The sequence below is a fragment of the Oceanospirillum sp. genome (assembly GCF_982874595.1).
This window is the reverse complement of the sequence record NZ_CEYNZH010000021.1, coordinates 1-50,254: the sequence shown is the minus strand read 5'-3', so window position 1 is coordinate 50,254 and position 50,254 is coordinate 1. Positions and strand designations below refer to the sequence as shown.

General features: G+C 49.0%; 51 protein-coding genes. 16 read left to right on the top strand and 35 right to left on the bottom strand.

Going from position 1 to position 50,254, the window contains the following annotated elements; genetic code table 11:
- Positions 1–99: 99 nt before the first annotated feature.
- From AC4GL5_RS10775 to AC4GL5_RS10740, 8 genes are all read right to left on the bottom strand, one after another.
- A complete protein-coding gene (locus tag AC4GL5_RS10775) occupies positions 100–837 on the bottom strand; it encodes a hypothetical protein (protein ID WP_490382787.1) in 738 nt (245 codons plus the stop codon).
- Positions 837–1,166 carry a hypothetical protein gene (locus AC4GL5_RS10770; RefSeq protein ID WP_490382786.1) on the bottom strand — a complete coding sequence of 110 codons (330 nt, stop codon included), beginning with the start codon at positions 1,164–1,166 and terminating at the stop codon, positions 837–839. The genes AC4GL5_RS10775 and AC4GL5_RS10770 overlap by 1 nt, the downstream gene beginning before the upstream one ends.
- Positions 1,167–1,242: 76 nt before the next feature.
- Positions 1,243–1,509, bottom strand: coding sequence for a hypothetical protein (locus tag AC4GL5_RS10765; protein WP_490382785.1), 267 nt, complete (start codon positions 1,507–1,509; stop codon positions 1,243–1,245).
- Between the two features lie 19 nt (positions 1,510–1,528).
- The gene (locus AC4GL5_RS10760) at positions 1,529–1,834 is read right to left on the bottom strand and encodes a hypothetical protein (RefSeq protein WP_490382784.1); all 306 of its coding nucleotides are present in this window, start codon (positions 1,832–1,834) and stop codon (positions 1,529–1,531) included.
- Between the two features lie 551 nt (positions 1,835–2,385).
- A complete protein-coding gene (locus AC4GL5_RS10755) occupies positions 2,386–2,826 on the bottom strand; it encodes a hypothetical protein (RefSeq protein WP_490382783.1) in 441 nt (146 codons plus the stop codon).
- Positions 2,827–3,037: 211 nt separating this feature from the next.
- The gene (locus tag AC4GL5_RS10750) at positions 3,038–3,181 is read right to left on the bottom strand and encodes a type II toxin -antitoxin system TacA 1-like antitoxin (protein ID WP_490382790.1); all 144 of its coding nucleotides are present in this window, start codon (positions 3,179–3,181) and stop codon (positions 3,038–3,040) included.
- A gap of 230 nt (positions 3,182–3,411) precedes the next feature.
- The gene (locus AC4GL5_RS10745) at positions 3,412–3,777 is read right to left on the bottom strand and encodes a hypothetical protein (protein WP_490382782.1); all 366 of its coding nucleotides are present in this window, start codon (positions 3,775–3,777) and stop codon (positions 3,412–3,414) included.
- An 11-nt stretch (positions 3,778–3,788) separates the two neighbouring features.
- Positions 3,789–4,190, bottom strand: coding sequence for a type II toxin-antitoxin system HicB family antitoxin (locus AC4GL5_RS10740; protein WP_490382781.1), 402 nt, complete (start codon positions 4,188–4,190; stop codon positions 3,789–3,791).
- 270 nt (positions 4,191–4,460) lie between these two features.
- On the opposite strand from AC4GL5_RS10740, the gene AC4GL5_RS10735 reads away from it, so the two are divergent.
- Positions 4,461–4,628 (top strand): hypothetical protein, encoded by a 168-nt coding sequence (locus AC4GL5_RS10735; RefSeq protein ID WP_490382780.1) that lies wholly within the window; start codon positions 4,461–4,463, stop codon positions 4,626–4,628.
- Positions 4,629–4,632: 4 nt separating this feature from the next.
- Here the strand turns inward: AC4GL5_RS10735 and AC4GL5_RS10730 are convergent, their stop codons facing one another.
- The 3 genes from AC4GL5_RS10730 to AC4GL5_RS10720 form a co-directional block, all read right to left on the bottom strand.
- Positions 4,633–5,085, bottom strand: a complete 453-nt coding sequence (locus AC4GL5_RS10730; RefSeq protein WP_490382779.1) for a GIY-YIG nuclease family protein — start codon at positions 5,083–5,085, stop codon at positions 4,633–4,635.
- Positions 5,086–5,180: 95 nt separating this feature from the next.
- A complete protein-coding gene (locus AC4GL5_RS10725) occupies positions 5,181–5,714 on the bottom strand; it encodes a GNAT family N-acetyltransferase (RefSeq protein ID WP_490382778.1) in 534 nt (177 codons plus the stop codon).
- Positions 5,711–5,980: a type II toxin-antitoxin system TacA family antitoxin gene (locus AC4GL5_RS10720; protein WP_490382777.1), complete on the bottom strand. Its 270-nt coding sequence runs from the start codon at positions 5,978–5,980 to the stop codon at positions 5,711–5,713. The genes AC4GL5_RS10725 and AC4GL5_RS10720 overlap by 4 nt, the downstream gene beginning before the upstream one ends.
- A gap of 346 nt (positions 5,981–6,326) precedes the next feature.
- Between AC4GL5_RS10720 and AC4GL5_RS10715 the strand changes: the two genes are divergently transcribed.
- Positions 6,327–6,572, top strand: a complete 246-nt coding sequence (locus AC4GL5_RS10715; RefSeq protein ID WP_490382789.1) for a type II toxin-antitoxin system RelE/ParE family toxin — start codon at positions 6,327–6,329, stop codon at positions 6,570–6,572.
- A gap of 73 nt (positions 6,573–6,645) precedes the next feature.
- On the opposite strand, the gene AC4GL5_RS10710 is transcribed toward AC4GL5_RS10715, so the two are convergent.
- The 4 genes from AC4GL5_RS10710 to AC4GL5_RS10695 all read right to left on the bottom strand — a co-directional run bounded on the left by AC4GL5_RS10710 (position 6,646) and on the right by AC4GL5_RS10695 (position 10,622).
- Complete coding sequence (locus AC4GL5_RS10710) at positions 6,646–8,028, bottom strand: B12-binding domain-containing radical SAM protein (protein ID WP_490382776.1); 1,383 nt, start codon at positions 8,026–8,028, stop codon at positions 6,646–6,648.
- 546 nt (positions 8,029–8,574) lie between these two features.
- On the bottom strand, positions 8,575–9,255 hold the full coding sequence (locus AC4GL5_RS10705) for an SLATT domain-containing protein (protein WP_490382775.1): 681 nt from the start codon (positions 9,253–9,255) through the stop codon (positions 8,575–8,577).
- A gap of 76 nt (positions 9,256–9,331) precedes the next feature.
- Positions 9,332–10,144: a hypothetical protein gene (locus AC4GL5_RS10700; protein WP_490382774.1), complete on the bottom strand. Its 813-nt coding sequence runs from the start codon at positions 10,142–10,144 to the stop codon at positions 9,332–9,334.
- Positions 10,137–10,622 (bottom strand): hypothetical protein, encoded by a 486-nt coding sequence (locus tag AC4GL5_RS10695; RefSeq protein ID WP_490382773.1) that lies wholly within the window; start codon positions 10,620–10,622, stop codon positions 10,137–10,139. Before AC4GL5_RS10695 ends, AC4GL5_RS10700 begins: the two co-directional genes overlap by 8 nt.
- 361 nt (positions 10,623–10,983) lie before the next feature.
- Between AC4GL5_RS10695 and AC4GL5_RS10690 the strand changes: the two genes are divergently transcribed.
- Positions 10,984–12,309, top strand: a complete 1,326-nt coding sequence (locus tag AC4GL5_RS10690; RefSeq protein ID WP_490382772.1) for a DEAD/DEAH box helicase — start codon at positions 10,984–10,986, stop codon at positions 12,307–12,309.
- A 127-nt stretch (positions 12,310–12,436) separates the two neighbouring features.
- Here AC4GL5_RS10690 and AC4GL5_RS10685 read toward each other — a convergent pair whose 3' ends face one another.
- A complete protein-coding gene (locus tag AC4GL5_RS10685; protein ID WP_490382771.1) occupies positions 12,437–13,738 on the bottom strand; it encodes a diguanylate cyclase domain-containing protein in 1,302 nt (433 codons plus the stop codon).
- Between the two features lie 284 nt (positions 13,739–14,022).
- Between AC4GL5_RS10685 and AC4GL5_RS10680 the strand changes: the two genes are divergently transcribed.
- The 3 genes from AC4GL5_RS10680 to AC4GL5_RS10670 all read left to right on the top strand — a co-directional run bounded on the left by AC4GL5_RS10680 (position 14,023) and on the right by AC4GL5_RS10670 (position 19,117).
- A complete protein-coding gene (locus tag AC4GL5_RS10680) occupies positions 14,023–16,923 on the top strand; it encodes a DUF2339 domain-containing protein (protein ID WP_490382770.1) in 2,901 nt (966 codons plus the stop codon).
- Between the two features lie 206 nt (positions 16,924–17,129).
- Positions 17,130–17,678: a molybdenum cofactor biosynthesis protein B gene (gene moaB, locus AC4GL5_RS10675; protein ID WP_490382769.1), complete on the top strand. Its 549-nt coding sequence runs from the start codon at positions 17,130–17,132 to the stop codon at positions 17,676–17,678.
- 158 nt (positions 17,679–17,836) lie between these two features.
- Positions 17,837–19,117 (top strand): molybdopterin molybdotransferase MoeA, encoded by a 1,281-nt coding sequence (locus AC4GL5_RS10670; RefSeq protein WP_490382768.1) that lies wholly within the window; start codon positions 17,837–17,839, stop codon positions 19,115–19,117.
- Between the two features lie 114 nt (positions 19,118–19,231).
- Here AC4GL5_RS10670 and AC4GL5_RS10665 read toward each other — a convergent pair whose 3' ends face one another.
- Both AC4GL5_RS10665 and AC4GL5_RS10660 read right to left on the bottom strand, forming a co-directional pair.
- Entirely contained in the window at positions 19,232–19,594 is a 363-nt protein-coding gene (locus AC4GL5_RS10665) for a RidA family protein (RefSeq protein WP_490382767.1), read from the bottom strand.
- 48 nt (positions 19,595–19,642) lie between these two features.
- On the bottom strand, positions 19,643–21,115 hold the full coding sequence (locus tag AC4GL5_RS10660; protein ID WP_490382766.1) for an aminotransferase-like domain-containing protein: 1,473 nt from the start codon (positions 21,113–21,115) through the stop codon (positions 19,643–19,645).
- Positions 21,116–21,275: 160 nt separating this feature from the next.
- Between AC4GL5_RS10660 and AC4GL5_RS10655 the strand changes: the two genes are divergently transcribed.
- Entirely contained in the window at positions 21,276–22,166 is an 891-nt protein-coding gene (locus tag AC4GL5_RS10655) for an EamA family transporter (protein ID WP_490382765.1), read from the top strand.
- A gap of 64 nt (positions 22,167–22,230) precedes the next feature.
- Here the strand turns inward: AC4GL5_RS10655 and AC4GL5_RS10650 are convergent, their stop codons facing one another.
- The 10 genes from AC4GL5_RS10650 to AC4GL5_RS10605 all read right to left on the bottom strand — a co-directional run bounded on the left by AC4GL5_RS10650 (position 22,231) and on the right by AC4GL5_RS10605 (position 35,021).
- Complete coding sequence (locus AC4GL5_RS10650; RefSeq protein WP_490382764.1) at positions 22,231–23,064, bottom strand: DUF2059 domain-containing protein; 834 nt, start codon at positions 23,062–23,064, stop codon at positions 22,231–22,233.
- A gap of 186 nt (positions 23,065–23,250) precedes the next feature.
- Positions 23,251–25,293, bottom strand: a complete 2,043-nt coding sequence (locus tag AC4GL5_RS10645; protein ID WP_490382763.1) for a methyl-accepting chemotaxis protein — start codon at positions 25,291–25,293, stop codon at positions 23,251–23,253.
- Between the two features lie 384 nt (positions 25,294–25,677).
- The gene (pepQ, locus tag AC4GL5_RS10640) at positions 25,678–26,982 is read right to left on the bottom strand and encodes a Xaa-Pro dipeptidase (RefSeq protein ID WP_490382762.1); all 1,305 of its coding nucleotides are present in this window, start codon (positions 26,980–26,982) and stop codon (positions 25,678–25,680) included.
- Between the two features lie 94 nt (positions 26,983–27,076).
- Positions 27,077–28,015, bottom strand: coding sequence for a LysR family transcriptional regulator (locus tag AC4GL5_RS10635; RefSeq protein WP_490382761.1), 939 nt, complete (start codon positions 28,013–28,015; stop codon positions 27,077–27,079).
- Between the two features lie 89 nt (positions 28,016–28,104).
- A complete protein-coding gene (locus tag AC4GL5_RS10630; protein WP_490382760.1) occupies positions 28,105–29,271 on the bottom strand; it encodes a M14 family metallopeptidase in 1,167 nt (388 codons plus the stop codon).
- A gap of 18 nt (positions 29,272–29,289) precedes the next feature.
- On the bottom strand, positions 29,290–30,336 hold the full coding sequence (locus tag AC4GL5_RS10625) for an ABC transporter ATP-binding protein (RefSeq protein ID WP_490382759.1): 1,047 nt from the start codon (positions 30,334–30,336) through the stop codon (positions 29,290–29,292).
- A gap of 1 nt (position 30,337) precedes the next feature.
- Positions 30,338–31,330: an ABC transporter ATP-binding protein gene (locus AC4GL5_RS10620; RefSeq protein WP_490382758.1), complete on the bottom strand. Its 993-nt coding sequence runs from the start codon at positions 31,328–31,330 to the stop codon at positions 30,338–30,340.
- Positions 31,331–31,334: 4 nt separating this feature from the next.
- Positions 31,335–32,309 (bottom strand): ABC transporter permease, encoded by a 975-nt coding sequence (locus tag AC4GL5_RS10615; protein ID WP_490382757.1) that lies wholly within the window; start codon positions 32,307–32,309, stop codon positions 31,335–31,337.
- An 11-nt stretch (positions 32,310–32,320) separates the two neighbouring features.
- Complete coding sequence (locus AC4GL5_RS10610; protein ID WP_490382756.1) at positions 32,321–33,298, bottom strand: ABC transporter permease; 978 nt, start codon at positions 33,296–33,298, stop codon at positions 32,321–32,323.
- 166 nt (positions 33,299–33,464) lie between these two features.
- Entirely contained in the window at positions 33,465–35,021 is a 1,557-nt protein-coding gene (locus tag AC4GL5_RS10605) for an ABC transporter substrate-binding protein (protein ID WP_490382755.1), read from the bottom strand.
- Positions 35,022–35,523: 502 nt separating this feature from the next.
- Between AC4GL5_RS10605 and AC4GL5_RS10600 the strand changes: the two genes are divergently transcribed.
- From AC4GL5_RS10600 to AC4GL5_RS10590, 3 genes are all read left to right on the top strand, one after another.
- Positions 35,524–35,937 (top strand): YacL family protein, encoded by a 414-nt coding sequence (locus tag AC4GL5_RS10600; RefSeq protein WP_490382754.1) that lies wholly within the window; start codon positions 35,524–35,526, stop codon positions 35,935–35,937.
- 111 nt (positions 35,938–36,048) lie between these two features.
- A complete protein-coding gene (locus AC4GL5_RS10595) occupies positions 36,049–36,285 on the top strand; it encodes a hypothetical protein (RefSeq protein WP_490382753.1) in 237 nt (78 codons plus the stop codon).
- A 47-nt stretch (positions 36,286–36,332) separates the two neighbouring features.
- Positions 36,333–36,668: a hypothetical protein gene (locus AC4GL5_RS10590; protein ID WP_490382752.1), complete on the top strand. Its 336-nt coding sequence runs from the start codon at positions 36,333–36,335 to the stop codon at positions 36,666–36,668.
- A 12-nt stretch (positions 36,669–36,680) separates the two neighbouring features.
- Here AC4GL5_RS10590 and AC4GL5_RS10585 read toward each other — a convergent pair whose 3' ends face one another.
- The 3 genes from AC4GL5_RS10585 to AC4GL5_RS10575 form a co-directional block, all read right to left on the bottom strand.
- Positions 36,681–37,514, bottom strand: coding sequence for a response regulator transcription factor (locus AC4GL5_RS10585; RefSeq protein ID WP_490382751.1), 834 nt, complete (start codon positions 37,512–37,514; stop codon positions 36,681–36,683).
- A gap of 67 nt (positions 37,515–37,581) precedes the next feature.
- Complete coding sequence (locus AC4GL5_RS10580) at positions 37,582–38,685, bottom strand: class II histone deacetylase (protein ID WP_490382750.1); 1,104 nt, start codon at positions 38,683–38,685, stop codon at positions 37,582–37,584.
- A 25-nt stretch (positions 38,686–38,710) separates the two neighbouring features.
- On the bottom strand, positions 38,711–40,144 hold the full coding sequence (locus tag AC4GL5_RS10575; protein ID WP_490382749.1) for a Na+/H+ antiporter NhaC family protein: 1,434 nt from the start codon (positions 40,142–40,144) through the stop codon (positions 38,711–38,713).
- Between the two features lie 211 nt (positions 40,145–40,355).
- Here AC4GL5_RS10575 and AC4GL5_RS10570 point away from each other — a divergent pair, with 211 nt between their 5' ends.
- The 5 genes from AC4GL5_RS10570 (at position 40,356) to AC4GL5_RS10550 (ending at position 44,072) form a co-directional block, all read left to right on the top strand.
- Complete coding sequence (locus tag AC4GL5_RS10570) at positions 40,356–40,784, top strand: HIT domain-containing protein (RefSeq protein WP_490382748.1); 429 nt, start codon at positions 40,356–40,358, stop codon at positions 40,782–40,784.
- Positions 40,785–40,838: 54 nt separating this feature from the next.
- Positions 40,839–41,318 (top strand): HAD family hydrolase, encoded by a 480-nt coding sequence (locus tag AC4GL5_RS10565; protein ID WP_490382747.1) that lies wholly within the window; start codon positions 40,839–40,841, stop codon positions 41,316–41,318.
- Between the two features lie 80 nt (positions 41,319–41,398).
- Positions 41,399–42,544 (top strand): GNAT family N-acetyltransferase, encoded by a 1,146-nt coding sequence (locus AC4GL5_RS10560; protein WP_490382746.1) that lies wholly within the window; start codon positions 41,399–41,401, stop codon positions 42,542–42,544.
- Positions 42,545–42,903: 359 nt separating this feature from the next.
- Positions 42,904–43,599, top strand: a complete 696-nt coding sequence (locus AC4GL5_RS10555; protein ID WP_490382745.1) for a DUF481 domain-containing protein — start codon at positions 42,904–42,906, stop codon at positions 43,597–43,599.
- A gap of 221 nt (positions 43,600–43,820) precedes the next feature.
- The gene (locus AC4GL5_RS10550) at positions 43,821–44,072 is read left to right on the top strand and encodes a peptidogalycan biosysnthesis protein (RefSeq protein WP_490382788.1); all 252 of its coding nucleotides are present in this window, start codon (positions 43,821–43,823) and stop codon (positions 44,070–44,072) included.
- Between the two features lie 63 nt (positions 44,073–44,135).
- On the opposite strand, the gene AC4GL5_RS10545 is transcribed toward AC4GL5_RS10550, so the two are convergent.
- The 3 genes from AC4GL5_RS10545 to AC4GL5_RS10535 are packed head-to-tail and all read right to left on the bottom strand — an operon-like array spanning position 44,136 to position 48,209.
- Positions 44,136–45,188: a CaiB/BaiF CoA transferase family protein gene (locus AC4GL5_RS10545; protein ID WP_490382744.1), complete on the bottom strand. Its 1,053-nt coding sequence runs from the start codon at positions 45,186–45,188 to the stop codon at positions 44,136–44,138.
- Positions 45,189–45,229: 41 nt separating this feature from the next.
- Complete coding sequence (locus tag AC4GL5_RS10540; protein ID WP_490382743.1) at positions 45,230–45,691, bottom strand: CreA family protein; 462 nt, start codon at positions 45,689–45,691, stop codon at positions 45,230–45,232.
- Positions 45,684–48,209 carry a bifunctional diguanylate cyclase/phosphodiesterase gene (locus tag AC4GL5_RS10535; protein WP_490382742.1) on the bottom strand — a complete coding sequence of 842 codons (2,526 nt, stop codon included), beginning with the start codon at positions 48,207–48,209 and terminating at the stop codon, positions 45,684–45,686. The genes AC4GL5_RS10540 and AC4GL5_RS10535 overlap by 8 nt, the downstream gene beginning before the upstream one ends.
- Positions 48,210–48,415: 206 nt before the next feature.
- On the opposite strand from AC4GL5_RS10535, the gene AC4GL5_RS10530 reads away from it, so the two are divergent.
- Positions 48,416–49,264 (top strand): substrate-binding periplasmic protein, encoded by an 849-nt coding sequence (locus AC4GL5_RS10530; RefSeq protein ID WP_490382741.1) that lies wholly within the window; start codon positions 48,416–48,418, stop codon positions 49,262–49,264.
- 89 nt (positions 49,265–49,353) lie between these two features.
- On the opposite strand, the gene AC4GL5_RS10525 is transcribed toward AC4GL5_RS10530, so the two are convergent.
- Positions 49,354–50,064, bottom strand: coding sequence for a hypothetical protein (locus AC4GL5_RS10525; RefSeq protein ID WP_490382740.1), 711 nt, complete (start codon positions 50,062–50,064; stop codon positions 49,354–49,356).
- Between the last annotated feature and the right edge of the window lie 190 nt (positions 50,065–50,254).

The window sequence follows — 50,254 nt, the reverse complement described above, 5'->3', positions numbered from 1 at the left end:
GCTTCAAAACCCGATCAGAGCATAGTACGGGTGGTTTTTCTACAGCCTGAACGCCGCATTCAACGGCTTGTCCGCTGCAATGCTTTGTTATGCGAATTATTAGCCTGCTGCACAAGCTTTAATCCTATGAATTACCTTCTCACGAAACTCACCATGCCCATGCGTTGCTCTCGGGTGAGCAATTCTAAAGCACATGGCATCGGCTGCCTCAAACTCCCAGAATTTTCTAGAAATCACTTCTTTATTTCGATAACCATCAAAATTCTCATTGAATAATTGTTTGATTACTGGATCAATACCCACTAAGCCAGCCGCAAAAATTACAACATCTGGCTTAAAGTGTGTGATCTGTATTGCAAGCAACTCTTTTGATATTGACGTTATTTCTTCGCGTTCATTTTTCGGGCGTGTTCTAGGGCTTTTCTTGTTGTAGTCCCACGCAAACAAGTTTGCATAGATAATGGATTTAGGATCAACTTCAAGCTCCTTCGCCAGCCGGAAAAAGTATTGCTTAAAGCGACTTCGCGTTTTTGTAATAACTTTTCCACTCTTGCTCACCGGAAGATGTTTTTTATAACGCTCAGTTGCTTCACACACAAGCTCGCAAACTTTATCTTTTTCGACAAAATCAGCGACACGATTAATCTTATTCTTGTTGTTATCAGTATTCCATCCGGCAGTCTCCCGACCAACCAGCATAATTTTTAGATCTGAACTCCAGTACTCATCAAATGGAACCGGTAAAAAAACACCAGAGTATTTGTCCTCTTCAAGGTTGAATGAGTTAATATTAAGACTTGTCAAGATCCTTGCGTAATCATTAATTAATGCATCCACTAAGAAAGCTCCGTAGAGCCATCTGGAAGCCATTCAATATTCAGGCAACCATCACCAAAACGTACGACACCCTCCTTTTTCGGTAGCTCATTAAACTGCCCCCGATACTCGATAAAATTATCAAGCAATTCAATCAGGTGTACTTTGAACCCTGATTCAGTGGCCTTCTCGAAAAGGTCGTCTTCAATCTTCCAACGAGTGATGCTCAAGCGATCTTCATTATCTTCCGCACAGAAAATCACTTCACCGGATGCTTTCATAATCTCAGGGTATTGCTTGGCAATCATAGCAAGACGAGTGGTTTCAAAGTCTTGGTCAAAATTTGGCATATTGTTTCCTTCTACTCGTTATTCTTTCACCTGACCCCACCTCGGCGACCGATAGGGAGCAAATTTGATGTGATTGTTATGCATTATAGTTTTTCCACGCAATATAAGTTTTCGGAATACCTAAGGATTTTAGCTTTTCCCACTCGGCTTTTGCTTCATCTCGGCTGCCTTCGTTAGCGGCAAGAAAGTCGGTGATAAAATTATTGAAACGTGCTGATGGAATTTGTGGAAGCCGACCTTCTTGTGTACTTAGTTGTACAAAGTGCTGCACTAAATCTAGGTAGGTGATTTTTCGTTTCTTTTCAAGCTGTTCCTCACGCCACCGATTTGTCCAGTACCACACACCAGATTTTTTTGGTAGATCAGAACAAAGCTTCAGCCATGATAAATGATTTCGTTTTCTTGTTACTGACATAGTGTTGAATGAATACATTTAGGTCTAGCTTGTCGCTTTTTCCTTTTTTTGTAACTGGTTCTTTGGTGTTTACAGCTACACTACCGGACTGAATATAGTTTTTTATTATTTTTTCTAGTTGATCTTTTCGTAATTTACTGCTGTTAGGTACACCAATATATCTGGCGAATTGCTTCAGCTCCAAGGCATACCAATACCCGCTTTCAAATTCGGAAACAGTTTTAACTTCATGTAGTTTTTTGGTTTGAGTCACGATATTCCTTTGATGCATAACATTTTCATATCAGGCATGCGCGTTATCACCCTTTTTAATTCAAGAGCAGCCGTTCGCCTGTGCTCTTAAAAAATAAAGGGCGGGCACGATTTCCATAATTCATTGATTTTGCAGCTTATCCAATTTCACTATACTGGTAAACCGAGAATTAAGTCGGGCAAACCGAGCACCTTTTTCTGTAAAAACCAAAAAATACTGTATATTTAACCACTAAATCATAGATGTCACATGCATAGTGATTTCTGAATATAAGTGCCATTCGTGGTAAGCGCTAATAGCTGGAATAATCGGCTTAAATGGCAGCTTAATCAGATACTTCCCGCCAGCAAACAAACTATTCGGATGCAGGAGAAACGCAGCAATGGAGGTTAGGGTCTTTTAGATGGAAGTTTTTTTAGCAACGTCAACAGGACAAAAATAAAACTCAATGATTAAAAAGCCTTGCACTTGCATGGCTGAGTTAAACCTGAACGGTTAAGCCACGGGAACGCTCTACCTTAGCTCAGCACTATGCCAAGGCAACCCTTAAGCTAGCAAACATCAACGATATTCTTTTCTGCTAAGATCTTTTCGAATTTAATGGCACGTTTTACATCCTCTACAGTGACATCGTACCAGCTGGTTGAATTCAGATTAAACTCCAGCTCAAGGGTTGTCGTCGCTATCAATATGACTGCATTTATGCCCCGTATTTCAAACCGATTTTCATATTCAACCCAATAATTGCTGCCACCCATCGATACCGGTGGCGGACACCAGCAGTCCGGCTCTTCCTTATGCAGTGTCACTTTGACCCCTAACGCATCAAGATATGAAAAAAGCGTTTCCGGATTACCGCATTTTATCCTGCCCAATAGCTCAAAGCCGTCGTTGTAGTGACCGCCTCTGGGGCCTTTAAGCCAAAATATTTGACACTTTTCTATTGCTTCCTGAAATTCTGCACTTGAGTACACGTCATATCCCGATGCCATTTTTCAATCCTTCGATACGTTTAAAATACGAATATCCGGTGAGTAACACCCGATACAGAAATAAAAAAGGCTGTATCAGACAGCCTTTTCAGCGATGCCGTGTTTAGGGCTTACATTTGTAGATATCAAACACAACCTTGCCATCACGCAGCGGTTGATCCGGCACTTCAGCCGGTTCACAAGCGACTATAAACTCATCAAACACACTGTCTTAAACCGTGATGCTTTCGTGCTGCTCGATGACCTGAGTGGCATCCTCATCCATCAGTCGCACCATATACTCGGTCAGACTTTTCAGCCCCAGAAGTGCCGAGGCTTTTTCTGCTTTTGCTTTAATCTCTTCATCCAGACGGATGTCTAAACGGGTTGTTGCCGTACGGATAGATTAAGTGGACTTGTATGAAGTCAATGATGGTTTTCCCGCATCTACCTAGACTTTGAAAACCATAGGGGTTAGCGGGTTTTGTGACAGTTCTTGAGAAAAGTCAGGCAAAAGCTCTTATGGGATTAAGAGTTAGTGAAATGAACTGCAGGAAAGTCATCAATCCAAACGTACTGATTGCCATTAATTAGCCGCTTAGGTGGCTAATTAACGAGGCTCTTTTTCCAACGAAGAATAAGAAATTCTTCGACTTCTTTCCGACCAAACTCGACCAAAATGAAAGAGACCTGATAAGTAGACCTAAGATGTTCACGCAGCTGCTTGATATCTTTTGCCTCTAACTGAGACGCTACTTTTCGGGCAAAAGTATGATTAACCGGACGGGACAGATCTGACATTCTATTTCTAAGACCAGAAGTTTCACCCACATAAACGGGCACATTATCTTCCCAGATGGCGTAAACCGCGGCTTTGTTGGGTAACTCTAGATGCCATCCTTCAAGCGGAGTATATCTTTCGGCTTGTAACAGCTCTGCTTCAAAGGCCAAAAGTGTTTTTTGGATATCCATAAACTGATGCACTACTGATGTGCGGACATATATTCAGTCACAGCATGCGCCAACAAGCCGGAACGTGTTTCACCGTGCTTCTTGGCATACTGGTCGACAGCATTCAGCAAGCGCTCCGGAATGGTGATATTCACCCGCTTGGATTTCACCGACAACTTAGAGAGATCAATATCCACCAGCGCCCAGATGCCATTCGCGCAATCTTGGTTTTGCTGGTGCGCCTCCATAGAGGTCGGCACAGGAATCGCTTCACCATCCATCAGCATCCCTTCCAGATGGCATTCAATCACTTCCCGCGCCATATCGATGGCTTCTTCAAGGGATTCTCCGGCAGAGAAGCAACCCTCCACATCCGGCACGGTCACGCCAAAATCTGAGTCGCTGTCTTTATGAATAGCGATGGGGTATCTCATATTATCTCCACTCCCAGCCCGCCTGACGGTATATCAGATACCCTGACGATTCAGCTCAACTGCAGGCTAAAAATTCATCCTGACAGTTACGCTGCGAATGACTTTTACATCACGGATCAATTATGGGTATCCCGTATTTTCTCAACAACGGCACGGCACGCGATTGGCGCGCCATCCGACAATGCTCAGCAAATCGCACGATTTAATCAATTTAATTACTTTGTACGCTCCACTATGCTCCAATCATTGTTGCGAACCGGAGATCAGACCATGCAGACATTAACTAAAAACGATACGGCAGTTGTGATGGCAATCAGAGACTGCGAAGAGCTGGAAGCGATAAAGGCCAAGTACCTGAAACACTGCTTTGAAAGCGCACAAAATGACCTGAAGCAAAATGATGTTGCCGATGGTGAAAGCTATCTCAAAGCTCTGTAATGCACTATTTATTATTACCGCCTTGTTTTCCAAATGCAGGCTTCAGTTGGTCAGACAGGTCATCTTCTATAATCTGCAGCACGTCATTGGGAACATCATACTCGCGGACGGTAATTTTATAATTTCCATCAAACCAGTGACTCAGATGCAGGGCGTAAGTTTCTTTATGCCCACTCCCCAAGTGTTGCTGAATACGTTTTTTGACACCGGTAGTTGATGAACCTACATACAATACAGCGGAAGGCGAATTTAATTTGGCACACTTACGTTGTTTGGTATTTTTAAAGTCACGAAACGCATTAAAGGTTTGCTCTGCATCACCATCCACCAGTTCAATGAAGTAAATGGCTTGTTGGATACCCTCAAGATCTGACAGATCAGAAAAGATAAACTCCCTGGTCGGTTTTGCTACTTTCGCAGACTCGCAGCTTGCGATCAAACGGTCGATATAACTCATTGGAATCTCATATATTTTGCAACGGGTTTGTACCCATGCATTGCAAAGGTTACGGATATCCTGATATCTCAATCGGAAAATTGAGTCTGGAACACTCAACTCCCGAACAACTCCCCGACTGTTTTCATCGGCAAGAACATACGGATGCGGCCATTGTGTTCACATAAAACCTGAAAGCCGTATTTTGCATAAAAGACCTGTGCGGAATCGGTTAAACAATCCACCACAATGGCATAAGCCCGCATATGCTGATTCACCTGCCAAAGATATTTCAAGGCACGTATCAGGCTGATTTTACCGAGACCGGAACCATGAAATTCCTTATGAACAACCAACTGCGCCAGCAGGAAAACAGGAACAGGATATTTAGGAAGTTTCTTTGCCAGTTTTTCCGGTAGGGTTTCCCGACTGATTGAACTGGGCGCTACGCTGTAAAAAGCACAAATAGCGTACTTCTGGTTTAACAGCGGTTCAGCGCTTGGCAGCACCATTGTCCTACTGATACCGGCCTGCATATGTTTGGCGGCCTGAGTTCTGATAAACGTATTCAGCTCAGGCTCGCCGCAATCAAAGGATTCCCGATCATGCCCGGTCTTATTCAGCTCGACAAACGTGTCAGACCAGCTCACCGGATACCACTCGCTTCAGCAAATTCAGCGGCATCCCGCAGCGCCTGATTCGGCGCATCAGCCTGTTCGCAAGCGGCCATAAACTCATCAAACACACTGTCTGTAACCGTGATACTTTCGTGCTGCTCGATGACCTGGGTGGCATCTTCATCCATCAGACGCACCACATACTCGGTCAGGCTTTTCAGCCCCAGAAGTGCCGAGGCTTTTTCTGCTTTTGCTTTGATCTCTTCATCCAGACGGATATCTAAACGTGTTGTTGCCATACTGCCTCCTCGTACGGAAGGTTTCCGTACTTTTACGCAAGTATAGAGCAGGCTGGAGACAGCGGCAACGTACGGATAAATTGATTGGATTTGTATGAAGTAAATGATGGGTGTCCGAATTTCAACGACGGGACAAAATGTAGGTCGGCATAAGCGCCGGAAACCGCACCGCACGCGATTGGCGCGCCATCCGACAATGCTCAGCAGATCGCACGTCGTATGACGCGCTCACGCTGCTTATACGACCGACAAGACTGGTCACAAGCCCTCGACCTTACCTGCAAGCAATACAAGCAGCTTTAATTCAGCTTCAGAAAATTATGGGTGTCCCGTATTTTCGAGAAAAATCAAAAGCTATACCGTAAGCCAGTTTTCAGAGGCACAGTGGCATAGCTATAGGGATACGTTACTGAACAGTTTTCAGCTGCTGGCCGAGAATCCGGCAGTTGGCAAAAATTGCGAAGAGATTTATGCCGGAGGGTTTTACTTCCCCGTTGGCAAGCACACCGCCTACTTCACCAAAGAAGAGGGCTTTATTCTGATTGTCGCCGTTCTGGGGCAATCACAGCTGCCCCAGAAGCATTTGAAATAATCGTCACAATCAGAGGGGCACTTGTACCCACGCTCCGCGTGGTTACATCACGGATAAATTATAGGTGCCCCATTTAAAATGCAAATGGAAGATTATTAATACCATTAACTTCTACATCTCGAGAAAAATCTTCATACGTATAGCTTCTTGGGTAATACGAAAAAGACTTCAAATCAAAGTAATCATCCTTAGTCATATATCTTCGACTAGCATTTAAGCTTAATTCTTCAGCTTCCTTTGAGCTGATACCGGCACTTGGATGTATATGTCCTACACCTGTACTGTTAAGAGCTACTGGATCAACCAGTATACCACCAGCACGAACTATGGAAGAGACATAATCTCTTGATGCCGATGGAGAACCAAATACCACAACTGGCCCAACTGAAATCCCTTTAATACAGTCAGAGTGCTCATCAAGCCAATTGATTGTTTCTTGATAGGTCTTTTCAGTCTCTCCAGCATAAATTAAGAAATTAACTTTAACCCAGACACCACTATCCCTGCATGCTTTAATCAAATCAGAAGCTCGGCGTAGATAATCATCAGGTTTATCGGACTTGCCCATACTAATTATTTGGCTTGGGGATGCACTTTCCAAACCCAAATCAATAACCCTGAGGCCTGCACCAGCTAGCGCAGAAATAGAACTAGGATTAATAGTGTCAACACGAGTCTCACAACGCCAGAAGATCTTTTTTTCGTATCTACTAACAGCTTCAAAAAGCTTTTCAGACCAACGCGTATTCGGAGCAAAAAAAGAGGATTGGACATAAGGGGTTATCGAATAGTCATTATATTGCACAGCCAAATCTTGTAGTTGTGATGCAAGTAATAACGGTTCTTTAAGGCGTGTCAAAGGAATATTCCGCTCCTCACAAAAGGAGCACCCCCTCCCGCATCCTCTTGAAGCCTCAACATTAGGCTGAAATTCTTTATAGTTATCAACCAGCTCATGATTCAAACCAAATGAAACAGCTGAAAACTGTTCAGCTAGATTCGAGGATATATCATCCCCCTCAACAAGCTGAACAATCTTATTTTCCGCAAGACCACCAACAATTTTATCAACCATTGGAAGCATCTTTCTCAGCCAGCTTGAATTTTCTCCTACAACCCATCTCCCACCTAATACGATCATCTTACTAGGAGATAGACTTTTTATGGTTTTAGTGAAAGTACTAGTCCATGACAAAGCATACAGACTTTGCATTGATAACATTAATGGATAGATGCTATTAAGCGCCCCTTCTTGGTATAGCTTCTTTGCAAACAGCTCAGGGTCTGAGTGACCTCCATGGTAAAGCCTAACATCATACCCTTTGGAGTCTAAAATAGTCGCAAGTGTCAAAGCCCCATAATTCAAGTACTGCTGACGACGCGATAAAACATTATCTCTTTTTTTTGGCTTATCCATACCAGCCGAAACAAAACAAACAAAAGAACTAGCAGCCACAAACAATCCCTATAGCATTTATATAATAGTAAAATTTAAGTTATCACCAGATTGAAACAACTTCCTACTCAATTATCATCACCTGACAAAACTCAACCCCAGATAACGTTGCACGCGCAGCAGTAGAACTTGTTAGGGTTGTCCCTTTTATTTCATGGACGCTCTGCAATCTATGCCTTTAACTCCCTTAGGCTTGTACCCACGCGCCTTGTGGTTACATCATAAATGAATATGGATGCCCTGTATTTCCAGGATCAATATGACCACAAATCATTCCATTATGGTCTTTTGATAACCACAACTTACGCTAACCCGGCTGGCCGACCTCAAATCTAAAACCATACTGAAACTTAGACCGGAGTTACTCATAAACCTGACAATGTTGAAACAATGAGGAATCATCGGAGGCATTATCTAAAAGCTGCAGCTTCAAATAATCGAAGAACGCGTCTAAATCCGTTTGTTTTGCTTCAATTATTTCCATGTAATCTCCGCGATTGGACATAACGTTTTGGGTAAGTTGCGCATGAAGAAACGCGGAATGCTTCAATTTGACCCTGTTGTTAGATTTTTTGTTATGTACAACAACAGCCAACCGTAAACAAGAATCAGCGTTACAATATAATGCGAGAATGCCATAGCCAGGCGGACGCGAACGCTCGCCCAAAGAGTGAATCTCGACTTAAGTGCGTAGAAGTACTTAAGTAGAAATTCTGGCCAACCTTCTCCTCCCTTTTCCGGGTAGCCCTTCCTCCGCTCAATTTCCAGCCGAGAGGACAAGAAATCCACATCTTTGTGGTTTTCATATTTTTCTAAGCAGTCGTAGTACCCTTTTGTCAGTTCTGCATATACATTGTCGTGCTTCTCATCATTCTTCCCTTTGAATGGCTTAACCCTACGGACTATCCGACTCAACTCCATTCCGCATCGCAACAATCGCTCTGCTCGGGCCGAGAAATTCCCCATACCCAACAAAAGTGAATACGTAAGGATAATTACCGAAAAGACTATCTGCATTACATCCGAATACGTTTCCGAAAAATTTGTTTGGATACCGGATAGCGACACAACCGAGACAATAATTAACCCGATTGCCAAGAGCGAAAGAGTACATTGAGACCACAAACCATGCGTACTAAGTCGTGTGCTCGCCCTATATCGGGCCTTTGCGGTGATATCTACAAGCCGGTAAAGCTCATCAAATTTGTTTTTTTGCTCTTTATCCATGCGGATCTCAAAAATCTAACGCCGTCAGTAGGGGCAGACAAAGCGCGCAGCGGTTTGACTGTCCCTCTTGCGGGTCTTAGTACGGGAATCTTTCCACTTTGGCGTTCCCGTTTAGGCCGTTTTTGAACACAAAATCAACGTGCGGCATCTCAATTTCAACCTTATCTGAACAGCATTGCCCAAAGTTATTGCCACTCTGACAGGGGCACTTATGATCTTCCGAGACAGAATGAAAACGATTCTTCGGAAACATTTTTGTTGTCCAATGGGCTTCCCATTCATCGAATGGGCTGCAGATATGAGAACAAAGGTACTCTAAAAGAGAAAAATCCAGAGTTTCATCATTGTGAACTACGGAGTATTTCTGTACAGGATTCGTGACAATCGAAATTTCTCGGATTTCCAGATCATGTGCTTGGTGCGTGCATAGCTCTCCATTGTATATGCGCCCCTTAATATGCGGGCATCTGGAGCGAGGACGAATCTTGTGATTGCATATGCTGCATGTGTAATAGCCGACGACCATCGCCGGGCTTGCGAACACACAGTATGGGTAAAGTGACTGCCATTTTCTGACGTACTTTTCTACAAAATCTGCCCCTGAATTCTTATAGAATTCTTTGCTAGAGTTCTCGCTGAGAAAGTTACAAGTAATTTCGCACTGCTCAAGCTCACACCAAGCATCACGGTATTTCTGTTGCTTAATGTTATTGATAGCAGTGACGTATGTTGAAACAATCTTGAGCGCTTGAATGTCTCGCCAAAACTGATTGGCCTGACGTTCATCACCCTTCTCAGCGGCGATTGTTTTTGCAGCAGCAAGTGCCGCTAGGGTTGATTCAACCTCAGTGTGATTGTTCAGATTGATCGTAGGGCGATTGTCAGTCATCTGCAAATTTCTTCACTGCATTTAAGGCCTTTTCAACATCCTCAACTTTACCGTCGTAACTCACAGTTGAAGACGATTTATCCTTCTTCTCGATTATGAACTTAAGGGATATCTTGTCGTCGGGTTTGGCCTTTAATTTATCGTATATATAGGACGAAATCACACCGCAAAACACTGGAATTACTATACTTTGCAATATGAAGGTTCCAAGCCAGAGGTCATCACCATGAAGGCTTAGTTCCTTATATTCTTCATCCGTGGAATAGAGATCAGCGTCTAAGCCGTTTTCATTCAAGTAGTCAAGAGTATCAAGGCTTCCAGCATAAAACGCATCATCAGAACCATGAGACGGTAACAGCAATACACTTTTCCCTTGAATTTCGCTTGCTAAGGACGGTGCAGCTTGTTCGATTAGCTTCTGAAAAGTAGATCCATCTTCAGCTACCTCAAAGCGTTCAATTCTTTCTGGGAATGCCATGATCTAGAACTCCAAGTTGATTTGGTGGCTAATAGTTTGTTAGTGCGTATGCGTATTTATCTGGCGGTTAACAGCTTAATATCAGACGTGTGCATTTCGCCGATTTCAATATACCGAGAACTCCAGCAGGAAGACTTCAATAAGAAAGGAACAAACTCCATCTCAGATCAGACCACTTCCCAGCCCGTGCACCCACGTCTCAAGCCAAAACCCGGCTCTAAAATTCCACTTATCGTATCAGCTTATCCTTAATCAGATTGTGACAAAACCCACCCGCACCTAAAGTCGCACGCGCTGTGCCAAAACCTGCTAGAATCGCGCCTTTATTTCTCTCGGCTATCTCACTGGTACTCTGCACTCTATGTCTTTTATCTCCCTTGGCCTGTCGGGCTTTTTCCAACGCGCGTTAGATGAACTGGGTTACGACACCCCAACTGCTATTCAGGCGCAGGCGATTCCTGCGGTGCTGGAAGGTCGTGATCTGCTGGCGGCGGCGGAAACCGGTTCCGGTAAGACGGCGGCGTTTGTTCTGCCGCTGCTGGAAAAGCTGCTGGACCATGAGGGGCTGCGCAGTAATCAGGTAGCGACGCTGGTGCTGGTGCCTACCCGTGAACTGGCGGTACAGGTAGAAGAAGCGGTAAAGGCGTACACCGCCTATTACCCGCGTCGGATCAAATCCCTGGCTGTGTACGGCGGTGTGTCTATTAACACCCAGATGCAGGCGATGAAAGGCGGTTGTGATCTGATGGTGGCAACCCCCGGTCGTCTGCTGGATCTGATGGAGAAAAACGCCATCACGCTGGATAAGGTTCAGCATCTGGTGCTGGATGAAGCCGACCGTATGCTGGATCTGGGCTTTGCCGATGAACTGCAACAGGTGCTGAGCAAACTACCGGTACAGCGTCAGAATCTGCTTTTCTCCGCCACCTTCCCGGAAGAAGTGGACGCTCTGATCAATCGCCTGCTGTTTAATCCGGTCAATATCGAGATCGAGCGAGAAAACAAGCTGCCGGATACCCTGATTCAGCGTCCCATCGAAGTGGATAAAGAGCAGCGCACCGCCCTGCTGCGTCACTTGCTGGGTGAGATGAACGGCGCTCAGTTTCTGGTGTTTGTTGCCAGCAAGCGCACTGCGGATAACGTCACCGGTAAGCTGAAAAAATACGGTTTCAGCGCCGAAACCCTGCATGGTGATAAGGCTCAGAAAGAGCGCCAGCAGGCACTGGCCGCTTTCAAAAAAGGCGAGATTCAGGTGCTGATCGCCACCGACCTGGCCGCCCGTGGTATCGATATTCCTCTGCTGCCTTTTGTGGTCAATTATGACCTGCCGCGCTCTCCGGCGGATTACATTCACCGTATTGGCCGTACCGCCCGTGCCGGTGAAGTGGGTACCGCGTTCAGCTTTATCGACCATGAAAGCGACGCTCACTTTAAGCTGATCGCCAAGCGTAACCATCTGGATGTGACCCGCGAGCAGATTCCGGGCTTTGAGCGCACCGCAACGCCACCACCGGAAGCCGTGATCCCGACCAAAGGCCAGCCACCGGTTAAAGGCAAGCGTAAGAGCAAAAAAGACAAACTGCGTGAAGCCGCCGCCCGCGAGCAGGCTGCTCAACAGAGATCTGAAACAAAAGATAAAAGTGCGCCCGCCAGTATCTGGGCCGCAGCAAACCTCAAGCGCCGTTAAACGCAGGAAAGCAACAAGGACGTTTTATGTCAAACAATCCTCACAAGCAGAAAATCAGAGAGCCGATCATCTTTGGAGAAATGAAGGTTTTCTGATGAGATAAAAACTCCAAAGTAACTAAAAACACTTATGAGGCGTAGCAGAAGCCGTTTTTGCCGGATTTTTTCACCCGATACATCGCCTGGTCAGCCCGTTTAATCATATCTTCCGAGCAGCATCGACCTTCAGGATAAAGTGCAATCCCTATGCTTGCACCAATGTAAACTTCAGCCTGAACCCCCCCATCCGTTTCTATGCGGAATTCCGGCTTCAGTGTTTCCAGAACGCATGACGCAACGTGTTCAGCATCCTGTGGCTGTTTGACATCGTTAAGCAGTATCAGAAACTCATCACCACCAATCCGGCCGACGGTATCGGACTCCCGCGCCAATGCCCGCAAACGGCGACCAACCTCAATCAACACCTGATCACCGCAGGAGTGTCCGTAATTGTCATTCACCGCTTTAAAGCCATCCAGATCAACAAACAGCAGACCAACCTTCTGGCGATGACGATCCGCTTCAACCATAGCCTGCGCCAGTCGATCTTTACAAAGGCGGGTCACAGGTAACCCGGTAAGCGCATCATAATGAGCCAGCTGTTTCAGTTCTTCCTGAGCAGCCTCTGCTGCGCTGATTGCATCATGCAGCTCAGTCACATCATATTCACTGACAAGCAGAACATAATCCCCGGTAATAGGATGACGACTGGTACGGATATCAACATTATGGCGGCGCACACCATAACGGGTAATCATCTGGTGTTCTTGGCAGCCATCCTGTTTCGCCTGCCCCTCTGCCAGTCGTTTCAGACCCTCTTCAGGATTAAGAAAGCGGCCAACAAAGGTGGAGAGATTTTCCTGTTTGGGCTGATAACCATAGAGTTTAGCCGCGGCGGGGTTTTCAAACAGTGCCTCACCTCCCATAGAAAAGCTGGTGACCGCAACCGGGGTATAACGAACAGCCTCTGCAAAGAGCAGCTGCTCGGGCTGCTCACCCAGATTCACGTTTTCGGAGATATAAGCCACTATGCCCTTATGGCGATCCGGCCCCAGAAGCACCGCTTTATGACGCATCAATAACATACGGGGCTTACCGTTAGGATAGGTTGTCCAGGGGTCGGTGGTCATGCCTTCGGCGGCGGCTTTATAGAAAGTTTGTTCGGTACGCTTACGGGCTCCTTCAGTATCGGCTGACAGGTCTTTAGCAATCAGGTCTTCGACTTTTTCCAGCCCCCAGAACTCCAGTGCCTTACTGTTGCCCCACCAGAAACCATGAGCATCCAGATCAAAAATCCAGATGATATCCGGCACGTGCTCCAGAATTTCAATCTGCCGATGATTATCAAAAACAGGCAGGTGGCTGTACTTATCTGAGTTTTGACCGGACATGACCTTCTCACTGCATATAATGATACGGATAAAATCAGGTTAAGAACCTGTCAACAAAATAACCAGTGAGAAGATTAAGAGTATTTGAGGTAAATGGCGAGGAGAAACCGCTATCTGACTGATAAAAAACATCTTTTAAACTTGAAAAAAGGTGCACTTACAGCCTTAGTTTTTTGTCACTACAGGAAATTTTTCTGCTAGCATGCTTTTTTTGACTAATGACTCTACTTCATTTAAGTCGACATCAAGCGCAAAGCGTGACTTTTTCACTTTAGGATCAACTCATGGATGAAGACTTACTGATCGCACTGCTCTTTGTTGTGCCTGTTGGCGTACTGATTATGTCAGGATTGGGGTTGGCCGCTTTTCTTCGCACCAACAGCCAACAGGACGAGGTTAATCGCCTGAAAAAAGAGCTGCAGGACTACCGTTCAGTACTCAAACATTTTGATGGCCTGCTACAAGATCAACAATTAAGTCAGCAGGAGCTGAAAGAACGACTCGATAGACTAAGCAACAGCTTGCCGCTGCAAACCGTCACCCAACATTCGTCCGCTGACACATCGGATCAGGCAAGTGCGGCTCAACATGCAGAGCGGGACGATCTGCTTCAGCCGTTTTCATCAGAATCAGCTGAGACTCATGCAGCGACCTCCGAATCAGAGATAACGGATGAGCCACCGATAGCCACCAACACCCAACACAGTCAATCCGCAAGCGATGACTGGGTCGAAGCCAGCGAACATTCAAAACCGAACGCCCATTCTGACGAGGCGAAAAACGGCTGGTTTGACCGCCTGAAAGATAATGCTCAAAGTAACTGGATGATCTGGCTGGGTGGTATCTGTGTGGGTCTTGCCGGTGTCTTTATGGTGGGATACTCCATCGAGCATGGCATTCTGGGGCCGGAAGCCCGCATTATTCTCTCTCTGCTGGCGGGTCTTGGTCTGCATGGCTTGGCGGAACACCTGCATCGCACCAAAGGTCAAAATAATGTCTTTGCCTCGCTGGCAGGCGGTGCCAGCATTATTCTTTACTCGGCGCTTTTTGCCACCTTTAAGCTCTTCCCGGACTTCTCCCCCATGGTTGTCTTTGCAGCCATGGCGCTGGTCTCCTTCGGGACGATGGCACTGGCACTTCGACAGGGGCCGATTCTGGCTGCGCTGGGTATGCTGGGCGGGTATATCGTACCGGTTCTGGTCAATACAGGCTCCGGCGAGATCGAACTGGCTCTGGTTTACAGCGCCATACTGACCTTCTTCAGCCTCTGGCTGATCAGCTATGTGGAACGCCGCTGGCTCTGGATCGGCGTTATTGCCGGTAGTCTGTTCTGGTGGCTGGCGTCTTTGGCCACTTCCCCCATGGAAGGCGCACGCTCGCTTTACCTGCTGGCGATCGCCTATCTCTTCCTCGCAGTGCCGCGCTTTGACTGGACACTGAAACAGATCGACTGGCCGGAAGACCATCAGGGCACCATCAAAAGCCTGTGGCAGTGGCTGAAAAATCTGAAAGATGCAGAACTGCGCAAAAACCAGATCGATGATCTAAGAAAAAGTACGGGCTGGTTCCAGGGAGTCCTGCTATTAATAGTCACTCTGGCACAAGCCTGGAGTCTGCTGATTGAAGGAGTTGATGACGCCAGCCCGATCAGCCTGTTGCTGCTTCCGGCACTCCTGATTCTGGTGGCGGCCCGCCGCCCACTCTTTACGTTATTACCTGTGCTTGCATTGATGTCGACTCTGGTTGCGGCACTACTTCCTCTGCTGACCGAAGTCTATGATCAGATCGTGCTTGAACAGGTCGGCTATGACATTCAATACGGCCTTATCGTTCGCTTTATTCTCATCAGTCTGCTCTTTAGCGGCACGGCTGTCTGGCTGATCCGTCAGCGTTATCCGTTGCCGGCTTACTGGGCGGCGCTCGGCGCACTGACACCGATAGCCCTACTGACCGCAGCGTATTACGCCCTGAACAGCTTCACCGAGGAGTGGACCTGGGGTTCTGTGGCAGTGGCCGTCAGTATTGCTTATCTGATGCTGATGCGCTGGGCGCTTGGCAGGTCTGAAAACGTCTACAGCGATACCTTCAAGGTGGTCATTACGGCTTCCGCCCATATGAGCCTGGCACTTTTGGCCGTGATCTGGCTGGCGGATGCCACTCTGACCGTCGCACTGGCCGCCCAGCTGGTGAGCCTGTCATGGCTGCAACGCCGCTATCAGCTGACCTATATGCCCTTGGTTATCCGTGCCGTGCTAACGGTGGTTGTACTGCGCCTGACACTGAACCCCTGGCTACTGACGTACGACAACGGCAACCACTGGTCGCTCTGGACCTACGGTGGCTCCACCCTGTTCGCAGCCCTTGCCGCTTGGTTGATGCAATCCGATCTGAAGATGCGCGCCTGGTTGCAGGGAGCAACCGCTCACCTGCTGATTCTGACCATTGCCGCAGAGTTGCGTTACTGGCTCTACGATGGTGATATTTTTGTTTCCGAGTACAGCTTCCTTGAAGCCAGTATCAATACTCTGATCTGGGGCGGTGCCGCAGCGGTTTACTTATACCGGGCCCAAATCAGTGAACACCTGAAGCGCTTTTATGAGGTTCTGGCAACGGTTCATGTGGCTGCTGCAGCGATCAACTATGGTGTTTTCGTCCTACTGGACGGCAATCCGCTGTGGAGCTATGAGGTTACATTTGGTGCAACGCCAATATTTAACCTGCTGCTGCTGAGTTACGGTGTACCCACGCTAATCGGTATTGCGCTCTGGCGTTTACTGCCAACCCGTTTCGCCCGTTACGCTATTATGTTTGCCGGTGCCAATCTGCTGCTGTTTGTTTCTATGGAGATACGTCATCTCTGGCAGGCGGGGGATATTGGTCAGGCCGGGGATATAGTTCTGCGTCACGGAACCTCAAACGGTGAGCTATACACCTATTCTGTCGTCTGGTTGCTGATGGCGTCCGCGGCTCTGCTGCTGGGCAGCTGGCTGCAGAAAACCTCGCTCTATAAGGCGGGAATGGGGCTTCTACTGGTGGTTGTAGCGAAGCTCTTCCTGATCGATATGTCGGATCTGACCGGGCTCTGGCGCGTAGCCTCCTTTATGGGGCTTGGCTTGGTACTACTGGCTCTGGCCTGGCTACACCAACGACTCAACCGTAATCTGATTCATGATACCGATTCTTAACCGGAACAGAATCCAGGTTTAATCCATATAAAGCCCCGTTCAGTTTACTGAACGGGGCTTTTTGGAAGATAACAGAGCATTTCCGGCTTTTTTCCCTGACGCTATGGCACAGGCTGTGCTTTTATCTGATCAGTTTTATTTAAACATCTGAGCAAACAGCACCAGACTATTTATCTCTTAAGTCATCAGACGAATAAGGTAATCCCATGTCACAAATTATGGATAACAAACCCGCAGAACCTGTTGAAGTTCCTCTGAATATTGCAGTTCTTACCGTTTCGGATACCCGAACACTGGAAACCGACAAAAGCGGCGATACCCTGATCAAATGCCTGGAAGACGCCGGCCACAAACTGGGCGACCGCGCTATCGTGCCGGATGATGTGTACAAGCTGCGTGCGACCATCTCCAACTGGATTGCCGACGAGAACATCCACTGCATCATCAGCACCGGCGGTACCGGTTTCTCAGGTCGCGACAGCACACCGGAAGCAGTTGCTCCTCTGCTGGATAAGGTGATCGATGGTTTTGGTGAAGTTTTCCGCATGCTGTCTTACGAAGAGATCAAAACCTCTACCATTCAGTCCCGTGCTTTGGGCGGCCTTGCTAACAACACGCTGATCTTCTGTCTGCCGGGTTCTACCGGTGCCTGCCGTACCGGTTGGTACAAGGTGATTCAGGATCAGCTGGACAGCCGTCACCGTCCTTGCAACTACGTGGCGCTGCTGACCAAAGGCAACGCTCAGCACGTTTAATTATGTGCAGCATTAAACCGGCCTCTGCTTAAATGGTCTCTACCCTTAAGTCGTTATCAATTGAGTCGTTAACAATTAGGCAGAGACCGGTTTGTGCTATCTTAGCCCTCAAAGTTTTAAAATGACCTCACAGCCCAAGACAACGGAAATCGGAAGTTATGTTGCTTAAATCGAGAAAAGACGCCTGCGATCAACCCGGCCTGATGCCGGTGGATGAAGCGATAAGCCGCATCTGCGCGGAGATCCAACCGGTTGCTACAGAAGTAAAGCCGCTTTCTCAGGCACTGGGCTGTGTGCTGGCAGAACCCGTGGTTTCCAAAGTTAACGTACCCGGCATGGACAACAGCGCCATGGACGGTTACGCCCTGAATATTCAGGATCTGAAAAAAAGCCCGCTGCGCATCAGCCAGCGAATTCCTGCCGGCCAGCAACCTAAGCCTCTCGAGCCGGGCACCTGTGCCCGCATATTCACCGGTGCACCTTTACCCCCGGGTGCCGATACCATCGTGATGCAGGAAAAAGTCAAAGTTGATGGCGATAGGGTCAGTTTCCACACCCATATCGACGCACCCCATCAGGGGGATTTTGTCCGCAGAGCAGGACAGGATATTAAAAAGGGCCACGCTCTTTTAAGCGCAGGCAGCCGTCTGGATGCTGTAGCGCTGGGCCTGGTCGCCTCCGTCGGTCAGGCGGAAGTTGTGGTCTACAAAAAGCCAAAGGTCGCTCTACTCAGTACCGGTGACGAGCTGGTTGAACCGGGCTCTCCTCTTCAGGCCGGTCAGATTTTTAACTCCAACCGCTATATGCTGCTGTCACTTCTGGCCAATCTCGGCTGTGATGTGATCGATTGCGGCATCATTCCTGATAATCGTGAAGCGACTGTTAATGCCCTACAGGAAGCGGCCTGCAAAGCGGATCTGGTGATCAGCAGCGGCGGTGTTTCTGTGGGTGAAGAGGATCACGTCAAACCTGCTATCGAGCAGCAGGGCACGCTCAACCTATGGCGTATGGCGATGAAGCCCGGTAAACCGCTGGCGTTTGGTCAGATCGATACAGCAAAGGGAAAAAATCCTTTTATCGGGTTGCCGGGCAATCCGGTTTCCTCACTGCTGACCTGTCTTGTGGTCGTGCGCCCTGCTTTAGGCATACTGCAGGGTCGTGGTGAAGTGCCTGCTCCGGTTTACCGCTATGCAGAAGCGGAATTCAATATCGATGCAGGGGAACGCCGCGAATACCTGCGGGTGCGCCGGGTTCGCCTGCGTCCGGGGGATCTGCCCAGCCAGCCGATGCGGGTAGAACTTGCGCCATCCCAAAACTCCGGCGTACTAACCTCATGCCAGTGGGCAGATGCATTGGCGATTGTTGAACCGGGGCAGAAGGTGCGCGAAGGCGACTGGGTGAAGTATCTACCGATGGATTATCTGATGCTGGCTCCGTAGATCTCTGCTTCGGAAATCAGGCAACACAGTGATCAGCACAAAAAAACGGGATGCCTTTTCGGCCATCCCGTTTTTTTATTTGCAGAGCTATATAGTGCTTACAATCGCTTTCGATCAGAGAAACTTCTCGCCAGCTGCTGCGGTAAACGCCATCTCCACCAGATAACCCGGATCAGCCAGCTCCGCTTTTACACAGGCACGACTTGGAGCACAGTTCTCCGGGAACCATTCATCCCATACTTCATTCAGCGCAGCCAGATTGGCAAAATCAGTAATGTAGATCGTAACCGACAGAATCCGGCTTTTGTCACTATCAACCGTTGCCAAAGAGGCCTCTGCTTGCTCAAAAATCTGCGCCACCTGACCTTTGATATCTGCAGTCAGGTCTGCTTCCGGCACTTCAACAAAGTTTGCAATACCGTTATAAACCGTCGCGTCGGACCAACGCTTGCAGGGATTAATGCGATGAATATCCATAGAAAACCTCAACAGGAATAAGGGGTTATAAAGCTACTACCAAGAATATCATGCCCTGCCGCATGCGGTTAGCGGCACCTGTTCATCAGACTGCCCCGCAATCTGCTTATCAAATAAACGCTTATCAACTAACTGCTTTTTCACCAGTTCGACAAAACGTGCCAGTATAACCTCAATTTTCTCATCCAGCGGCCAGCCGGTATTGATGCGCACATAGTCCTGATAAAGCTCCAGCGTGGTAAAGGCCGGACCGATACGCAGATCCAGCTCTTCGGCTATCGCTTCTTGCCAGAGCTGTTGACTGTTCAGCCCCGGAATCTGCAACCAGAGCACCATGCCACCGGTGGGCTGGCTGATCGCACAGCCATCGGGCAGATGGTCCAGCAAATATTGCCGATACGTTTTCAGATTCTGTCGGAGCTGAGTCCGGATACGATTCAGGTGGCTGTGGTACTGGCCGGTATTAATAAAGTCCGCCAACCCTGCCTGTACCGGTGTGCTGACGCCAAAGTGATTAATCCCATGACGACGCTCGTAGGCGGTAAAAAAGCGTCCCGGCAGACACCAGCCAACCCGAAAACCGGCACTCAGAGTTTTCGATACCGAACCGCACCAGAGCAGATAACCGCCTTTGTCCCAGTATTTCGCCGGTAAAGGCAGGGTTTTGCTCTGTCCCAGCTCGATATAGATATCGTCTTCAATCACCGGGGTCTGATAGCGATTCGCCAGCTCCGCCAACCGCTGCTTCTGATCCGCGGTCATGCTGATACCCTGGGGATTCATATGCGAGGTACTGAACAGCCCTGCTTTGACGGTTTTCGCTTTAAGCAGCGCCTCAAACTGATCCAGATCGATACCGTCCGGAGTGGAAGGAATCTCCACCACCTTACGATTCAGCCCTGCCAACAGTTCCAGCAGACCGCTGAAACAAGGTGAGCTGATGGCGATGGCATCACCGGGATCAGATACGGTTTCCAGCGCGATTCGCACCGCATCGATACAGCCACTGGTGATCACCAGATCTTTGGCAGACAACGGAAAACCATAGGCAGAAAAATGTTCTTCCAGCGCTAGACGCAGCGCCGGGTCTCCCTGTCGGTCAGGATAAGCATGCAGCTGGGACGACAGACGCTTGAGCCCACGTTTCAGACTGCGCTGCAGGGCTTCAGTCGGCATCAGATCCGGTGCTAACTGAGAGATCCCCAGCGGGCCCGGTTCATAAATGCCGGGTTGATAGTTAATACCGGATTCCTGAAAAGAGATGCTTTTCAGTTGGCTGCGAAACTGAGGCAGCTCAGGCGTTTTGCTGGCCAGCAAAGGACGGGAGACATAAAAACCGGACTGGGGCTTGGCGATAATCCAACCCAGTTCTTCCAGATGATGATAGGTGTTGATCGCCGTGGTCATACTGACATTAAACTGCTGCGCCAACTTTCGTAGCGAGGGCATACGGCTGCCGTGGGCGAGCTTATCTGCCTGGATATCATCAATAATCTGTTCAGCAATCCCCTGATAGCGCACTTTTGACCCTCGCCCAATACTGATCTGTTATGTCAGATTAGCGCTACCGCAGGCAACTGTATACTTTTTATTTTTAAAAATTGCTTCTGTTATCTTTTTTAGTAAAACCCGAGACTAGTCCCTCAAGAGCGAACATTTCTATTCATCGGAGGACAAAACAATGCGCCTGAAAGACCTGCTAATGGGTTTAAGCATTATGTGTTTATGGGGGTTTAACTTTTCCGTGATTAAGCTGGGGGCGGATCAGATCAACCCGATTCTGCTGACCACCCTGCGCTTCACCTTTGCCGTGCTGCCAGTGATCTTCTTTATCAAACGTCCGCAGGTGAAGCTGCGCTATCTGATGGGTTACGGCATTACCTTTGGCGTGGGTGTCTGGGGCATGATGACCTCAGCGATTACCCTGGGCGTGAGTGCCGGTATGGCAGGGGTACTGATGGATCTGAGCCTGATTGCGAGTCTCTTAATCGGCTGGCTGGTGCTGAAAGAGAAGATCTCGCCCCGGCAGACCCTTGGGGCAGGTTTGATTCTGCTGGGCGCTGTGGTCAGTCTGAGCCTTGAAGATGGCTCTGTGCCTTTGGCGGGACTGATGCTGATTCTGATCGGCGCACTCAGCTGGGCGGTGATCGGCCTGATCGTAAAACTGGCCAATACTCAGCAGGTGTTTGCCTTCAGCGTCTGGGGGATGCTGTTTGCACCTTTGCCGCTGGCGACTCTGGCACTGATCACTTACGGGCCGGAGGTGTTTATCGCCCTGCCAGAGCAGATGAATGGCAGCGTCTGGTTTTCAATTCTGTTTCAGGCCTACCCGACCACTCTTTTAGGCTATTGGCTGTGGAATCGCCTGATTACCCAATACCCGCTTTCCACGGTAGCACCGCTGACGATGCTGACCCCGGTGTTTGGCCTTCTTGGCAGCATGATCTTTCACGGCGAAGTGATCGACAACACCAAGCTATTGGCATGTGCACTGATTCTGGTGGGTTTTCTGATCGGGCAGTGGCAGCAAAGCTGGTTTAAACGCCAACCGCTGGTGAGATTGGAGAATTAGAGGAAAAAATGGCACCTAAGTTTTATCTAGGAGCCATTTCATCAGAGGTTCTGTTAATAGAAAATCAGCGCGTTGCCACGGTCATATTCGCCGCCCACTGCAGCACAACTTTCTCAATACTCTCGCTGATACTCATCATGACAGTGCGGTTAAACTTCTTCGTAGCAGGTTGAATCAGGAAGTTCTCGTAGGCCTGAATGGTTTCGGGTTGCAGATTGCGATAGGTGTAAACCAATGCCAACGTTACGATCTGGTCCATCTGCTGGCGCAGCTGAGGTTCAACCTGATTAAGCTGGCTTTTAAAGCCTGCAAGATCAGGCTCCTGCTCAGGCTGCATAGCACGGCTTAGGCTGGCAAAAATTGCCACAGATACCTGTTTCTGCATCTCTACCGTAATATCGGTCACACCAGCAGCCTGATTGATACGCTGAGCCATTTTCACCCGAGGCGTATCCTGCATCAGCTGGCGCGCCTGAGACATCATCTCTTGTTGTGCTGCTGGTTCAGAGGCTTTTTCCTCTTCGGCCGTAATCAAGCGCCCTGTCTCTGAACGGTACCAACTCAGGAGTTTGTTAACCTCCTCTTCGGTCATCTTTTGCTGAACCGATTTCTCAATCCCTGCCAGCATCCGTTGATCGTTCAAACTAACATCAATCTGCTGCTGAAGCTGCGAAGCCAGATCCGCTGGAATCTGACCTTGCTGACTTGCCTGAGCAAACCCCTGCTTCATAGCACCGGGAAATTCAGCAATCTGTTTAGAGATTCCGGAAAGCTCTAACAGAGAGCGTACAGACTGACCGGATGGAGCGGCTAAAGAAGGCATTGAAAAGGCTACTAAGAGAACCAGCAGCAAAGACAGAATCGAGTTTCGGGTGTTACGACATGGGCTGTTCGGCATCATAAAGTCCTTGTAGTTTCAGCGGTCACTGAGTAAATGTTGCCACTAAGCGGCAGTATACTAATGCGTCATTCTGCCGATCCTGTATCCCGTTGACTACCCCCTGACTAAAACCAAGACCGTCAAAAACAAAAAAAGGGAGTAGCGTTAACCGCTACTCCCTTTCTTACAACCTTAACAAAAAGATCAGTACTTAAAGCTCTGCACCGTCTGATTAAGGTGCTCTGCAACTTCCCTGATCTGCTGGCTGCTGCTGGCGGTTTCCTGAGCCCCCTGGAGAGCACCTTCAGCAATATCATTAATCAGCTGAACATTTCTCAATAACTCTTCAGTGGTTGCTGATTGCTCCTCAGTTGCGGAAGCGATCTGCATATTCATGCCGGTTATCTGCTTCATCTCACCAGCAATCTGCATCAGAGCCTGACGAGCTTTCTCGACATTCTCGACACTTTCAGCAGAACGGGCCTGACCTTTGCTCATTTTCTCAACAGCGCGACCAGTCTGCAGCTGCAATTTCGCGATAGTATCTTCAATCTCCTGAGTAGAGCTGTGAGTTCGGGTCGCCAGTGTTCTCACTTCATCAGCAACCACCGCAAATCCGCGACCATGCTCACCGGCACGGGCCGCCTCAATCGCAGCATTAAGTGCCAAGAGGTTGGTCTGATCTGCAATTTCACGAATCACGTGGATTACTGCCCCAATTTCCTGACTCCCCTCTTCCAGCTCCGCTATGGCATCCGCTGCACTACGGATATCTTCTGCCTGCAGCTGAATACTACTGACAACCGTATCGACCAATGCCAGACCATCAGAGACCTCCTGATTGCCTTTCTGGGCTGAATCCGAAGCCAACTGGGCACTGCTGGCAACCTCAGCAACGGTCGCATTCATCTCGTTCATTGCAGAGGCCACACTCTCTACCTCCCGGCTCTGGGATTCCGAACCGTTGCGGGATTCCTGACTGTGCTGCTCCAGCTGAGTAGAAACACTCGCCATCAGCTGACTACGATTGGCAATATCTGCAACCAGCACCCGGATTCGCTCGGAGAAGGTATTAAAAGCCAAACTCAATTGAGCCACTTCATCCTTGCCATTAACCGGTAAACGCCGGGTCAGATCGCCATCACCATTAGCAATATCGTCCAGCGCCCGGGACAAGTGGCGTAGAGGACTCGCGATGCTCTTTGAAATAACAGTGATCACGGCAACCAAAACCAACAGTGCAATCAGAGAAATAACAATCAGGGTTGTGACCAGAGCATCGGCCTCTTCTGTCACCTTGCTCATCGGCAACCCCATCGCCATATTCCAGTGATAACCGGTTTCCGGCAGATCAATGCGGTTATTCAGAATTAAGGTTCCCCCGTCAAAAAGAGGGGTTTTGGTAATCACATGAAATTCTTCACCGGTACGGATAGAGTTCAGCAGTTTAGGTAGCTGATCACCGGAAATATCCTGCTCAGTGTCGGCGGCATTTTTGCCCAGACGTTCAGCATCCGGATGCGCCACAATTGAACCGTTCTGGGTAAACAAAGCCGCTACGCCTGTTTCATAGGGCTTAAGTTGGGAGACTGCTTCCTGAATATTACCGACAAGGACATCAACACCAACAACCCCTACAAAGCGCCCCTGCTCTATAACAGGCACCACAATAGAAGTAATCAACTCAGCTTTACCGGCAATCTCATAGAAATATGGGTCGAGAACAGTCGCTTTCTTACTGGCTTTTGCAAGCTGATAGTAATCGCCTGCCCCGGGGGTCATATAATCAACCAGAGCTTCAACGCCACTATTGCCCTGACCATCCCGGTACCAGTAAGGAATATAACGCCCGGTTGCATCATGACTGTTTGTATTCTGATAGCGGGCATCAAGACCATCAAATGCGTTGGGTTCCCAAAGCGTCCAACTACCAATAATTTTCGGGCGATCTGCCAGATACTGCTTTAAAAGATTATTGAAATAATCCCGGCGTGCTTCCGGAGCAACTTCGGTCCGCATTTTAGCAACAGTCGCCAGACCTTTTAGCTGCTGCAACTCCTGATTAATAGAAGCCAGAATCTTCTGACCCTGTGTCTCCGCCAAAAGGTGCGCTGACTTGATCGCTTCACGGGTGCTGGTTTCTGTCACTTCATTGCGAAGCAACAGGGTGATGATCATAAAAACCAAAATAATAACGGGCACCAGAGCCGCCATCAGTTTCTTAGTCATTGATAGGTTATTCAGCATAATTATCTCTCACTACCCGGCTTGCCTGCGGATAAAACTATCCCCCTAAGCAAAGGGGAATTCTACCCACTCTTATTTAAGATAATACTGCTAATTGAAATAAATTCATTCATATATTTGTGACGCATTTTATGCAAACGTCATAAATAAAACCCACTATCATTTGACGTTTTTACTCTATAAAAAGATTAAACCGGTTTAAAACGCGGTACAGACAGGTTAATCCGCAAAAATTAAGGAGACAGATTAGAAAGATAAGCTTATTAAAAAAGAAAGGCTGGGATTTTTAAAATAAGAAAAATATGACACGCGCCCCTATGGCTCACACTGAAAATCCCGATGCTAAAAACGCAGCGGGATTTTCAGATGGCGCTTAGGCGGAAATCACATCAAACGGTCAAAACCATCACGGGTGTAATTTTCACGACCATCTGCTGTGACACACAGGTTGTCTTCGATGCGGATACCACCGTAAGGCAGCAGCTTCTCAACCATCGCCCAGTTGATCTGATCGGACGCCTTAGACGCTTTCAGCTCTTCCAGCAGTTGCGGGATAAAGTAAACCCCCGGCTCTACGGTGATCACGTAACCGGCTTCCAGCTTGCGGGTCAGACGCAGGAAAGGATGCTCAGCGGGTGGCTCTTTCATGGTGCCTGCCGCATCCTGCTGCCAGCCACCCACATCATGCACCTGCAGCCCCAAAAGATGACCCAGCCCGTGAGGATAGAAGGTGCGGGTAATCCCCTGCTCCAGCTGCTCTTCCGGATTCGCATGCACAATGCCAAAACGGTTCAGCAGATCGGCAATCATCAGATGCATCTGCTCGTGCAGCGCCACAAAGTCGCTACCGGCGCTGATCTGGTGACACAGTTGCAGCTGCAGATCATCCAGACCTTTTACCAGATCAGAGAACAGGGTGCCTTCCTGAGTAAAGGTACGGGTGATATCCGCTGCGTAGCCATTAAAGCTGGCACCGGCATCAATCAGCAGGGTGCGGTGCTCACCGGGAGCGGAACGCTGCTGGAACTGGTAATGCAGCACAGCGGCATGCTCATTCAGGCCGACAATATTGTCGTAGGGCATATCGCGCTCGTTATGGGAAATGGCACTCAGGTAAGCCTGATGAATCGCGTATTCGCTCAGACCGGACTCAAAACCACGCTGAGCCGCACGATGGCCTTTAACCGCCAGATAGTTAGCTTCCCGCAGGCAGTGCAGCTCCCACTCTGTCTTGATGGCTCGGCCAAAGTTAATACCGTGAATCAGAGCCTCGGGATTGTGGATCAGGTTATCAACGGCCAGATCCTGTTCGCTGATCAGAGCTGTGCGCGCCTGACCGACGGTAGCCAGCATAACCGCCGGATCATCATAGGCGATCCACTCAAAGCCTAGCGCCCAGTCTGCTGACGGCAGGTCTGGGGTCAGGTGCCAGAAGTCTTTCGGCGTATAGTAGAACATCAGTGGCTTAAGTCCAGGACGTACCAGCAACCAGCAATCCGGGTGCTGAGTCAGAAACGTAGACCAGTGAACAAAGTGAGGATTCGGGCGGAACGGGTAACGGGTATCATCCAGAAAATGCTTGTGCAGACTGCCGGAACCGATCAGCAGCTGATCAAACTGGTGCGTCTGCAGCAGGGGTTCAATACGGGACTGCAGTTGGGACAGATGAGCAAAATAAAGTGCAGACATAACAAAACCTTTTTAACGAACCTGCCCGCAAGCAGGTTGTAACATTGAAAATGAAACGCAGATCATCAGAGTCAAAGCGGGTGCCGATGCGCAGTCAGACCTTCAGGGTCTGGCTGGCCAGCGCTTCTTCAAGCAGTGTCCAGAGCTGTTTGATATTCGGCTGAACATTCTGACGGTTACGGTACAGACGCACCTCTAAGGGCACATGCCACTCCTCACCGCCCGCCAGACTCAGGCTGCCATGTTCCAGACTGCTTTTAACCAGCCGTTTAGGCACCCAACCAAAGCCAAAACCTTCTTTGATCATCGCCTTAACGCTCACGGAATGAACATTCTCATTCATGGTCACCAGCCGGGGTGGTTCCGGTTGCTGCTGAACAAAGTGATCCAGCACCGAACGCATAAAGGAGTTCTCGTAGTAACCGATATAGGGCAGCGGTTTGCTCTTCTGCCCCGGCAGATAGTGCATCGGGCGGCCATCTTCATCATTGGCGGTCACCGGCACCAGTTTTTCACGGGCAACGGTCAGGCTTTCAAAGCGTTCATCATCCAGATCACGCGCCACCTTCATGGTGGGGTGCCAGAAGCAGAGCACCAGATCGCACTCTCCCTGAGACAGGGCATTCACAAAGTCAGCGCCGACCCAGGAGGTGGATTTCAGGTTCAGATCAACCGGCAGATTATGCTGCTGCGAGAAAGGCATCAGCACCGAGTGATAGAGGGTCAGATATAAGGTCTGGGTGGTGGCAAAGGTCAGGCGGTTGCTCTGCTGCTCCCGGATCTCGTTACAGCGCACCTTGGTTTCACGGGCGATACGGGACATCTGTTCTGCGCCCGCCAGAAACACTTCACCGGCCGCAGTCAGAGACAACGGAAGACTGTTACGGTCGATCAGGGTCGTGCCCATCTCTTCCTCTAACAGTTTAATACGGCGACTGAGGGTGGGTTGGGTGACGTTTCGCTCGTCCGCTGCCCGGGAAAAATGTCGGGTGCGTGCCAAAGCGATAAAGTCATCAAGCCATCTAACTTCCATAGCGTACCTTAAACGAATAAACCGGCTTGACCATTTCGGGGAGCGTCCCCTGCATGATCAGACCGGTTATCAAAACAACCATCCGGGGCTTACAGATCAGTTTGCAGCCACTGGTGAATCGGATAGAGCATGGATTCACCCAGTTTGATGGAGCGTTCCGGTGACCAGCCGAAGTCCGCATCCGGGCGGTTGTCATAATCCTTGAAAGGCATCTCCAGAGTCATGGACGGGCAGTTAAACTCCCGACCGACCCAGAAGGCGGCGATGGTAAACGTCTCCGGGCCAAATTTGCCGGGCGGATAGCCGCGCTCCGTCTGAAAGTCCGGATTGATCTGCGCCAGATGCTGCTTAAAGCGGTTTTCCTGTTCCAGCACGCTTGCCGCCAGATGAGGGGCACCTTCCTGACCGGCGATAAAGTTGCAAGGTAACGCCTCATCACCGTGCAGATCCAGAAACAGATCCACACCGCTTTGCTGCATCAGGGTTCGTACCGCCAGCACTTCAGGGCTGCGCTCAGCCGTAGGGGTTTCCCACTCACGGTTAAGGTTAGCACCGCAGGCGTTAGTACGCAGGTGACCGCGAATAGAACCATCGGGATTCATATTCGGCACAACATAAAAATCAGCCTGTTCCAGCAACGATTGCGCCAGCGCATCATCTTCATCCAGCAGTCGGGCGATAAAGCCCTCGGCACACCATTCGGCCATGCTTTCACCGGGATGCTGACGAGCCGTCACCCAGATCTGTTTCTTTGCTCTGGTCGCGTCTGAAGCCTTACTGATTTTCAGCAGGTTCAGATCATGACCATCCAGCGTGGTGCCGATATCATGGACTTCACACAGGGCCGATTGCTGCGCCTGAGCGATCAGATCCAGATGCTGCTCCCAGCTGTAAGGGGCAAAATACGCAAAGTAGATGCTGTTCTGCGCAGGCGTGTGTTGAATGACCAGTTCACCGGTGTCGGCTTCATAGGTGGTGTCCACACGGAACCAGGTTTCGCGGTCGCAGGAAGCCACAGCGCGGTAATCAGGCCAGCCATCGACATAAGCGGCCTGACCTGCATTAACGATACGCAGATTCAGGGGCTGATTCTCAGCACCCTGAACACGAAAATGGAACCACTGGAAAAAGTCTGACTGGTTGTCTTTACGGATACTCAGCTGAATATCCTGCGGACGTGCCAGATCCAGCACCTCGATATTACCGGCATCAAACTGACTGCTGATCTTGATTGCGGACGGAATCGTTAAACTCATTATCTTCTCCCTGATCGCTTACAGACGACCTTCCTCAACACCGTGACAGGCCACCTGACCGCCTTCATCGGTGGTGATCAGCTGTGGAATCTCTTTCTTACAGCGTTCGTTCGCATACGGACAACGACCGTGGAAGACACACCCACTCGGCAGGTTCACCGGTGTTGGTACTTCACCCTGCAGCTTGATATGCGGCGGGCGATCATCTTCCAGACGCGGAATCGCAGACATCAGCGCCTGAGTGTACGGGTGGCGCGGCTTGGCAAACAGGGTTTTGGTCGAAGCCAGTTCACACAGAGAACCCAGATACATCACCGCCACGCGGGTGCCGAAGTGTTCAACAACCGCCAGGTCGTGGGTAATAAACAGATAGGTCAGGTTACGTTTTTCCTGCGCATCCATCAGCAGGTTCAGTACCTGCGCCTGAATCGATACGTCCAGCGCTGAGATTGGCTCATCCGCCACGATAAACTCAGGATCAACCGCCAGAGCGCGGGCGATACTGATACGCTGACGCTGACCACCGGAGAACTCGTGGGCAAAACGCTCGCCCCAGCTTGGGTCGATACCCACAGAGAACATCACCTCATGCACCTTGTCACGCACCTGCTGGGCAGACCAGTCAGGGTTGTGCAGACGCACCGGCTCTTCCAGTGTCTGGGCGATGGTCATACGCGGGTTAAGCGATGCGTACGGGTTCTGGAAGATCATCTGCATCTTCTTGCGGTACGGCAGAAGCTGCTTGTCATCCAGATCATCAATCCGCTCACCACGGTAGCTGATGCTGCCCCGAGACGGCGTCAAAAGCCCCATCACAGTCCGGGCCACGGTAGATTTACCGCAACCGGATTCCCCAACCACGCATAGGGCTTCACCCTTGTGTACATCAAGATTCACGCCATTAATGGCATGGACAAACTCCTGTTCACGGACAATCTTGCCGCCTTTAAATTTCAGCTGATCCAGAAAGTCGCCGGAGATATTAAATTTTTTGTACAAACCTCGGATCTGTACCAAAGATTCAGGCTGCTGATCCGCCTGTTCAGTAATTTTGCTATCGGTCATGTTATACGCCCTCAGATGCCTGTTCCGCTTGCTTCATCTCGGCCACCATATGGCAGGCCACCTGACAGTTGCCGGAAACAGTAAAGCCCGGCAACTGTTGGGTACAGGCATCGCGAACATAGTCGCAACGCGGGTTGAAGGCACAACCGGTTGGGATTTTCTGCAGGGATGGCATCGAACCACGAATCTGATTCAGACGCTGACCCGGAATCGCCATCTGCGGCAATGCGTTCATCAGGCCCTGGGTATAAGGGTGCTGAGCATCGTTGATAATCTCGCGGGTCGGGCCCTGCTCAATAATACGACCGGCGTACATCACGATCGCTTTCTGAGTTACCTGAGAGACCACACCCAGATCATGGGTGATCAGAATCAGGGCGACGTTGTTGCGTTCACACAGCTCAACCATCAGCTCCATGATTTCCGCCTGAATGGTTACGTCCAGTGCTGTGGTTGGTTCATCAGCGATGATGATATCAGGGTCCATCAGCAGACCTACGGCGATCACCACACGCTGGCGCATACCACCGGACAGCTCGTGCGGGTACTGATCGATACGGGTTTCCGGTGACGGAATCTGCACCTGCTGCAGTTTCTGAATCGCAATGGTGCGGGCATCTTCTTTGCTGATTTTGCGGTGTGCCTGCAGACATTCGATCATCTGCTGACCGATGGTCAGTACCGGATTCAGCGTCATCATCGGATCCTGAAAGATCATCGAGATGCGGTTACCACGAACATTACGCAGCTCTTCCGCTGACATATCCGCCAGATCTTTACCTTCAAACAGAATCTGTCCGTCTGAGATACGGCCCGGCTTGGAGATCAGGTTCAGAATGGAGAAACCCAACACGGATTTACCGGCACCGGATTCACCCACAAGGCCCAGACGCTCGCCGCGATCCAGCGTGAAGTTGATGTTGCGCAGCGCTTTTACATCGCCGCTGCGCAGACCGAAACTGACTTCAAGGTTTTTAACTTCTAATAACGCCATCGTCTTACCCCTTATACAGTTTCGGGTTGAGTACATCACGCAGCCAGTCGCCCAGCAGGTTCATCACCAGAACCAGTACCACCAGCACAATCCCCGGAATCACGGTGATCCACCAGGCACCGGAGAAAATATATTCAAAGCCACTGGAGATCAGAGAACCTAGAGATGGCTGAGAGACCGGCATACCCAGTCCCAGGAAGGAGAGAGACGCTTCCGAGATGATCGCGTTAGCCACCTGTACGGTGGAGATCACCAGAATCGGGCTTAAGGTGTTTGGCAGAATATGACGGAACATAATACGGATCTGCCCCAGTCCCATCACACGGGCGGCATCCACATACTCTTTCTTTTTCTCCGCCAGTACTGATGCACGAATGGTACGGGCGTACTGCGGCCATTCAGCAATACCGATCACCAGAATCAGCATCACCATCGCCAGATCCTGATACAGCTCGGTGCCGAAACTGGCCTGAAAAATCGCCAGCACCACAATCGCTACCATCATGGTGGAGAAGGACAGCTGAACATCAGCAAAACGCATCAGGATGCTGTCCACGCGGCCACCACGGTAACCGGCAATCAGGCCAATGATGATACCGATAGTCGCCTGCAAGAGTACCGCGCAGATACCGATAGTCAGAGAGATACGGGTGCCGTACAGAATCGTCGACCAGAGGTCACGCCCCTGAGCATCGGTACCCAGCCAGAACTGCTCGTCGCCCATCTCTTCATCCCAGCTCGGAGGCAGCTCGGAGTTCATAATGTCGATCTGAGTCGGATCATACGGATCAAAAGGTGCAATCGCAGGCGCAAACAACGCCATGATTACGTAACCCATAAAGATGGTCAGACTGATCTGAGCCACACGGTCTTTGATAAAGCTGTGCCAAACGTGCGTTTCTTTGAAACGCTGCCAAGCTGAAGGAGCTTTCTCCGGTGCAGGCATTTTGCTGACTGGTGTTTGATTTTGAGTTGTCATGTCATTCCGCCTTATTTCTTACCCGCCAGATTCACCGTAGGATTCACGAGACCGTAAATCAGATCGACGATCGTGTTGGTGATGACAAAGATCGCACCGACCACAATCAGGTAAGCCACAATCAGCGGAGTATCCACACGGTTGATCGCTTCCAGGAACATAAAGCCCATTCCCGGCCATTGAAAGACGGTCTCGGTCAGAATGGTGTACGCCACCATGGTTCCGATCTGAACACCACCAACAGTAATTACCGGCAGCATGGTGTTTTTCAGCGCGTGCAGAAAGTAGATACGGCGCGGGTTAAGCCCCTTCGCCCAGGCAAATTTCACGTATTCGGACTGCAGCATCTCCATCATCTCCGCACGGATCAGACGGATAAACAGCGGCAGCATAATAGAAGCCAGAGAGATACACGGCAGCACCAGGTGCGCCAGACCATCCCAGGTAAAGAAGCCGGATTCCCAACCCCAGAACATCTCACGGGTTTCACCGCGACCGAAGGAAGGCATCCAGCCCAACTCAATCGAGAAGAAGTAGATCAGGCCGATAGCGGTCAGGAAAACCGGTACCGAAATACCGATAATACTGAAGCCCATAACAGCCTTGGAGAACCAGCTTTGAGGGTTGATGGCAGAGTAAACACCCAACGGCACCGATAGAAAAACAATAATCAGTGACGCACCAAATACCAGCTCCAGTGTCGCCGTGAGTTTACCCAGAATCACATCCAGTGCCGGTTCTTTGAAGAAGTAAGAGGTGCCCAAATCACCTTGCAGCGCATTTTTTACAAAGCGGCCGTACTGTACAAAGAAGGGATCATTCAGGCCCAATTCGTCACGCAGCTGCTGACGTTCGGCTTCTGATACCGATTGACCGACCATTTCTTGCAATGGGTCGCCCAGATTATCCTGAATGGAAAAGCTGATAATACTGATGACGAACATCACTACTACCGCCTGAGCCAGTCGTTTTATAAAAAAAGCAATCATGGTTGTTCTGCCTTTATCACGTCGCGGGTCCCTGCGTCGTTTTATTCTTTATTTCATGGGGGAGTATTCAACGGGGAACACAGAGCCGACCTGACTCTCGGGGGCGAGAGGCCAGACCGGCCGAACTTCACATCGACTTAATAAGCCGTGATCTCAGGTGTCGTGATTATTCTTCAATAACCAGATCACCCAGGTAAGGGAAGTTCATGACGTTCAGCACAGGCTCAATATTCACGCCCTTACGAGCGGCCCAAGCCAGATTCTGCCAGTGCAGAGGAATAAACGCAGCATCGTCGTACAGCATCTGTTCGATTTTCTGCATCATCTGTGCACGTTTCTTAGGACTGGTTTCGGTGTTTGCCTGCTTCATCAGCTTGTCAGCTTCAGGGTTGCAGTAGTTACCGCTGTTGTACTGACCCAGACCGGTTTCAGTATCAGGGCATGCCGTCAGGAACTCGAAGAAGTTGTTGGAATCTTCGGTATCGGCGTGCCAGCCGATCATCATCATGTCTGCAGCGCGAGCGTCGAACTCACCCCAGTACTGTGCTTTAGGCAGGGTTTTCAGATCCACTGTGATCTTGATCTTAGCCAGCATAGACGCAACCGCCTGAGCGATCTTCTCATCGTTCACATAACGGTTGTTAGGCGCCATCATGGTCACGGTGAAACCGTCTTCGTAGCCCGCTTCTTTCATCAGCTGCTTCGCTTTCTTCAGATCGTAACGAGGCTTAAGCGCTTCGTTGTGACCCAGATAACCCCAAGGGCTCATCTGTGCAGCAGGCGTTGCGAAACCACGCATGATCTTCTTAACGATACCCTGCTGGTTGATTGCATAAGCAACAGCCTGACGTACACGGGCATCTTTAAAGGCTTCAACACGTTCCTGGTTCATCTGGAAGGTGATGATACGGGTACCGCCCATAGTCACCAGATCCACTTTTTTATTGGACTCGATGCGTTTGTGATCGGTCGACGGAACCGGCGCGATAAAGTCAATGTCACCGGACAGCAGAGCGGCAACACGGGTCGGTGCTTCTTTAATCGGCGTCAGCACGATCTTATCAACGTTGCCAGGAGACTGGGTATCCCAGTAGTTGCCGTTGCGATCGAACTCAACTTTTACACCTTGCTGGCGGTAAGTCACGGTGTAAGGCCCAGTACCGGACAGCTGACGGGATGCGAAGGTGTTACCGTGTTTAACCAGCTTGTCTTTAGGCTCACCGTTGGCGTCATTACCTGAATAGAACTTGCTGTCCATCGGGAACAGGTAAGTCAGGTTGTTAAGAATCAGCGGGAAAGGCTTTTCAGTTTTCAGTTCGATGGTGTAGTCATCGATCACTTTCAGCTCGGAGAAAGGAGCGAAAACGCCTTTAAAGTCAGCAGATTCACGCAGACGGTTGAAGGTGAACTCAACGTCTTTAGCGGTGAAGGTATTACCGGAGTGGAATTTTACACCCTTACGCAGATGGAAACGCATAGTCAGATCATCGACACGCTCCCACTTCTCTGCCAGACGCGCTTCGAAGCCCAGCTTCTTGTCCCAGCGAACCAGAGGATCAAACGTCATATGGGACAGCTGTAGTGTGCCACCGGAAAGCTGCTCGTGTGGATCAAGAGACACAGGGTCAGCATCGTATGCCATCTTCAAAGTTGCTGCATTAGCGCCGCTCATAAGCCCAAGGCTTAAGATGGCACCGGCCAGCAGGGATACGGATTTTTTCATCTTGGATTCCCGTTAGTTATTATCTTTTTTTAGCGATCGTCGTTCAGTCGGAAAGTGCTTCTGAACGTTAGTTGTGAGCAAATTCACACAACTGTCATCGAAAAAAGTCTAATTGATGCTTCGGGGACTACCAATTTGAATAACGAAAGATGCCATACAAGATCCGTATAGCACCTGAAAATCTCCCTAAAATCGCGCATTAAAACAGCGTAATTTCCTAGCCAAGCGCCTTTAAAGTGCAAAAACACCATAATTTTGCCTTATTCCGCTAATCCTCCCCATCAAAAAAAACGTTGTTTTTCTTTCGGCCACATCATTTTTTATCTCCGGAAGCACTTAAACAGCCTTTATCCGCTTGCCGAAAGCCCATTGCTTGCCTAATATCGCGCCCGATTCATCCTTCATACCCATCGTGAATAGCTGTTATGCACGAAAAAGAAACCGGATGGATCGGCCTGATTCAGTTTTTGTATAAGCCACCCTTTTCAGAGAATACCCGCTAATGGAATTTGACTTTATCCGCGACCGTGACGGTCAGTGCAGCCTTGAACTTAACGGCGAACAAACCGCTCTGGAACGCTGGTTCAACGCTAAAGAGCGCCAGTCGATCTGCGCACTGGATGATCTGCTGGAAATTATTGCGGATATAAAGCAGGGCAACAAACGGGAATATATCGGCAGCGACCCTGAGTTTCAGATCACTCTGACCACAGACGAATGCGCCATCATTGCCAACTGGCTGCTGTTTGATGAAAGCCTTGAACATGAAGTCCGCGAAGGCGGTTATGATCGCGCCAGACTTGAAGAGCAGGACCTTCAGGCTGACGAAGCCGATGCTAAAGCAGAGTGCGGACTGGATGACTTTGCGTATCTGCTGGAAGAGTGGCGTGAATTTCTGCGGGAAAATCAGCGCTAGCTATTTATTAGCTGGCGCTACTACTGGGATGGCACCCGAAAATCCAGTAGCATAGCTCAAAATTAGAAACTGTTAATTTAATATCATTGTTACGATATAAAGGTTTTCTCCATGAGCACACTGCTGAACTGGCTCGACTCCCTCCCCTGGGCCATTCTGATTATCGGTTCACTGACACTGGGCCTCGCCCCCTTCTTTCCGGAGCCACATCTGGTGGAAAAACTGCGGATGCTGGTTAATGGTGAACTGAAAGCTGCCATTGACTGGTTTGACCTTGCCATGCATGGCGCATTTCCTTGCCTGTTGATTGTGAAGCTGCTCGCGGCCGAATTTAGACAAGTGACCTGAGCGACTATTTTTAATCTCTGTCCCTACCCCTCTCCTCACAGGAAGAGATGTATACACTACACGTTGACGTTCAATATGATCGTCGTTTCGTCGCTGACGCAACGCCAGTACCAACAGACTCTCTGGCCTATCCTTATCTGGGATTCCAGATAAAAGTAATGGACGACGGCGAACTTCTGAAAACCTTCAATTTTAAGAAACGCCAAATGACCGGCGGCTTTGCGACCAACATGAAGGTTATGAGTGCCGTTCTGCGTGACGCGGAAGATGAAGACATGTTTCTCGAATCAGCTGGCGAGATCATCGCTAAAGAGATCGATAAGCTGAATGAAGCCCGGCTTGACCTCAGGTGCGGTGCAAGGCTGCACCTGCCTTTCCGTTAAACACCCCGTGATTTATTCCGGCCCTTCCAGGCCACCCTGACTATCCCAGTGCGCTTTATTCTGATAGAGCAGAAACAGATTAAACAGCTCTGCCTGACTGTTGATTTGTAGCTTTGCATACAGGTGTTTACGGTGGTTTTTCACCGTACCCAACGCGATACCTAAACGGTCTGCAATGCCTTTCGAAGAGTAGCCCAGAACGATAAGCCGTGCGATCTCCTGCTCACGACTACTGAGAACCTCTTTACCGAAATTATCCAGAAGATAAAGCTCAGCCGGGTTGTCATCACTTTGCAGATTCAGGTTACTACTTAGCCAGAACTGCTCGACCATCGCCTGCAGAACAGGAAAAAGCAGTCGTACCTGTTGCCCCAAATGCTCAGGCTCTACCCGCTGACGATGACTGTAAAAACCAAAGGACAAGCCAAAGCATTGTGTTTCTGTCAGTTGGAAAAAACACATGGCTTCGTCGTATAAACCAAGAGGCGCGTAGTATTCCTGGAAATATTCTGATTGGCGGAAACCGTGCGGTGCCACAGAATCAAGTGTTGTAAAGTCAGGCCTTTGATTGGCCAGCCAATAGCGATAGAAAGGGTCCAGCAGGTACATACGATCACAGTATGGTTTAAGAACCTTCTGTTTCAGGTCTTCACTAAGGTTGTCCTGTAAAAGTACAGGTCGCCTTTCACAATCAAAGAAAAAGAGCACGTAGTGAATACCGGAAAAATACTGTTCCAGCATTTTACCTATAGAAGGCAAAAACTGAGGGCTACGCATGGTTCTGACCAATTCGGCCAGAGGCTCCAAAGTAGTGGGGAGCGGATCATCCAACTTGATTTTTTGCATATCAAAAAATCCGATACGTCATGCCGGGCAGCCTTCTCCGGCATGACAAGGTTAAAACAACAGCGGGTTACCGGATATCCTTAATCAGTGGTTTGAGTTGGTCAAGCAATCCCTGCTGATGAGGCTGAAGATCCTGCTGCCCCCAAACGGCAATATCTTCCGCAAGGGGATCTGGCACCCGAATTGAGCTATCACTCAGTGTTTCAATAACCGCATGACCACAGAAAGGAACATACCCCTCAGAATACCCCCCTTCATGAACCATGACTAACTTACCGCTACACAGACGATCAGCAACCTCCATCAGACTCCGGGTCATGGTCGCAAAAGCGGTACTGTTCAGGATCATACATCCCAGCGGGTCCATTGCTGCCGCATCAAAACCACAGGCAACCACAATCAGCTCCGGCTTAAAGGCTTCCAGCGCAGGAATAACCAACTGCTCCAGAGTCGCCTCGTAAGCCCCGATCCCGGAACCGGCATGCAGTGGAATATTCAGATTAAGACCAAAACCTTCTCCTTCGCCACGCTCTTCAGCACTACCTGAATTACTGGGGTAATTATTTTCATGATGCAGAGAGATGGCCAGTACATCCCCATCATCGTAGAACGCTTGCTGAGTGCCATTGCCATGATGCACATCCCAGTCAATAACAGCCACACGCTTCACCAAGCCTTTTGCCTGTGCTGCCATAATCGCCACCGGAATATTGCCGATCAGGCAAAAGCCACGACCACGATCACGCTCAGCGTGATGCCCCGGTGGACGCGATAAGCAGTAACCATTATCAATCTCCCCCCGAAGCACAGCTTCAACGGTGGCAATGGCCAGACCTGCGGACTTTCGTGCGATCTCAAAACCATCTTTGCGGAAAGGCGCATATTCACCACCATCACCAAAACCGGCTTCTGACGCCTCCATCAGCCCCTGCAGGTACTCAGGAGTATGGAATCGCTGCAGATCTTCCAGAGCCGCAGGTTCACCGGAAACAGGAGCCAACTCATTTAACAGGCCACTCACCTCAAGCAAATTACGTAACCTGCGTTTGGTTTCAGGGTTTTCAGCCGCAACTGAAGGCTGGATAAACCCTCCTGCCTGATCAAAAACCGAGCAAGGACCCGGGTCATGCCACATGCAGATCTCATGGTATGCAAATCCAGTTTTTCTCATCGTTTTACTCTCCTGATTTTTATTTTCAGGCTGCGAACAAAAAGAGCAAAAAGCTCAATACAGCAGCAATAAGCACATAAGGAAGCTGAGTGACCGCGTGTTGCATCGGTGTAATACCGCAACCTTTAGCGGAAATAACAGTGGCATCACCAAAGAAGCAGGCGTGACTACCAAAGGCTCCCGCCGAGATAAGAGCCCCCAACGTCAGAGGCATACTGGCCTCAAGTGACTGAGCCAGCGGCACTACAATCGGCAGTGCAATGGCATAAACGCCCCAGAAGGTACCGGTACTGAAGGCCAGTGCCGCCAACAGCAAAAAGGTCAGTGCCGGTAACCATTGAGCATCCATATAGGGCGTTACCGACTCAATCAGATAGGGTGCCAACCCTAGCTTTTCATTCACCACTTGCAGAATAAAGGCGATAAAAATAATCCCCAGAGGGACCAGCATGGATTCAATCCCCGCCATCAGCTCATCAAAGAGACGGGCAAAAGGAGCAATCCTCTGGATGCTGTATAAGCCAAGCGTCACCATCAGCGCGCAGCCAATCCCCATCAATGCATCAATATCAAAGTACCAGGTGCTCAAAATCAGAGTGAGCATAGGCAGCACAAAATTGATCATGCGGGGTTTAACGTGATCCGGGGTGTCAGATTCATCGTTTACAGGCTGTTCAGAGCAATTCTGTTCGGCCTGCTTCATCGCACCTAAAGGAGGAATAATGCCGGAGATCACCAGTGGCACCAGAATCACAGCAATCCAGGGGTAAAAGAGATAGGGCAACAGCTCCAGATAAAAACTAAAACCGCCACCCGCTTCAGCCAAACCGTTGCTTTCCAGCAGACCGGCCAAGTAGATAACCCAGGTTGAGAAAGGAATCAGAAGACAAACCGGTGCAGCCGTTGAATCCACCAGATAGGCCAACATCTCACGGGAGATCTTCAGCTTATCGGTCAGTTTGCGCATTGCGGTACTGACGGTCAGGGCGTTGAGGTAGTCATCGATAAAGATCAGAATCCCAAGCAACCAGCCAAATATCAGTGCCTTGCGACGGGTGCGGCAATAGCGCCCGACCAGATCACTAAATGCCAGCGTCCCTCCGGAGAATTGCAGCAATGCAATCAGGCTGCCAAACAGGCCGCAGACCAGAAAGATCCAGCCGGTGGTTGGGTCCTGCATCACCTCAAGGGCGGTTGCTGAAAAATCCTGCAACGCCGTTTGAGGTGAGATCATCAGAAAGCCGGTCAGGCTTCCAACAATAAGAGCCTCAAGGGTGCGGTGGGTAATCAGAGAAATAACCAGTACAACAGCCGTAGGTAACAGGCTCAGGCTGCCAAAATCTTCTTCTTTTCCGTAAAACTGATAGATCAGCAGCGTAGCGACCAAGAGTGTTATCAGCGATACGTATGGTAGGCGCAACTTCCATTGGAAGCGGCGGCCTGTCTGAACATTATCCATAGGGGGATCCTCAATTGATGTTGTTTTTGTCTGCTTTGGATCGCCATCCATTCTAGGAAGCGGTTTCAGAATGCTAAATGTCCCCAAGGGGACATAGGCCCCGCCACTGAAAAAAGAGCTATTGGGGCCGGTTTTATCTCTGCTATGCTTCTGAAATCACTGGCCTTTTCATCCAATATTCATAACGGCCTACTGTTTTCAGGAGCACCCTATGTTTACCTTGCACTCCCGTCTTGAGCAGGACACCATCCCGGTTGCTGACTTTCCGCTGAGCCGCCTGGTGATGATGAATGACAGCCGCTTTCCCTGGTTTATTCTGATCCCTCGCATTGGCGGCATTACCGAGATCCACCAGCTGGACAAACCGGATCGTCAGCACCTGATGGATGAATCCTGCATTCTGGCCGAAGCCCTGATGACCGCTTTTCACGGCCATAAAATGAATGTCGCTGCCCTGGGCAATGTCGTCCCACAACTGCACATGCACCATGTGGTTCGTCAGGAAGATGACGCCGCCTGGCCTGCCCCCATCTGGGGTGTAGGCTCACCGGAAGCGATGAGCGAGGAAGACGCTCAGTCCCGCATTCAACAGCTGATTCCCCACCTGCAGGAAGCGATGCCAAAGCTTCAGCTGGTCTGAATAAAGAGCTTCAGCTGATTTGATCGGGAGTGAGTCGCAGTGACAGAGAGCAAAATGCACCAGCCGATTTATCTGTTCGACTGGGGGGATACCCTGATGGTGGATTTCCCCGATATGACCGGCAAGATGAAAGATTGGCCTAAGGTTCAGATACAGCATGAAGCTGATAAGGTATTGGCGGAATTCAGTCAAAGCGCCCGGCTTTTTGTCGCAACAGGCGCGGCTGATTCCGCGGAAAGCGATATCCGCGCGGCTTTTGATCGGGTGGGTTTATGCCCTTATCTTGAAGGCTATTTCTGCCAGAGCAATCTGGGAATCGGCAAAGGCACAGCGGATTTCTACCGGACTATTATCCGGCAGTTGGGCGTTATCCCCGAGCAGTGCACCATGGTCGGTGATCATTTTGACAAAGATATCGCGCCCGCACTGGAAGCTGGGCTAAAAGCCGTATGGCTGACAGATCAAAGTGGTTTGGCTGAACACAAGGGACAGCCATTCCGTATGATAAAAAGCCTGGAAGAGCTGCTGCACTGATTCCCATAACAGACGTATAAGCACATACCCAAAGCTAAGCCGCTGAATATTTTGTAAATCCCGAGGGGAAGTCCGCGCTGATGAAGATACGTTTTATCGAAAACATCGCCCAGATTGATGATGCCGATTGGCAACAGCTCCACAATGCAGACAACAACCCATTTATCGGTAAAGCCTTTCTGCAGGCTCTGGAAAGCTCCGGAGCTGCCAGCGAAAAAGGCGGCTGGAAACCTCACCACCTGGTGGTGGAATCCGATGATGGCCTGATCGCCTTTATGCCGCTTTATCTCAAAACCCATTCCTACGGCGAGTACGTTTTTGACTGGTCATGGTCCGATGCCTATCAGCGTTACGGGCTGGCCTATTACCCCAAACTGGTGACAGCAATCCCCTACACCCCAAGTCAGGGAGAGCGTCTGCTGGTTAAAGCGTCGATACAGAAATCTGATCTGGTTCCGGTCATTGTCGCGGCAGTAAAGGCCGAAGCGATGCGATTAGGCGCTTCCGGCTGGCATCTGCTGTTCCCGCAGGAAGACGAACATCAGCTGCTGGCCGATCAGAACCTGCACACCCGCCTTACCTGCCAGTTCCACTGGTTTAATACCGACAACTGGCAGGATTTCGATCAGTTTCTGGGCAGTTTCAGCTCGAAAAAGCGTAAAAATGTCAGACAGGAAAGGCGCAAAGTTGCCGAACAGGGATTCCGCTTAGCGCGGGTTGAAGGCACAGAGATCACGCCAGAACAGCTGGAACACTTCTATCACTGCTACCACATCACCTACCTGCAGCGTGGGCGACAGGGGTATCTGAACCGCACCTTCTTTCAGCTATTAGTTAAAACCATGCCGGAAAAGATGATGCTGGTAATCGCCTATAACGCGGAAGATGCTCCCGTGGCTGCAGCGCTGTTTTTCCATGACAACGCCAGTCTTTACGGACGCTACTGGGGCAGCAAGGTTGAGGCTGACAGCCTGCATTTTGAAGCCTGTTACTATCAGGGTATCGAATACTGCCTGGAACACGGCCTGAACCATTTTGACCCCGGTACTCAGGGTGAACACAAGATCAGTCGGGGCTTCCAGCCGATACTCACCTGGTCAAACCACTGGCTGGCTGAACCGGGCTTTGATGATGCAATAAGAGATTTTGTCGAAGAAGAAGCGGAGCATGTTCAGCAGTATGCAGAACATGCCTGTGGGATGTTGCCGTTTAAAGAATTTACTTAGAGACCAAAGCTCTCATATCTATCCTCTTGCTTTTACCGGCCAACTGCCCCCATCGTTGCTCAGCATAGACGAATCTGAGAGTCACATACCCTCAAAATAAAAAGCATCTTCCACCAAAAAAACACAATCAATTACACTGTGCTTTCAATAAGACACAAACAAAAAGCTCTAAATACTGTCAGTTTTCATCAGGCCGCCCTGTCTTTATCAATGCTATAGGGCTGCAGCTGACTCAGCTTAACGGCAATACCGCTTTAAAAATCACCACTTGGAAATGCTTTTTGATGTACAAAACTGCTGCCCTACTTTCACTCCTCCTTACAGGAATCATTACTCAACCCGAAGAGGTGAGAGCCTCGATGACAAGCAGTACCGAAGCAGAGCAACCCGTTGAGGAGCCAACAATAAAACTTCCAATCTGGAACGGAACAGCGGAACTGGGCTCCATAAGAACCACAGGTGATACAGACACATCAAACTTCAGCGGTAAGTTCAGTATCCTTCGTAAAGGAGAGTTCTGGGACTCAGGCCTCAAACTTAGTGTTCTAACCAGTAAAGAGGATGGAGAAACATCTAAAGAGCGTTATGAAGGAACTTTAACTCTTGATCACAAATTTACTGAACATCATTACCTAGCCTCATCTGCCAGCTACGAATTCGATCGTTTCAGTGGTTATGACTACCAAACGCTGATTTCTTTAGGCTACGGCTATCGATTGACAAATACCGACGAACACCATTTGGACCTAGAAGTAGGCCCAGGCTATCGTTACGATAAACTTAAGGCTGATAATGAGATTGAAGAAGAAACCGTGTTGCGTCTTGCCGGTAAATTTTTCTGGCAGCTCAATGAAGCCGTGCAATTCGATCAGCTTTTATCCGTAAACACAGGCTCTCAAAAGACAATCTGGCTTTCAGAAACTGGCCTGAAAAGCCAGATCAATGGTAGCCTGGCTACTAAGATCAACTACAGAGTGGACTACACCGATGTTGTTCCAGAGGATGCAGCAAACACAAATACAGAGTTTGAAGTCACACTGGCCTACAGCTTCTGATGCCAAATAAGCATGATTCTGTTTAAAACAGAGCAACGTCCTTAAAGCAAGCCATAAGGCACTGCAAACAAAAGGAAAAAACTCTCCCCTTGTACGCTGGCTTACTGAACGCATACGATTAGCGGTATTTTAAAACATGAATTAAGTCAGAGGCCGTCGTACCTGTCTACTCTGATTGTTGATGCCGTAAAGGCCGTAGCGATGCGAATGAGCGCTTCCGCCTGCATCTGCTATTCCCGCAGGAAGACGAACATCAGCTGCTGGCCGATCAGAACCTATACCCCCATCTCACCTGCCATTTCTACTGGTTTAATACCGACAACGGGCAGGATTTCGATCAGCGTTTAGGCTGTTTCAGCTCGAAAAAACGTAAAAATGTCAGACAGGAAAGGCACAAAGTTGCAGAACAGGGATCCCGCTTAGCGCGGGCGACAGGGCTATCTGAACCGCGCCTTCTTTTTGCTATTAGTTGAAATCATGCCGGAAAAGATGATGCTGGTAATCGCCTATGAGGCCACAGTTGTCCCAATGGCTATCTATCGGAAGCGAAATGCCGGTGCCATCTGAACGCTATATCGACCATCTCTTATAAGTCGCCGCTCTGACAACTGAGGATGATGACAGGCCTCGTCAAAGGTCAGAACAGGCTCAACACAAGCATCAACGGCTGCGAACTTCTCACACCAGTAATCAAACGGCTGAGACAGAAAAACCTCCTGAATCGAAATTTTAACCGCCTGCTGAGCTTCTTCGCTAAAGTCAGCGCATTGTGCCGCAAGGTGCGTCAGATTCAGCGTCTCCAGCAAACGCTGCTGGAACTGCAGCTCGAGACTACCAACGGCCATATAGCGGCCATCTGAGGTCTCATAGTAATCATAAAACGTGCCGCCATTGAGCCATCCAGTTTCTGCAGAGGGCGACTCCCCTCCGGCCAATGCCGCAGCACCAGCCATACCATTCAGAGAAAAGGCCGCATCGGTCATACTGATATCAATATACTGCCCTTCACCCTGCAACTGGCGCTGAATGACTGCAGCCAGAACCGCCATCACAGCCTGATGAGAGCCACCGGCAAGATCAGCAACCTGCATCCCCTGAGGCACCGGCGCATCACCTTTGCGACGACTGTAGTCCGCAAGCCCACTTAAAGCCAGATAGTTCAGGTCGTGACCTGCCCGGTCGCGGTAAGGGCCGGTTTGTCCGTACCCCGTAATACTGCAATAAATAAGCGCTTCATTGTGCTGCCGTAAAGCATCATAACCAACACCCAACCGACCCATCACACCAGGGCGAAACTGCTCCAGCACGATATCGTACTCTTTAACCAGCGCCTTAACCTCTTCGACCGCCTCTGGTTGTTTCAAATCGAGATAACAGACATCTTTCTTGTCATTCAGCTGTCGATATGCGGCAGAAACGCCTTGAATTTGAGGGGTTAGCCCTTTAACAAGATCCGGGCGGGCGGGAGATTCAACCCGAAGCACCTCAGCCCCCATCTCCGCCATAATCATAGAGGCATAGGGGCCGGGCAACAGTGTACTGAAATCAAGAATTTTCAGCCCCTTCAGGGGCTTTTTGTTCTCAGGCATATCCATCAATCCTTTATTATTGTTTTAGATTGGGCTGCCGGTCAGAAATTATCCTGTATCGACACCACTGAAATTGAGTTTTTCGGCGAACCTTCAACCAATTTGTCGGAATAAACAAGGTAGATCAAGGTATGTCGTTTTTCATCATAAAAGCGAACCACCTGAAGCGTTTTAAAGATTAGACTGGTACGCTTATTAAAAACTTTTTCTCCATCTTCTAAGTCACTTGGTAAAGAGATCGGCCCTACCTGACGACAGGCGATAGAGCCATCGGAAGGGTCCTCGGCCAACCCAAGGCCACCACTTATGCCTCCAGTCTTTGCACGGGCAAGCCAACAGCTCACCCCCTCAATATCAGGGTCATCAAAGGCCTCAATAACAATTTTATGGTTTGGTCCCAACATTTTAAAGACGGTACTTACCGAACCAATTTCCTCACCCTTCGCAATAAGTGATAAGACCATTAACCCAAGGACCAGAATAGCTTTGATCTGTTTACACATGATTTTTCCCTTCAATTGATTCGGCCATACGATTGCGTTCTAAAACAAATGCCTCAAAGTCGTCAGCCTCAAGAGGCTTGGCAAACAGATACCCCTGAATATAGTCACAGGAAAGCCCCTGAAGAAAAATCAGCTGCTCCCGGCTATCAACCCCTTCTGCCACAGTCTCCATCCCAAGGCTGTGAGCCAGCGCCATCGTGGCACGCACGATATGCTCGTCAGAGTCATTAACGCCAATGCCAATGATAAAACTGCGATCTATCTTTAGATGATCAGCATTCAGTGCTTTCAGGTAGCTCAGAGAGGAATAACCTGTACCAAAGTCATCAATAGATAGCGTAATACCTGCCTTTTTAAGACGTTTCAGATTTTCAGTGACCATCTCAGAATCGGTCATCAGTGTGGTTTCAGTAATTTCCACACACACCTGCCCGTAAGGGATAGCAAACTTATCCAACAGGTCGAGTAATCGTTGTGCCAAAGTATCTCTTGCCAACTGAACTGCAGAAATATTCATAGAGATCTTGCCAAAAGTAAAATCTTTAGCATTCCACGCAGCCATCTGCCGGAAAAGACTCTCCATTAACCAAACACCAACCTCAAGAATCTGACCGGTCTCCTCAGCCAAAGTGATAAATTCGGCCGGAGAAACCCATTCTCCTTGCCCTACTTCCCATCGCAGAAGTGCCTCTGCCCCATAAACCCGGCCTGTCGACGCTTCCACCTGAGGCTGAAATCTGAGACTGAGATCTTTCTCCCGATGAACAGCAAGCTCAAGCTGCTGCTGAAGGAATACACGACGCTTCATCAGAGCATCCATCGCCTCATCAAAGAAGCGAAAAGTGTTCTTGCCATCATGCTTAGCCTTGTACATCGCAAGATCAGCCTGACGCAACATCATTGACGCATCAGTTGCGGTATAACTCCCCAAAGCAATACCGACACTACAGGTCACACTAAAAGAGCCATCACCATAGTGAAAAGGCTGTGCAACAGCAGCAATAATTCGCTCAGCAAGCAATGCCTGACGATTATGATCAGCACATTCTTCGGATAAAACGGCAAATTCATCCCCACCCAAGCGAGCCAAAAGTGCATTCTCCGGAAGAATCTTCCTTAGATTATCGGTGGTATGAATTAAAAGGGCATCACCCGCTTCATGACCCATTGTGTCATTGATTTCTTTGAAGCGATCAAGGTCGATGAAAAGAATAGAAACATCACTCAGCCGTTGACTGCGGAAAATGTCATATAATTTTTGCTCAAAATAACGCCGATTCGGCAGAGAAGTCAGCGGATCGTGATCAGCCAGAAATAATGCGCGCTGCTCAGCACTTTTACGGGCCGTCATATCCTCATGAACAGCAATAAAATGCTCAACTTCACCCCGAGTCAAAATGGGTGTTACCGTCTGCTCAACAGTCATCGTATGACCGTCCTTATGACGGTTAACCAATTCTCCACGCCAGCTCTGGCCACTAAGAATGGATCGCCAAAGTCCACCAAAGAAATCATGAGAATGGTAACCAGAGTTCAGAATCTTAGGCGTTTTCCCTTTCACTTCGTCAAAGTCATAGCCTGTCAGGCGTGTGAAAGCTTTGTTAACCCATTGAATCTGGCCTGTTTTACTCGTAATAAAAATAGCATTTGCCGTACTACGAATCGCAGTGCTTAACAGATAATTATCGCCTTCTGTTAAGCGACGTTTTTCCATCAGCGTGGCAATAACAAATGCAGTGATAATGATAAAAAAAGCTGTCAGCATAAGAAAAATGCGTATCATTTTTTCATCATTCCGCCATGAAGACAAAGCTACGGCTTCATCTGAAATAAGTACGGTTATCAAAGGCAGAAGAGATGTAGATCGATAGCTGATCAGATAGTTCTGTCCGTTAATCGACTCGCGGTACTGCCCCCAGCTGGTTTCGTTCACGTGATCTCTAAGCAATTGTGTTTTTGGCGATACTGATTGATCACCCAGCAACTTAGTACCATCATAACGGTAGAGTTGAACGTACGAATGCAGCGTATCCCCCACTGATCCAAAAAGATTACCAAAATACTGGGGGTTGATAGAGGCCACCAGAATATTGCGCACAACACCCTGGTCATCCCGAACAGCCAGACAAAATGGGATATGGGTTAAAGTCATTCGTTCCGTAAAAGGATCATTTGGATAACGACCCGGTTTTGGAGAGCCGATAGCCAGCTCGGTCATCGGTTCATTTTTAAGCCGTTTGATACAAGGGTAATCCAGCTTAGATCCATAACTGCGGGTCACGGTTGCCTTGATAATTCCATCGGCATCTAATAAATCAATGGACCTGAGCTGAGGTGAAGTTCTAAGCTGTTCCCTCAAAATATTTTCAATTTCGATACGGTCATCCAGCTGAGGCAAACTCTCGATGAGCGCTATCATGGAGCTATTAACAGACTGTAAAGACCTGACTATAGAGTCTTCCAGTGCATGGGCAAGCAAGGCACTACTACTCTCTTGTTCGCTGAGACTTCTGGACACACCTCTATCAACCGTATGGGACAGAACAAGCCATAGAAAAACCAGTGCACACAGCGCTATCAGAAAGATCCATTTCTGTCGTATCAGAGCACTTTTTAAAAAGAAAAGGGAATTAACTAACACAGATCAAATCGCACCTAGAGTAAAGCAATAAAATAGCAATAAGTTACATTATCTGACAATGATGATAAGCAAGGGTTATCCTTATGAGACAAGAAGTTAGACTATCTGGACTCGGTATAAATAGCATCCGATTCTTAGCCTCTTTTATTATTTTTTTTACCATCGCAGGCTTTTTTAGTGATCTCCAGGCTCATCCCTCATCCAGCCGGGAAGAGCAAATCATTGAATCTGGAAAAATACGCGTCTGCATCTGGCCGGAATACTTCTCAATTTCTTATAAAAACAAGAAAACCGGTGAGCTGGAAGGAATCGATATCGGTTTATCCAAAGAATTTGCCAAAGATTTAGGCGTTTCTGTCGAGTATATACCAACTCACTTCGGCATCTTTATGAAAGATATTGAACAGGATAAATGCGACCTTGCTATGTTTGGCGTTGGTAAAACGGAAGCCCGCGCCAAGCACATCGATTATAGCGATCCTTATCTCAGCAGTGGTATGTACGGCATTGCTAACAAGTCCAATCCCATTGTTAAAAGCTGGGAATCGATGGATCAGCCGGGCGTTGTTGTTTGCGTTCAGAAAGGCACGTATATGGAAGGTGCAATGCGCAACAGCCTTAAAAATGCAGAGCTGATGACTGTTGTAAAGCATAGTCAGCGGGAGGTAGAAGTACGTTCGGGGCGCGCCGATGTCTTTATCACAGATTACCCCTACGGACAAAAGATGGTTAAAGTGTATGACTGGGCTCAACTGCTTGTCCCCAAAGGTGAGACAAAGCAGTTCCAGTATGCCTATGCCGTTAAGAAGGGACAGCCCGGGTGGTTGCAGCGAGTGAACCAGTTTGTTCATGACATCAAAAAAGATGGCCGTCTTGAGCACTATGCACGTCAGAACAACCTACTGCCTATTGCTTTAATTCCGGGTAAGTAAAAAACCCTAATAAAAAACCTCAGCAGCAGTTGCTCTGAGGTTTTTTTATGGAGATGTCCCATACTCAAGGCTATAAGAAGCAACAGCTATTACTGCTTAGAAGCCTTTTCAATCTGAACACTAACTACCTTCGGCAGCTGGATATTCAACTCATCAACAGCCGCTTTTACCTTGGCAATCAGCTCTGCTTTATTTTCCTGCATTCGGATAAGAGCTTCACTCTTACCCTGCTTCTTATCCAGGTCCTGCCTGAGTGCCTCTACCACTTCAGGTAGTCCCTCTAATTGCTTCAGTTGAGCATCAAAGTACTGATCGAATTGCCCCAGTGTTTCCTGGACTTCTTTAGAGAGTGCTTCAAATTTCTGCTGTATCTCAGAATTATGCCGAATAGCAGACTCTCCGCCACTCTCTTCAATATGCAGGCGATTCTGAAAGTCTTTCAGTTGAGACTCAAACTGCTCAACCTGATAGCGCATAACATCCAAAGTCTCATTGCACTCATCCTGAAAAGCATCAGCCTCAATACCATAGGTACGATAGATCTCATCATAGTGACCGAACTTCTCAAAGATGGCTGCAATCTGGAGCATGACCATACTTAGTGTAATGTGATCAGTCTCTTCTTCTTGATTAACGCTCTCGGTCTTAGATGCCGAGGGAGACTCGGAAGTTAAGGCCGCAACCTCAAACTTCTTGTCGATATAGGCCACCAGTTCTGTTTTCATCTTGTCGACAGAACTCTGAACCAGTTGCTGGACCAGGCTTTCAAGCTCGGGGGGAAGTGCAGAATTTTCACTCATACTGGGAAGATGACCTTATTACAAAACTTGTTAGACATGACTATATTAACCTGAATACTAGCTAATTTCCTACGAGCCAGCCCGTGTTCACCAAAATTCATCATAAGCTGTCTGAGCACCCTTTTTCGGGGCATAAAAAAAACCCCGCTTCGACTGAAGCGGGGTTTCCGTATAAGGCGCTTGACGATGT

Coding starts and splice junctions, on each gene's coding strand:
- AC4GL5_RS10690 (WP_490382772.1), top strand. CDS start 10,984: ATGTCTTTTATCTCCCTTGGCCTGTCGGGCTTTTTCCAACGCGCGTTA.
- AC4GL5_RS10605 (WP_490382755.1), bottom strand. CDS start 35,021: ATGAAAAAATCCGTATCCCTGCTGGCCGGTGCCATCTTAAGCCTTGGG.
- AC4GL5_RS10730 (WP_490382779.1), bottom strand. CDS start 5,085: ATGAGTTATATCGACCGTTTGATCGCAAGCTGCGAGTCTGCGAAAGTA.
- AC4GL5_RS10625 (WP_490382759.1), bottom strand. CDS start 30,336: ATGACCGATAGCAAAATTACTGAACAGGCGGATCAGCAGCCTGAATCT.
- AC4GL5_RS10525 (WP_490382740.1), bottom strand. CDS start 50,064: ATGAGTGAAAATTCTGCACTTCCCCCCGAGCTTGAAAGCCTGGTCCAG.
- AC4GL5_RS10615 (WP_490382757.1), bottom strand. CDS start 32,309: ATGACAACTCAAAATCAAACACCAGTCAGCAAAATGCCTGCACCGGAG.
- AC4GL5_RS10735 (WP_490382780.1), top strand. CDS start 4,461: ATGCAGACATTAACTAAAAACGATACGGCAGTTGTGATGGCAATCAGA.
- AC4GL5_RS10665 (WP_490382767.1), bottom strand. CDS start 19,594: ATGGATATTCATCGCATTAATCCCTGCAAGCGTTGGTCCGACGCGACG.
- AC4GL5_RS10545 (WP_490382744.1), bottom strand. CDS start 45,188: ATGCCTGAGAACAAAAAGCCCCTGAAGGGGCTGAAAATTCTTGATTTC.
- AC4GL5_RS10650 (WP_490382764.1), bottom strand. CDS start 23,064: ATGCCGAACAGCCCATGTCGTAACACCCGAAACTCGATTCTGTCTTTG.
- AC4GL5_RS10595 (WP_490382753.1), top strand. CDS start 36,049: ATGAGCACACTGCTGAACTGGCTCGACTCCCTCCCCTGGGCCATTCTG.
- AC4GL5_RS10590 (WP_490382752.1), top strand. CDS start 36,333: ATGTATACACTACACGTTGACGTTCAATATGATCGTCGTTTCGTCGCT.
- AC4GL5_RS10720 (WP_490382777.1), bottom strand. CDS start 5,980: ATGGCAACAACACGTTTAGATATCCGTCTGGATGAAGAGATCAAAGCA.
- AC4GL5_RS10530 (WP_490382741.1), top strand. CDS start 48,416: ATGAGACAAGAAGTTAGACTATCTGGACTCGGTATAAATAGCATCCGA.
- AC4GL5_RS10685 (WP_490382771.1), bottom strand. CDS start 13,738: ATGTCCGGTCAAAACTCAGATAAGTACAGCCACCTGCCTGTTTTTGAT.
- AC4GL5_RS10600 (WP_490382754.1), top strand. CDS start 35,524: ATGGAATTTGACTTTATCCGCGACCGTGACGGTCAGTGCAGCCTTGAA.
- AC4GL5_RS10560 (WP_490382746.1), top strand. CDS start 41,399: ATGAAGATACGTTTTATCGAAAACATCGCCCAGATTGATGATGCCGAT.
- AC4GL5_RS10565 (WP_490382747.1), top strand. CDS start 40,839: ATGCACCAGCCGATTTATCTGTTCGACTGGGGGGATACCCTGATGGTG.
- AC4GL5_RS10755 (WP_490382783.1), bottom strand. CDS start 2,826: ATGGCATCGGGATATGACGTGTACTCAAGTGCAGAATTTCAGGAAGCA.
- pepQ (WP_490382762.1), bottom strand. CDS start 26,982: ATGTCTGCACTTTATTTTGCTCATCTGTCCCAACTGCAGTCCCGTATT.
- AC4GL5_RS10655 (WP_490382765.1), top strand. CDS start 21,276: ATGCGCCTGAAAGACCTGCTAATGGGTTTAAGCATTATGTGTTTATGG.
- AC4GL5_RS10705 (WP_490382775.1), bottom strand. CDS start 9,255: ATGGATAAAGAGCAAAAAAACAAATTTGATGAGCTTTACCGGCTTGTA.
- AC4GL5_RS10575 (WP_490382749.1), bottom strand. CDS start 40,144: ATGGATAATGTTCAGACAGGCCGCCGCTTCCAATGGAAGTTGCGCCTA.
- AC4GL5_RS10740 (WP_490382781.1), bottom strand. CDS start 4,190: ATGAGATACCCCATCGCTATTCATAAAGACAGCGACTCAGATTTTGGC.
- AC4GL5_RS10580 (WP_490382750.1), bottom strand. CDS start 38,685: ATGAGAAAAACTGGATTTGCATACCATGAGATCTGCATGTGGCATGAC.
- moaB (WP_490382769.1), top strand. CDS start 17,130: ATGTCACAAATTATGGATAACAAACCCGCAGAACCTGTTGAAGTTCCT.
- AC4GL5_RS10645 (WP_490382763.1), bottom strand. CDS start 25,293: ATGCTGAATAACCTATCAATGACTAAGAAACTGATGGCGGCTCTGGTG.
- AC4GL5_RS10635 (WP_490382761.1), bottom strand. CDS start 28,015: ATGGAAGTTAGATGGCTTGATGACTTTATCGCTTTGGCACGCACCCGA.
- AC4GL5_RS10620 (WP_490382758.1), bottom strand. CDS start 31,330: ATGGCGTTATTAGAAGTTAAAAACCTTGAAGTCAGTTTCGGTCTGCGC.
- AC4GL5_RS10695 (WP_490382773.1), bottom strand. CDS start 10,622: ATGGCATTCCCAGAAAGAATTGAACGCTTTGAGGTAGCTGAAGATGGA.
- AC4GL5_RS10745 (WP_490382782.1), bottom strand. CDS start 3,777: ATGGATATCCAAAAAACACTTTTGGCCTTTGAAGCAGAGCTGTTACAA.
- AC4GL5_RS10570 (WP_490382748.1), top strand. CDS start 40,356: ATGTTTACCTTGCACTCCCGTCTTGAGCAGGACACCATCCCGGTTGCT.
- AC4GL5_RS10610 (WP_490382756.1), bottom strand. CDS start 33,298: ATGATTGCTTTTTTTATAAAACGACTGGCTCAGGCGGTAGTAGTGATG.
- AC4GL5_RS10770 (WP_490382786.1), bottom strand. CDS start 1,166: ATGCCAAATTTTGACCAAGACTTTGAAACCACTCGTCTTGCTATGATT.
- AC4GL5_RS10630 (WP_490382760.1), bottom strand. CDS start 29,271: ATGAGTTTAACGATTCCGTCCGCAATCAAGATCAGCAGTCAGTTTGAT.
- AC4GL5_RS10540 (WP_490382743.1), bottom strand. CDS start 45,691: ATGTGTAAACAGATCAAAGCTATTCTGGTCCTTGGGTTAATGGTCTTA.
- AC4GL5_RS10670 (WP_490382768.1), top strand. CDS start 17,837: ATGTTGCTTAAATCGAGAAAAGACGCCTGCGATCAACCCGGCCTGATG.
- AC4GL5_RS10680 (WP_490382770.1), top strand. CDS start 14,023: ATGGATGAAGACTTACTGATCGCACTGCTCTTTGTTGTGCCTGTTGGC.
- AC4GL5_RS10585 (WP_490382751.1), bottom strand. CDS start 37,514: ATGCAAAAAATCAAGTTGGATGATCCGCTCCCCACTACTTTGGAGCCT.
- AC4GL5_RS10555 (WP_490382745.1), top strand. CDS start 42,904: ATGACAAGCAGTACCGAAGCAGAGCAACCCGTTGAGGAGCCAACAATA.
- AC4GL5_RS10700 (WP_490382774.1), bottom strand. CDS start 10,144: ATGACTGACAATCGCCCTACGATCAATCTGAACAATCACACTGAGGTT.